We start from the raw sequence: 57,671 nt of genomic DNA on the forward strand, positions 1-57,671 counted from the left end.
GCCTTACCTTATGTTTTAGATACTTAAAACCGAAGTTCAAGATCTTATTGTGGTCGTAAGGCAATTCAGGCACATCCTGTATGTTTATCCATTTAACCTCTGAGGCAGTGAAGCCCGGATTTAATTCAAACTGATCTGAGTTCACCAGCGCATAATACGCAAGTGTTATAACGCGCTTATCAGGGTATCGATCCGTGTCACCAAACGCCCTTAGTTGTTCAAGGTAAATGTCCGATACGCCGGTTAATGATTTAAGAATCCTGGTTGCGGCATCATCAATACTTTCATTATATTGGATCCACCCACCCGGCAACGCCCATTTTCCCTTACTTATTCCTTCACCATGTTTTACCAATAAAATGTCTAAAATGCCGTCTCTGAAGCCAAAAATCAAACAATCGATGGAGAGTGCATCAATTGTCTCACTTGAAAAGTTATTAGAAAACATAGGTAGCGGTCTAGCAATAAGTCTTGAAGTTATAAAATATATATAAAAATTATAGTCAAATTGACTATTTGTAAATATTATTGTCGTAAAATATTAACATATGAGCCAACTCCTGCTAGGATTAGACATTGGAAGTTCATCAATTAAAGCTTCTGTTGTTAATGCAGAAACAGGAAAAACAATTGCTTCAGCACAATCTCCAGCTGAAGAATTACCTATGCTAGCCGTTCAGTCCGGCTGGGCAGAGCAAGATCCCGACCTTTGGTGGGAACATGCCGTAAAGGCGATAAAGCTTTGTCTACAGAAAAATGATGTGAAAGGTGAGGCTATTGCCGCCATTGGCATTTCCTACCAGATGCACGGGTTAGTGGTGGTAGGAAAAGACCATAAACCACTTCGCCCATCAATTATCTGGTGTGATAGCCGAGCTGTAAGCATTGGCGATAAAGCATTTAATAAGCTTGGCGCTGATTACTGCCTCCAACACTTTCTTAACTCACCTGGAAACTTCACAGCTTCAAAATTAAGATGGGTTAAAGAAAATGAACCTTCTGTTTTTGAGGCGATAGACAAGATCATGCTTCCGGGAGACTACATTGCTTTAAGATTATCAGGCGAAATTGTTACCACTGATTCTGGTCTTTCAGAAGGTATCTTTTGGGATTACCAGTCAAAGGGTGTCTCTGACGAGCTTTTGAAAGTTTATGAAATTGAAAAGCAGAAGCTCGCCATAATGAAGCCTGTGTTCTCTGTTCAGGGTGAACTTCGCAAAGAAGTAGCCGCCGAACTTGGTCTTAAAGCAGGAATAAAGATTTCGTATCGCGCGGGTGATCAGCCTAACAATGCTTTCTCACTTAACGTTTTAAATCCAGGTGAAACAGCTGCGACTGCAGGTACATCCGGCGTGATTTATTCAGTAACTGATAAGAATGCATATGATCCTAAGTCTAGGGTAAACACATTTGTTCACGTAAGCAACACACCTACGTCAACAGTTAATGGTGTTCTGCTTTGTATCAACGGCACGGGTATATTAAACAGCTGGCTTCGTAAAAACTCAAGAGGAGCAGGGGCTCCATTGGAATATGCGCAGATGAACGACCTCGCCAAAGATGCACCTATTGGTTCAGATGGATTAATGGTTCTTCCTTTCGGGAATGGAGCCGAACGCGTGCTTGAAAATAAAGCCATCAACGCTTCTATCCTTGGTCTTGATTTTAACAGACACAGTCAGGCTCATTTATTACGCGCTTCTCAGGAAGGTATCGTATTCGCCTTGAGGTACGGTTTTGATGTTCTTCAGTCAATGGGCTTGAAGACAAAGGTGATAAAAGCCGGCCATGCCAACATGTTCTTAAGTCCTTTATTCCGCGAAGCGTTTGTGAATACAATTGGAGCACCTGTCGAGCTATACAATACTGATGGCGCCACAGGAGCTGCACTGGGGGCAGGAGTAGGAGCAGGCATCTTCACTTCAATGAAAGATGCATTTAAAGGTCTTGCAATTATCAAGGAAGAAGTTCCTGACAATGGTAAGTCAGAACAATATCAAAAGGCTTATGAAAGGTGGAAACTACAGCTTAATAAGTTCTTGTAAACCTTGTCAATCATAAAGTAAATAAACTACTATCTAATCAATAATCAGATGAAACTTACATTAGGAGAAAAGGAGTACTTCAAAGGCATCGGCCAGATTCAATTTGAAGGAAAAAAATCAGACAATCCAATGGCGTTTAAGTACTACGATGCAAAGCAAAAAGTAGGAAACAAAACCATGGAAGAGCATTTCAAATTTGCAATTGCGTATTGGCATACATTCACGAGTACAGGAGGTGATCCTTTCGGTCCTGGTACCAAAAACTTCCCATGGCTTCAAAGCACTGATCCGATGCAATGCGCTTATGATAAAATGGATGCAGCCTTTGAATTCATTACCAAAATTGGTGCTCCATACTACTGTTTCCATGATTTTGATTTGGTAAATGAAGGATCAACATTTAAAGAATCTGAATCACGCCTTCAAAAAATAGTTGACTACGCGAAGAAGAAACAACAGGCATCCGGCGTAAAATTACTTTGGGGAACAGCCAACTTATTCTCGCATCCGCGCTACATGAATGGTGCTTCAACTAACCCTGATTTTAACGTGGTAGCCTACGCTGCAGCGCAGGTTAAGAATGCACTGGACGCAACAATAGCATTAGGTGGCGAGAACTATGTGTTCTGGGGAGGAAGAGAAGGTTATATGACATTGCTCAATACGCAGATGAAGCGTGAGCAGGAACACCTGGCTAAATTCCTTCATGCAGCAAAAGATTATGCACGTTCACAAGGATTCAAAGGCACGTTCTTCATCGAACCTAAGCCTATGGAGCCATCTAAGCATCAATATGATTTTGATTGTGCTACAGTAATTGGTTTCTTAAGACAATTCGATTTGTTGAACGACTTCAAAATTAACATTGAAGTTAACCACGCTACATTAGCCCACCACACATTCCAGCACGAACTTCAAGTCGCTGCGGACGCAGGTGTGTTAGGAAGCATCGATGCTAACCGTGGCGACTACCAAAATGGTTGGGATACCGATCAATTCCCTAACAATCTTTATGAGCTTGCAGAAGCTACGCTCATAATTCTAGAGGCAGGTGGGCTGCAAGGTGGTGGCGTAAACTTCGATGCAAAGACAAGAAGAAACTCAACCGATCTTGAAGATATTTTCTATGCACACATTGGTGGTATGGATTCTTTTGCAAGAGCCCTTTTAATCGCACAAGCTATCCTTGAGAACGGAGAGTATAGCAAACTTCGCACAGAACGCTATGCAAGCTTCGACAGCGGAAAAGGAAAAGAATTCGAACAAGGTAAATTAAGCCTGAAAGATTTGTATGACTACGCACAGCAAAACGGCGAGCCTAAGCAAATCAGCGGTAAGCAAGAGTACTACGAAAACCTCATCAACAAGTTTATCTAATCAATCTTAATTTCTCATTGTACAAAAGCCGTGACTGATGCAGTCACGGCTTTTTTTATCCCTTGTAGCATCAGGAATCCAGTTCAGTCTCCCATCTGGTATCGGAGTGGGTTTAGAGTGGGTTTAGAGAAGCTCTAGAGATGTACAGATGTTCTATAGATTTCTCTCATTGTTCTCCCATTATTGTATAGATGGCCTTCCATTGCCACTAGATGTTTATTAGTTGTGCATCCTTCCCGTTCGATGATTCTCCTATTAAATACCCGATAGGTCTAGTGCGAAATGGATGATCGCTCCATAAAATGTACCATTGATGGGACAATCACTAAAACCACTCGGCGCCTACTCAGTGCTTACACTATACATTGCCTTACGTATGTGGCTATTAAACTCTTGTCGTTGAGAAGCACTAAAACTCTCGCAAGGCTAGGCATAGGGATGGAATAGTAAGATTTTAGCCCATTCAACCAATATCGCAATCGTTTTCATTAAATTTATTCCTTAATTTTTGGCTCAAATATTTTAAAAGCTGATTCAAATCATAATTTTAACGCTCTATGAGCAGAAAACTACGCATGGGTATGATTGGTGGAAGCATGGATGCTTTCATCGGCGCCGTTCATCGCAGGGCCGCAGCACTAGACGGAGAAATCGAACTAGTGTGTGGTGCTTTCAGCAGTAATCCTGAAAAATCTAAAGCAACCGGCAAAGCACTCTTTATTGATCCCGAAAGAGTATATGGAAGTTTTGATGAAATGATCGAGAAGGAAAAGCTTCTTCCTGAAGATCAGCGAATGGATTTTGTTTCCATCGTAACTCCTAATCACGTACACTTCGCTCCTGCAAAGGCGGCACTCGAAAATGGCTTTCATGTTATCATCGATAAGCCTCTGGCCTTTAGTGTAGCGGAAGCAAAAGCACTTCAGAAAGTAGTTGATAAAACAGGTCTTATCCTGGCACTAACACATACCTACACTGGCTATCCGCTCGTAAAAGAAGCAAGACAAATGGTGAAGTCAGGCAAGCTGGGAAAAATCAGAAAGGTGTATGTAGAATACCCACAAGGGTGGCTCTCTACTTTTGTTGAACGCAGTGGTAACAAGCAGGCAAGCTGGAGAACCGATCCATCCAAATCCGGTGCTGGTGGCGCTATTGGTGATATAGGTACGCATGCTGCCAACCTTGCCGAATATATCACAGGTTCTAACATCACTGAGATTAATGCGATGTTAAATATTGTTGTGAAAGGCAGAAAGCTTGACGATGACAGTTCGATGCTCGTGAAATTTGAAAATGGAGCAAGCGGTGTACTGTTAGCAACACAAGTAGCCGCGGGTGAAGAAAATAATCTCAACATAAGAGTATATGGTGAAAAAGGTGGACTTGAATGGAGACAGGAAGAACCAAATACCTTAGTAGCAAAGTGGCTCGACAAGCCAAAAGAAATTATCAGAACAGGGTCAGGTTATCTTTCTGATGTAGCAAAGCTAAATACCAGAACACCATCGGGTCATCCAGAAGGATATCTGGAAGCTTTTGCAAATATCTACCTTGCCTTTGCCAGAGCAGTTCGTGCCTATAAACCAGGAAAGCGAATAGACCCTGAGAAATTCGATTTCCCTGATGTAGCCGATGGCGTCCGTGGTATGGCTTTTGTCGATGCAGTAATCAAATCATCCAACTCGAATAAAAAGTGGACGCAGATTAAAGGATAAAATAGAAAGTCATTAGTTAATTGTCATTGGTCAATGGTAATGCAAACTAATAGTTTATGAATCTGGATGATCTAAAGGTTTACAATTTGGCAATGGAGGTAGGAGAAAGGGTTTGGATTATTGTTGATAGGTGGACAAATTTTCAAAAAGATACTATTGGAAAACAATTTGTTCGAGCTACTGACTCAATTGCAGCAAATTTAAGCGAGGGCTTTGGAAGATATCATTACAAAGAAGCAAAGAACTTTGGTTATTACTCGAGGGGTTCTCTTTACGAAACGAAAACATGGTTGACCAAGGCATATAAAAGAAACCTTGTATCTAATGAAGATTATAATAGCCTTGCTGATTCTTTAAACGTGATAGTGAAAATGTTAAATAGCTATATAAAATCCATTGGAGATGTAAACGAGCCAGAAATAAAATATGGTGAGAAATTACCTTCTGAATTATAAAAAATACTAATTGACTATTGACTATTGACTATTGACTATTGACTATTATTACCTCAACTACTTAACCAAAAGAGATGAAGACAATTAAAGGTCCGGCAATATTTCTTGCGCAGTTCATGGGCGATGAAGCACCGTTTGATAATATTAAAACAATAGCAAAGTGGGCAGCTTCATTGGGCTATGTAGGAGTACAAATTCCTACATGGGATAGCCGTTGTATAGATTTGGCTAAAGCTGCCGAAAGCAAAGATTACTGTGATGAATGGAAGGGAACGTTAGAATCATGTGGCGTACAGGTAACAGAGCTTTCAACGCACTTACAAGGACAGTTAGTGGCTGTTCACCCCGCGTACAACGAATTGTTCGACGGCTTTGCACCTCCGGAATTAAGAGGAAATTATAAGGACCGGCAAACCTGGGCGGTAGAGCAATTAAAAAATGCCGCCAAGGCAAGTCGAAATTTAGGTTTAAATGCCGTTGCTACGTTTTCTGGCGCGCTGATGTGGCATACTGTATACCCTTGGCCACAACGTCCTCTTGGCCTTGTTGAAGATGGTTTTAAAGAACTGGCAAAGCGCTGGGTGCCTATTCTTAATGCTTTTGATAAGGCAGGAGTAGACCTTTGTTATGAGATTCACCCTGGTGAAGATTTGCATGATGGTATTACCTTTGAACGTTTCTGGGAGGCAACAGAGAAGCATACGCGTTGTAATCTTCTTTACGATCCAAGCCACTTTGTATTACAGCAACTTGATTATCTGCAATACATAGACTTCTATCACACCTTTATCAAAATGTTCCATGTTAAGGATGCAGAATTTAATCCTTCAGGAAAAGTTGGTGTATATGGCGGATACCAGGATTGGATCAACAGAGCCGGAAGATTCCGTTCGTTAGGCGACGGCCAGGTAGATTTTAAATCCATCTTCTCTAAACTTACCCAATATGGTTTTGATGGATGGGCCGTTCTTGAATGGGAATGTTGCATGAAGCACCCAGAACAAGGCGCGGCTGAAGGCGTTAAGTTTATTAAGGATCATATTATCCGTGTGACTGAAAAAGCATTTGACGATTTTGCCGGCGGCGAGCGTGATCAAAAGTTTAACAAGAAAGTATTAGGAGTAAATTAAATATAACAATTCAATGAAAAAGTTTTTTATACTGATTGTACTGGTAGGGTTTTCAACCTGGACATTAACCTCTTGTGGTGGAGGTGGAAAAAAGGAAGAAGGTAAGACAGAAGAAGGCGCAGGAGATGAATATAGTGATTATGAAACCGCTGAACCTAAAAAAGAATCAGCAGAAGATCTGATAAAGCAAGGTCAGGCGCTGGTAGATCAGAGCGATTGTAAAACATGTCACCATGCCACAAACAAAATTGTAGGCCCTGCGCATGCAGAAGTTGCAAAGAAATATGAGTTTACCCCGGCAAATGTATCGATGCTTGCGGGTAAAATTATCCAGGGAGGAAGTGGTAACTGGGGCGATATTCCAATGACACCACACCCTGATATCAGCAAGGCTGACGCAGAAAAAATGGCGATGTATGTGCTATCTCTTGATGGAGAAAAACCGAAGCAGTAATAAAATTGCTTTGAGGTAATAACCGGTAAAGTATTGATAACTGATTTAACTACTAAATCTAAACAATAGAATTAAAGCTAAGTCAGGTAAATTATGTCAGCGGTTGTCATAAGAAGCATAGTGTCTTTCAAACACATTGGCATGGATGTAACGCTTACATCTACAATTCATACTCAATACCATCATTCATTTTTAGAAAATCCGGAGGTTAAGTCTTTCGGATTTTTTAATTTACAGCTATTATGAGATCATACATTGTATTGCTATTACTTTCTTGCCTTTTGTTTTCATGTGAGCGCGGGAAAGATAAAATCCTGGTCTTCTCAAAGACAAAGGGTTACAGACATGAATCTATTGAAGCAGGAAAAGTAGCCTTAATTGAGCTAGGTAAGAAAAATAATTTTGAAGTAGATACAACAGAGAGCGCTTCAAATTTTAATGAAGAGAATTTGAAGCGATATAAAGCAATTGTGTTTCTCAATACAACACAAGATGTTCTTGATCCTGTTCAACAAGTAGATTTTAAACGCTTTATAGAGGCAGGTGGAGGTTTTGTAGGCATCCACGCTGCTGCTGATACAGAATATGAGTGGCCTTGGTATGGCAAATTGGTAGGCGCCTATTTCAAAAGCCATCCCCAGGTACAAGAGGCCACAATAAAAAAAGTAAGACCATTTGGTCCCAATACTTTGCCTGACACATGGACAAAAACAGATGAATGGTACAACTACAAAAACATAAGTTCAGATCTCAACGTTATTTACAATTTGGATGAAACCACTTATAAGGGAGGCGAGAATGGAGAAAGCCATCCGATTGCCTGGTATCATGAATATGAAGGGGGCAGGGCCTTCTATACAGGCCTTGGTCATACCGATGAGACATTCTCTGATCCTTTGTTTCAGGAGCATCTGCTTCAGGGCATTCAATATGCAATAGGTAAAGATAAACTTGACTACGGCAAGGTTAAGTCCAGGCGCATGCCTGAGGAAAACAGGTTTACAAAAACTGTTCTTGATATTAATCTAAATGAGCCTACAGAAATGGCTATTCTTCCTGACGGGAAGATTTTATTCGCAGAAAGAAAAGGTGATATCAAACTTTATACGCCATCAGATGGAAAAGTTAAAGTTGTAAATACACTTAGCGTCGGTGTAAAATTTGAAGATGGTGTAATTGGCCTTACAGCCGATCCTAATTTTAAAGAGAACAACTGGGTCTATATTTTCTATTCTCATCCTCAAAAGTCCGCCAATGTGTTGTCACGATTTGTTTTTAAAGATGATAAGATCGACGTATCCTCGGAAAAGCAAATGCTTGAAGTCCCAACACAACGAGAGACATGTTGCCACACAGGAGGTTCGTTAACTTTTGGCCCTGGTGCGAATCTTTTTATTTCCACAGGTGATAATACGAGTCCTTTCGAATCAGACGGATACAGTCCTTCTGACGAACGCACAGGGCGTTCTCCTTTTGATGCCCAAAAATCTTCCAGCAACACAAATGATTTAAGAGGAAAAATACTTCGTATTCATCCTGAACCGGATGGAACGTACACCATTCCGGAAGGAAATCTTTTTGCTAAGGGAGAGCCGAATACCTGTCCAGAGATTTATGTGATGGGATGCCGTAACCCTTACCGCATATCTGTTGATTTTAAGACTGGTTATTTGTACTGGGGAGAGGTAGGACCAGATGCCGGTGAAAACGATTCACTTCGGGGGCCTCGTGGGTATGACGAAGTTAACCTCGCCAAGAAAGCAGGCTTTTTTGGGTGGCCATACTTTGTCGGTAACAACTATAGTTATGCTAAATATGATTTTGCTACAAAAAAGGTTAGCAAACGCTGGGATGCCAGTGCACCGCTAAATGAATCACCAAATAACACCGGAAAGAAAGAATTGCCACCGGCCACGCCTGCATTTATATGGTATCCGTACGCTAAATCGGAAGAATTCCCTATGGTAAAAGATGGAGGCCGAAATGCAATGGCAGGTCCGATATATTACAGTGAGAATTTCAAAGGTATGGAAACTGCCTTTCCGGATTACTTTGATGGGAAGCTTTTAATCTATGATTGGATGCGTAATTGGATGTTTTTAGTAACAACAGATGAACAAAGTAATATCAAAGACATCGAACCATTTATGGCCAACACAAAGTTCAACAACATCATGGACTTGGCTTATGGACCTGATGGAAGATTATACATGCTGGAATACGGCACGCAATGGTTTAAACAGAATATCGATGCACGCCTTATAAGAATTGATTACAACGGTGGTAATCGTCCTCCGGTAGCCATGCTTACAGCGGATAAATTTAATGGTGCCGTTCCCTTAAGTGTTAATTTTACAGCAAAAGGAAGTCATGATCCTGATGGTGATGGATTAAAATATGAGCTTACTATTAATGATCAGCACTATCAATCAGATGATGGTAACTTTAAAGTGAACCTCGATAAAGAAGCTGTTTATACTCCAGTGTTAAAAGTAACAGATAGTAAAGGTACATTCACAACAGCTAAGCTTCAGGTAATTGCAGGTAATGAAGCTCCTGTAGTTAAAACACAGATAACAGAAGGAAATAAAACATTTTACTTCCCTGAGACTCCCATACGATATGCTGTTACAGTTAATGACAAGGAGGACGGTTCAACAGAAAATGGTTCAATCAAAGCTGACGCTGTAACCATTTCTTTTGATTATCTGAAAGGATATGATATGACTGCAATTGCTCAAGGACATCAAATGCCTACAGTTGAATTGCCTGGCAAAACGTTAATAGATAAAAGCGATTGTAAATCTTGCCATTTAATTGATCAAAAATCTGCAGGCCCTTCTTATAAAGATGTAGCCAAAAAGTACAAGGGACAGACCGGTGCAGTAGACCAGCTTGCAGCGAAAATTATTAAGGGAGGATCAGGTGTTTGGGGGACGACCGAGATGGCGGCACATCCTCAGGTAAGTGTTGAAGATGCAAAGCAGATGGTTGAGTACATTTTATCATTAACAGAGGAAAAAGAGGCAAAGAAATTGCCTTTGGCAGGAACTGTAAAGCCAGGGAAACAAGAAGAAGGTGCCTATATATTAACAGCAACCTATTTTGATAGAGGTGCTTCTCCGCTACCACCGATCTCTTCGTTCAGTACAATTGCATTGAGAAGTCCAATGCTAAAGGCAGATCAAGCCACAGAATTAAATACTGTACGGCTTATCAGAAATGAAGGACAAGTAGGTCTTGATAATGTTAAAAACAATTCTTCAGCAGCTTATAAAGATATAGATCTTACAGGAGTTAGAAGCGCAAATGTCGTATCGTTTATGATACCTAACGAAACAGTAGGAGGAGAAGTGGAACTGCGCCTGGATAAATTGGATGGTGAACTGCTTGGAAAAGTTGTGGTTAATAAAACCGGAATTTCTACAGGAACGATTCGATTCAAAGAGCAAACAGGTGTCCATTCTATATATGTAATATTTATAAACCCTGATGCGGGAGCGAAGAAGCTTTTCTACCACGGAGGTATTAAACTTTCTAACAAATAACTACACACACACCAAACTTTTAAACATGAAAAGAAGAGAATTTATTCAAAGGTCAGCATTAACAGTAGCAAGTCTTGCGACAATGCCAGCTTTACTACAGGCGAAATCAAAGTCGGACATAGGTTTACAGTTGTACTCGTTAAGAGACACTATTCCTAATGATCCAAAGGGTGTGTTGAAAAAAGTAGCGGGCTTTGGTTATGGAAAAATAGAGACATATGCTTATAGCGACGGAAAGATTTTTGGAATGGCATTCAAAGACTTTGGAAATTATGTTAAAGATCTTGGCATGAAGATAACAAGTGGCCATTACCCATTGGCGCTTGCAAAAAGTGACAAGTGGGAGATGGCAGTAGCGGATGCCAAATCAGTAGGACAAAAGTTTATGGTAGTACCATACCTTAATGAGCCTGAGAGAAGAACAATTGATGACTATAAGAGCATTTGTGAGGCATTAAACAAAGCAGGAGAAGTATGCAATAAGAATGGAATCAGGTTTGGTTATCATAACCATAATTTTGAATTCGAAACAATAGACGGACAACTTCCTTACGATGTAATGCTGGCCGAACTTGATCCTAAATTAGTAAGTATGGAGATGGACATTTACTGGGTATACCGTGCCGGTAAAGACGCATTGGATTATTTCAAAAAATATCCCGGACGTTTCGAACAATGGCATGTAAAGGATATGGATAAGACAAATCCTGATAAAAATGCGGATGTAGGTACTGGTTCTCTTGATTGGAAGAAGATATTTGCGCAGGCTAAACAATCAGGATTGAAGCATTTCTATATTGAACAAGAGTCATATCCTGCAGCTCCTATTGATAGTATTGAGGCAAGCATTAAGAATCTGAAAAATATACTGTAGTATTTTGGTTAAGATACTTTTTAGCAATGTCGGATGAAATCCATCCGACATTATTATTTTTGGTCATTAAAGTAAGGAGCGTGTCATACAAAAGAGTGTTAATTATATTTCTATTCTTTACGCAGGCTGTTACTGCACAGGAAATAGTACAATCTGTTAATGGGCGAGTAGTTGATCGTGTTAGTAACGGTTCCCTGGTAGGGGCGAGTGTTAAAATTATAAAAGGGGATAAAATATATAGCACCACCACGCTTGAATCAGGATCATTCTCTATTCAAGTGCCTGTTGGCCGTTATCGTATCAACGTTACTTTTACAGGTTATACTTCCTTTACGGAGGAACTGCTTGTTGTTTCGGGAAAGGAGTTAACACTTAACATTCCACTGTCTGTTAGTGAAACCGTACTGGAGGTTGTTGAAGTACAGGGAGTAGGAGCGGTAGAAAATATACCGGGGCTTCAATCTTTGTCCATAGAAAAGACATTGCGCGTTCCCGCTAATTTTTTTGATCCCGTTCGCGTGATTACTGCGTATCCAGGAGTAGTTGCAGCAAATGATCAGAATAATTCTATTATTGTACGAGGCAATTCACCGAATGGTCTTTTATGGAGATTAAATGGTCTTGATATAGTAAATCCAAATCATCTTGCTAATGCTGGCACGTTTAGTGACAGGCCGGCTGCCAATGGGGGAGGGGTTAATATTCTCAGTGCCCAAATGCTCGACCGTACTGATTTCTTCTTCGGAGGCATTCCTGCTAATTATGGAAATTCTCTCTCCGGTATCATTGATATGAAACTTCGGGAAGGTAATAAAACGAGAAAGCAGTACACTGCTCAGGCTAGTTTAATTGGGATAGATCTTGCAGCTGAAGGTCCTTTAGGTAAATCCAGTCAAAATTCATTTCTAGTAAACTACAGATATTCTACCGTTGGATTATTGTCCGCTTTAGGAATTGATTTTGGCGATGAAGCAATTAACTTCCAGGATATTTCTTTTCATACTTCTTTTGAACAAAAAAACGGCGGCACGCTTACTCTCTTTGGCTTTGGAGGTAAAAGTCGTAATAAATTTCGTGCGAAGGACCTGGCGGATAGGGAAGAGGATAAGGATAAATATGACATTGATTATGATGCCACTACTTATGCGATTGGTACCAATTACAAAGTGCCTATCGGAAAAGGAACTTTCGGAATTGGTGCAGCATACTCTGGTACTAATCAAACGAGGGAGGCGAATATTGCAGATAACATTGCGGATGATGAACGAAACCTACTTAAGGATTATTTCGACTCAGATAACAGTATTCTATCAACATCTATAAGTTATAATTTTCAGACAGGCAGTAAATCCATTTTTGAACTAGGTGTAATGACTAACTATACGCAGAATACATTAGTTAGTAAGAAAGAGATAGGTTGTATATCATGCTCTTTCCGCATGTTCCGCAACAATGAAGGTGCCACAGAAGGTGTTCTACTACAACCGTATATTAATTTTAAAACGCCTATAAATTCGTTTGTTGATCTGACAGCAGGGCTACGGTATTTGTATTATACAATGAATAGTACAAGTTCGGTTGAACCAAGGGTAAGCCTGTCATATAAAACTACTGAAACATCTGGATTTGTACTCGCATACAGTCTCATTAGTCAACTGCAGCAAGCACAAGTATATGCAGCGGGGGGAAATAAAGGTCTTGGTTTTACAAAATCGCATCATGCAGATTTTGAATATTGGAGAAGTTTTTCAGCCGACGTAAAAATCAGGAGCTCGTTGTTTTATCAAAGACTATTTGATGTTCCAGTTGAAAAGAATGTTACATCGTCATTTTCTGTTCTTAATTTAATCGAAGCTATAGCTCCTGAAGGTCTTGTTAATGATGGACAAGGTGAAAATTACGGGGTAGACCTTACGGTCGAGAAGTACTTTTTTAATCGAAATTATATTCAGGCGGGTGCGAGTTACTATGAATCTCGGTATAGGGGAAGTGATGGCATAATACGTGATACAAGGTTTAACGGTAACTATACGCTAAATGTTGTTTTCGGCACGGAATGGAATAAACCTTCACGTAACAGGACGATCGGTTTAAGTTCAAGATTGCTTTACCTCGGTGGACTAAGGGAATCTTCTATCGATGTTGCAAATTCAATGGTAGCATACGAAACTGTTTATGATCAGGTATCGCCGTTTAACAATAAGTTAAGTGACTATTTCCGCATTGACCTTCGTATCTCCTTTAGAAAGGATAAGCCAGGATATACAAGAACACTAGCAATTGATTTGCAAAATGTATTGAATAATGAGAATGAAGGTTACCATTATTACGACTTCACCCAACAAAAAATTGTAACAAAATATCAGCTCGGTATTATACCAGTATTGGTGTACAGAATCGATTTTTAATTAACCTTATGAAAGCAGTTAATCTACTCCTCGCGGTAATGTTTCTTGTGTTTGCCTTTGTTCAGATCAATGATCCAGATCCGGTAGTATGGATACTTGCTTACGGAGCGATGGCCGTTATATGTATTCTGGCAGCGTTTAAAGTATATTTCAGAATCTTTATGGTTGTGTTATTGATCGCTTACGTGGGGTACAGTTTATTCTTTATTGATGGAGTGGCACAGTGGTTAGCACAGGATAATAAATCAATTCTATTTGATGACGTTGCAAAGATGGAGTATCCTTACGTTGAATCGTCAAGAGAGTTTTTGGGGCTAATGATCTGTATTATAATCCTGGTTATCCATCTTGTTTTGTCAAGGAAAAGAAGTCCTGCCTCATAAACAAAAGTAGCAAGATGCGAAAGATCATTCTTTCATTATGCGTAGTATTGCTTGCCTGTTCTTCACACAAAGAAAAAAAAGAAACGGCAACGGTTATGAATAAATCTTCAGATAAAGTAATTATTTACCAGCTTATGACCCGCCTTTTTGGGAACAAGGCAACAGTTAATAAACAATATGGTACAATAGAAGAGAACGGCGTTGGGAAATTTGAAGATATTAACAATGTGGCGCTTAAGGCTATAAGGGATTTAGGAGCAACACACATTTGGTGCACAGGAGTGATCGAGCATGCAGTCTTAACAGATTATACAAAGTATGGAATTCCTTTAGATGATGCCGATGTTGTTAAAGGAAGAGCCGGATCCCCTTATGCAATAAAGGATTATTACGATGTTGATCCTGATCTGGCAGTGGATGTTCCCCACAGAATGGAAGAATTTGAAGCACTTGTATCACGGACACATGAAGCTGGCTTAAAAGTAATCATTGATTTTGTACCTAACCACGTTGCACGTGCTTATAAGTCTGACGCTAAACCAGAGGGAGTAAGGGATCTTGGAGAACAGGATGATACATCTCAGGCCTTTAGTCCCGGCAATAACTTTTACTATCTTCCAGGTCAATCATTTCGGGTTCCTTCAGGATATAATCCTCTTGGCGATTATACCTTTCCAACAAAGGACGGAAAGTTTGAAGAGACACCAGCAAAAGTTACTGGCAATGATCAGTTTACTGCCAGCCCGGGTATTAATGAGTGGTTTGAGACAGTGAAATTAAATTACGGAGTTGATATTTTGGGTGGACGTAAATCATATTTTGATCCTGTTCCTGATACTTGGATTAAGATGAGAGACATACTTATCTTTTGGGCAAAGAAAAGCGTAGATGGCTTCAGGTGCGACATGGCTGAAATGGTACCCGTTGAGTTCTGGGGTTGGGTAATACCTCAGGTGAGAGAGGTAAATGCCAACATTATTTTTATAGCTGAAATTTACAATCCCGACCAATACAGAAATTACATTGAAGCTGGCCGTTTTGATTATCTCTACGACAAGGTGCTGTTATATGATACGTTACGCTTACTGATCAACGGTCAACTCGGCACAAAAGATATCGGTGAAATTCAAAAGAGGTTAAGCGGTATAAATAGCAACATGCTTCACTTTTTAGAAAACCATGATGAACAACGTATTGCTTCTAAATTTTTTGCAGGAAGTCCATGGAAAGCATTACCGGGGATGGTGATTAGTGCAACGATAGATAAGGGGCCAGTTATGATTTATTTTGGGCAAGAGGTTGGAGAGCCGGCATATGGAGCAGAAGGGTTTCAAGGTGATGACGGAAGAACTACCATATTTGATTACTGGGGTGTTGCTGAGCATCAGAAGTGGATGAACAATGGAAGGTTTGATGGTGAGATGCTCTCTGAAGAACAAAAGCAACTCAGGCAATTTTATGGTCGTCTTTTAAATATTGCGGCTACTAATACTTCTATTACCCGGGGAGAATATATTGACATCACTGAGTTCAACCAACGTCAAAGTAATTTTAATGAAAAGGTCCATGCTTTTCTCCGTTACTATCAAAGTGAAAAAGTTTTAATTGTAACGAGTTTTAATGATCAGGAGCAAAATGTAAAAGTTGAAATACCACACGAAGCTGCAATTGAGATTGGAATAGAAGCCCAAGCCAGGCATGCTGTTAAGGATATACTTGGCAATGAGGGTAAGTTAGAAATAGAGAACCTGATTCTTAACTTGCCGGTAAAACCTTATGCTTCACACATCTTTCAAATACAGTAATTCACACGGTGAGTTATAGCTGGTGGCGGTAATCCTTCATGACATGGAACAAAGATTTTAGAATGTATCAGTGGTTTTAAGGAAGCGGCAAGTGTTAACGCATATTACGCTTCTTTAAAACATAAAATTTAACAGATAGATAAACAAGTTCTCGAATGAATGTAAAAGGACAATCAAGGGTTATAATTGAAAATGTTCAACCCCAAGTTGAAGGAGGACTCTACCCTTCAAAACGTACAATAGGAGAATCTGTCGAAGTAACTGCTGATATTTTTGGCGATGGACATGACCATATAAGAGCGCACTTACTATATAAGAAGCAAGGCCAAAAAACATGGACAAGGAAGGAGTTAATTGCGGTAGGAAATGATGTATGGCAATCTTCTTTCCCTGTTACCGAAAAGGGCTATTATGTTTTCACGGTTGAAGCATGGATCGATCACTTTGATACATGGTACGATGGCTTTAAGAAAAAAGCAGAAGCCAAGGTAGATGTAAGTGTCGAATTGCTTGAGGGAGCCAACTATCTTAAAAGTCTGTCAGACCAGAATGAACGCGTTAAACACTTCACAAGGATATTATCTCAGAAAAACAATTATTCAGAGGCTATTGCCAGTGTGCTGAGCAAGGAGTTCGCCGAGCTTGTTCATGAACATCCCTATATCTCTTTTCCTACACGATATGATAAAGAATTGATCATTTATGTCGAGAACAAGAAAGCCAACTTTAGTTCATGGTATGAGTTATTCCCCCGTTCTGCTTCGCTCGAAGGAAAACATGGAACTTTTAAAGATGTAATTAAGCTTCTACCGCGCATTCACTCAATGGGCTTTGATATATTATATCTGCCTCCAATTCATCCTATAGGTAAACTAAATCGCAAAGGGAAGAATAATAATGTAAAAGCAGAGCCGGGAGAACCAGGGTCGCCATGGGCGATTGGAAGCGACGAAGGTGGGCATAAAGCCATACACGCTGACTTAGGAACGCTGGATGACTATAAGCGATTAATAGCAGAAGCGAAGAAATTAGGAATTGACATTGCTTTGGATATTGCTTTTCAATGTGCACCTGATCATCCTTATGTAAAGGAGCATCCAGAATGGTTTAAACAAAGACCGGATGGCACTATCCAATATGCTGAAAATCCTCCTAAGAAATATCAGGATATTTATCCTTTTAATTTTGAAACGGAAACCTGGAAAGAATTATGGGAAGAACTTAAGTCAGTAATTGTTTACTGGATAGAACAAGGAGTTAAAATTTTCCGGGTAGATAATCCACATACTAAACCAATTCCCTTTTGGCAATGGGCGATAGGGGAGATAAACAAGCAATATGAGGACATTATCTTCCTTTCAGAGGCGTTTACACGACCAAGGATTATGGCTTCTCTGGCTAAAATAGGCTTTACACAATCTTATACCTATTTTACCTGGCGTGTATCAAAACAGGAATTGATGGAATACATGACTGAGCTTGTATACGGGCCGTCAAGAAACTTTTTCAGACCTAATTTCTGGCCAAATACACCAGACATTTTACCGTATCATCTGCAACACCAGGGGGAAAATATATTTATTATTCGCCTGGCACTTGCTGCTACCTTGAGCTCTAATTATGGTATTTACGGTCCTGTTTACGAGTTCTGTGATAATACACCAGTTCCTACGCGGGAAGAATACATGGATTCTGAGAAATACGAAGTAAAATGGCATGATTGGAAAAGAACCAATCGAATGACGGATATAATTACGGTACTTAATAAAGCTAGAAAAGAGAATCCGGCTTTACAATCCACATGGAATCTTCAATTTTGTTCTATAGAAAATCCTAACTTGCTGGCTTACCTAAAGGCAACGGAAGATCTATCAAATATTATATTGGTGGTTGTTAATCTTGATCCGAATAGCAGACAATCAGGTTTTGTACAACTTCCTCTTCAAAAATTAAACCTTAAAGAAAGAATACATATTAAATTGCACGATTTAGTAACAGATGAGCATTATACGTGGTCGCAGGAGTGGAATTATGTAGAGCTTGATCCATTCAAAATGCCATTTCATTTGTTTAAATTGGATGTATACCAATCTACAATGTAAAGCATGAACGGCACCCCAAAAAATGCTGAGGCGCTATGGTTTAAAGATGCCATTATTTATGAAATCCATGTCCGCGCTTTCTATGATAGCAATGGTGACGGTATTGGAGATTTCCCAGGGCTTATCCAAAAGCTCGATTACCTGGAAGACCTGGGAATTAATACGATTTGGTTGTTACCATTCTATCCATCACCGCTGAAAGATGATGGCTATGATGTGACAGACTATTATGATGTGCACCCCGACTATGGAAATCTTTCCGATTTTAAACTTTTTCTGAAAGAAGCGCACAGGAGAGGAATTCGGGTAATAACAGAATTGATTTTAAACCATACATCAGATCAACATCCGTGGTTTAAGAAAGCCAAACGATCAAAAGCAGGCTCTCGCTTTCGGGATTTTTATGTTTGGAGCGATAGTCCTGATCGGTACAAAGAGGCCCGTGTGATTTTTTCAGACGACGAATCCACCAACTGGACTTATGATACGGAAGCAAAAGCATATTACTGGCATCGTTACTACCGTTATCAACCAGAGTTAAATTATGAGAATGCGGAGGTGCAGCTGGAGATGATTAAAATTGCTGACTTCTGGTTGAAAATGGGAGTCGATGGATTCAGATTACCTTCCATAACATTTCTTTATGAGCAGGAAGGAACGAATTGTGAGAATCTGCCTCAGACACATGCCTTCTTAAAAAGGTTACGCGCGCACATTGACAAACACTATAAGAATAGGATACTCATCGCGGAAGCTAATTTGTGGCCTGAAGATGCTGCCACTTATTTTGGCAACGGTGAAGAATGTCACATGAACTTCCACTATCCTTTAATGCCGCGTTTGTTCTTAGCACTAAGAACGGAAGACAGTTACCCGATTGTCGATATCATGGAACAAACCCCAGCCACACCTCCCAATAGCCAATGGGCTGTGTTTTTGCGGAATCATGATGAACTGGGGTTGGAGATGGTAACGGAAGAAGAAAAGGATTACCTCTTTAAAGCTTACGCAAACGATCCTAATACTAAATTTAATTTAGGAATTCGTAGAAGACTTGCTCCCCTGCTGAATAATGACAGACGAAAGATAGAGCTATTACACACAATATTATTCTCACTACCTGGAACACCAGTGTTGTACTATGGTGATGAAATAGGCATGGGTGACAACGTTTATCTAGGTGACAGATTTGGCGTAAGAACGCCAATGCAATGGAGCATGAATGTTAATGCCGGGTTTTCATCAACCAACCCTCAAAGGTTATTTCTACCTGTAATTACTGACCCCATCTATCGTTATGAATCCGTTAACGTAGCAACTCAGGAAGAGAACCCCTCATCACTTCTATGGTGGTTAAAAAATGTCATCGCCATGAGAAAGAGATTAAGTATCTTCGGAAGAGGCGATATTAAGTTTATCGAAAGCACGAACGCGAAGGTGCTGGCTTTCGCAAGGTCTCATGAAAAACAGCGTATCATTGTTGTTGCTAATCTTTCGCAATTCTCGCAGGCTGCAACCTTAAACCTTGGGGAATATAAAGATTGTGAAATTACCGAGGTGTTCAGTCAGAACCGGTTTATGCCAGTTGAGGAAGCGGACTATAACATCACTATCGGGCCTTACGGTTATTTCTGGTTCCAGGTTGATAGAGAAGAGAAGAGAGATAAAACAGAAGCAAGCGGTGAGCTTCCGTTGTTAAAAACGGATATTTCCTGGGAGCGCTTATTCGATAACTATAATGAAGTAAGATTTTTCGAAAGAAAAGTACTTGGGCTTTTCATGAAGAAGTGTCGGTGGTTTGGTGGAAAGGCTAAGGTTATCAATAAGATATCAATTCATAAAGTGATACCGTGGAAAGTTGATGGTGATACGCACTTCTTAACCATTCTTGAGGTTCACTATGTTCAACGCTTGCCTGAACTTTATTTTCTTCCACTAACTTTCGTGCTTTCAGATAGCATTCTTGAAAGAGTTGAATATACAGTTCAAAGTGTAGTATGTAGAGCTGAGATTCAAGGTAAAGCTGGTTTTATCATGGATAGCTGTTACGACAAGTCTTTCCGTGATTGTCTCTTTTTAAGTATGGAAAAGGAGACGCGTGTAAAAGACGATGAGGGAGGAGCCCTTGAATTTAATTCAGGTGTTTTTGCAAAGATTAGCGGAAACAAAGCGGTTGATTCTAAAATCCTTAAATCAGATCAGAGTAATACTGCCATTATTTATAATGATCAGTACTTTTTTAAGTTTTATCGAAAATTAGAGAAAGAGATTAACCCTGATCTTGAGATAGTTCGTTTTCTGACTGAACATACAACTTTTCAGAACTGTCCTAAGTACGCCGGAAGTGTTGAGTATCATGATTCTGACGGAAAGATACTGGTATTGGGACTGCTTCAGGAAAAAGTAGATAATCAAGGCGAAGCTTGGGGAATGGCCGTTGACTCAGTGGGTCGTTATTACGAACGTGTAATTACTAAAGCCAAAAATCTTAAGTTGCCCAAACTGCTCCATAAGCATGCAATCAAATTTGAGGAAGCCCCCGAGCTAATCCAAGAATTTATAGGTAGAGGATTTTATGAAAGGGTAGTTCGACTTGGGCAACGTACAGCGGAGATGCATCTTGCTTTGGCATCAGATTCATCTAACGCTGCATTTGCCGCTGAAAGCTTTACTCCAAACTATCAGCGTTCTCTTTACTCGAGCTTGCGGAAGCTTGTTCGTGACAGATTTAACCTGCTAGAGAATTCGATGAGCAAACTAACACAAGAAGCGCAGGAATTGGCGAAGAAGGTTCTTCCCTTGGAAGAGACAATACTCCAATGCTTTAGTGAAATATACCAGGTAAAGATTAACGCAACTAAGACGAGGATACATGGTGATTTTCATTTGGGTCAGGTGTTGTTTACGGGTAAAGATTTCGTCATAATAGATTTTGAAGGAGAGCCGGGCTTGTCTTTTAACGAACGCCGCTTAAAGAAGAATGCTTTTAAGGATGTGGCTGGTATGATGCGGTCGTTTCACTATGCAGCATTTGGGAAGCTTCTTCTCAATGAGAATTACCGTGATCGTGATTTAACACTGTTAGAGCAAGCAGCTGAACAATGGCAACATTATGTAGGCAGATTTTATCTGGGCGCATATATGGAGAGAATGGGGATGGGCACGAATCTTTCTGAAGAACAAGATATTCTTGTCCGGACGTTCCTGATTGAGAAAGCAATCTATGAACTGGGATATGAACTGAATGGTCGCCCCGAATGGACAATAATACCATTGAGAGGCATACTGTATCATGTAAATAGATACATTCAGGAAAAAGAGGAGAAGAAAAAGAAGTAGGTCTGAAACAGAAAATTATTACCAATGGAATCAACAACACTAGAAATGGAACCCACTACCACTTTTCAACATTTTACGTTGTTTACTGATTATGACATTCATCTTTTCAGAGCAGGCAAACATTTTAAGCTATATGAAAAGTTAGGCTCTCATGTAGTAAAACATGGGGGAACAGAAGGAACTTATTTTGCCGTTTGGGCTCCAAATGCAAAATCAATATCAGTTATTGGTAATTTTAATAATTGGAATAATTCGTCGCATCATCTCCACGCCCGCTGGGATGAGTCTGGAATATGGGAAGGTTTTTTTCCTGATATTAAGCATGGTGAAATTTATAAGTATGCAATTCAATCTACAACGGGCGATTACCTGGAGAAAGCTGATCCTTTTGCACGCTATTACGAAATGCCGCCTCAAACAGCTTCTGTTGTTTGGGAACCTCATTACGAATGGAAAGATCAGAAGTGGCTTGAACGTAGAAAGAGTTTGGCCGGTAAACCACAACCATACTCTGTGTATGAGGTGCACCTTGGCTCATGGAAGAAAAAGTATGAAGACAACAACAGATCTTTAAATTATCCGGAATTTGCTCAAGAACTAGTTCAGTACGTAAAGGATTTAGGATTTACCCACGTGGAATTTCTGCCAGTAATGGAACATCCTTTCTACGGCTCCTGGGGCTATCAACTAACGGGATACTTTGCTCCGACAAGTCGTTATGGCAGTCCCTCAGATTTTATGTATCTGGTAGACTGTTTCCACCAAGCTGGTATAGGTGTAATTCTTGACTGGGTTCCTTCACATTTTCCTGGGGATGCTCATGGACTTTATAAATTTGATGGAACTCACCTTTTTGAGCACGCTGACCCTCGTTTAGGTTTTCACCCTGACTGGAGTAGTTACATTTTCAACTATGGAAGAAATGAAGTAAGAGCATTTTTGATTAGTAACGCTCTCTTTTGGTTGGAGCAATATCACATTGACGGCTTACGTGTAGATGCCGTTGCTTCTATGCTGTACCTTGATTATTCTCGTAAAGCAGGTGAATGGATTCCCAATAAATACGGAGGGAATGAAAATCTTGAAGCGATCGCTTTTTTGAAGGAGTTTAACGAAGTAGTGTATGCAAATTACCCAGATACTATTACCGTTGCGGAAGAGTCTACATCATGGTCCGGCGTATCACGCCCTACATTTCTTGGGGGATTAGGGTTTGGCCAAAAATGGATGATGGGATGGATGCACGACACACTATCCTACTTTAAAACAGATCCCATTCACCGGAAGTATCATCAAAACGACATTACGTTTAGTGTAATGTACGCATTTACTGAAAACTTTATGCTTCCCCTTTCTCATGATGAAGTTGTCCATGGGAAGGGATCTCTTTTAGGAAGAATGCCAGGTGATGATTGGCGGAGATTCGCAAATCTAAGGTTACTCTTCTCTTACATGTTTACACATCCTGGTACTAAACTTCTTTTCATGGGAGGTGAGTTTGGTCAGGCAATGGAATGGAGCCATGACCGAGGATTGGATTGGAACCTGTTACAACATCCGTTGCATGCAGGAGTTCAGACGCTGATCAAAGATTTAAACACGTTCTATAAAGCTGAGAAGGCATTGTATCAATATGCTTTTGAAGCAAAAGGATTTCAATGGATTGACTATAGCGACAGAGAAAACAGTGTGATCGCATATCAGCGCATGGCAGATGATAAAGAAGATGTATTGGTAATTGTATGTAATTTTACTCCTGAAGTCAGATACCATTATCGCGTCGGTGTGCCGTATAGAGGAATGTGGAAGGAAGCATTTAATTCCGATAATTCTCGTTATGGCGGAAGCGACGTCCTTAATGCTGGTTTACTAAGTACTTCGCCTGTAAAATATCATGGTGGAGATTACTCAATTTCATTAACTTTACCACCGTTAGCTGTTTCCGTTCTTAAGCTGGAGAAAGAAATTACCGAGTTCGATTTGCAGGAGAAGGGAACGTAACAACTAATGTTTAAGTTCTTAATGTTTTAATTCGAACCTTGTTGGAAAAGTATATCTGTATTCACGGGCACTTCTATCAGCCGCCTCGTGAAAATGCTTGGCTTGAAGTTATTGAAGTTCAAGATTCAGCACATCCTTATCATGACTGGAATGAGCGCGTAACCGCAGAGTGTTACGCGCCCAATACAGCATCCCGTATTCTTAATGAAAATGGTGTCATTACCAATATCGTTAATAATTATTCAAAGATCAGCTTCAACTTCGGAGCAACATTGCTCTCTTGGATGGAGAACAACGACCGGGAAACCTATGAGGCGATTCTTGAAGCCGACCGTGAAAGCCTGAAGTTGTTTAATGGTCACGGTTCTGCGCTTGCCCAAGTATACAATCATATTATAATGCCGCTTGCTAATGGCCGGGATAAAGAGACGCAAATCATTTGGGGCATTAGAGATTTCGAGTATAGATTCAATCGCAAACCGGAAGGTATGTGGTTGGCTGAAACGGCTGTAGACACAGAGTCTCTTGAACTTCTTGCCAACTATGGTATCAAGTTTACGGTTCTTGCTCCGCGCCAGGCAAAAGCATTTAGACAGATAGGGGAGGAGACATGGTCTCAGCGACCAATAGATACCAGGAGGCCTTACTTATTTAATCTTCCATCGGGCAAGTCTATTGTTCTGTTTTTCTACGATGGAGATATTTCACAAGCAGTTGCCTTTAGCGGATTGTTGAACGATGGAAGAAAATTTGGAGATTATTTGGTTAATAGCTTTGATCCCAAGTCTGATTCAACACAGCTTGTTCACATAGCAACAGATGGAGAAACATATGGTCATCATCATAAGCATGGTGATATGGCCCTTGCATTCTGTATAAATTATATAGAAAAGAATCCAGATGTGAAGCTTACAAATTATGCGGCTTTCCTTGCCAATCATCCACCAGCATACGAGGCGCAGATTCATGAAAATAGTTCGTGGAGCTGTGTTCATGGTGTTGAAAGGTGGAGAAATGACTGCGGTTGTAATTCAGGTGGAAAACCCAACTGGAATCAGAAATGGAGAAAGCCATTACGAGAAACTTTGGATTGGCTTCGGGACGAACTTTCCGAAATTTATGAGCGCGAAACAGCGAAGTTCTTAAGAGATCCTTGGGAGGCGAGACAAGACTACATTAATGTCATACTAAGACGTGATGATGATTCTATACGGAAGTTTGTAAAAGATCATTGCATTGCTCCGGTAGAGCTAAATACAGTCTTAAGATTGATGGAAGTACAGCGGAACGCAATGCTGATGTATACGAGCTGTGGGTGGTTCTTTGATGAAGTGTCAGGCATTGAGACGACGCAAATCATGCAGTACGCTTGTCGTGCAATGCAGTTGACTTCGCAAATCAGTGATTTTGATCTTGAACTTGAATTTAGAAAACGACTTGAGTCTGTTCCTAGTAACGTTCCTGGTTTGGAAAATGGAGCAAATATTTATACAAAGTATGTGCTTCCTTCTAAAATCAACCTTCAACGTGTAGGGATGCATTACGCCATTGCGTCTTTGTTTGAGGATGACCCTGAATCCTTCCCTGTGTTTAACTACACCACTTCTAACGAGATATTTATACGCAAAGAGGCAGGACAGCAAAAAATGGTACTTGCCGTTACCAAAGTTAAATCAAACGTTACACGTTCAGAAAGGAAATTTGCATTTGCAGTAATACATCTTGGCGGCCATAACATTATTGGAAATATCTCTCTGGAAATGGAGGAAGAGAAATTTGCAAGTATGCAAGCCAGGATGGTAAGCGCGTTTGATGATGGTCGGCTTGCTGATATTATTGGGTTGATGCAAATGTACTTTGGTCCTGAGAAGTTTTCTATTTGGCAGTTGTTTCAGGATGAAAAGAGAAAGGTCTTCAACTTTATTACACAGCAAAGTATGGTTGACCTGGAGGATTCTTTAAGAAGAATTTATAACAGAGACTATCCATTGGTAATGGCTCTTGGAAATAATGATATTCCAATTCCAAATGCATACAGGACGAGCTTTGAGTACATTCTTAATATTGATCTGATTGATTGTTTTCAAACCGACAAGATCAATATCAGACAAGTAGAGCGGGTTATGACAGAGCTTGTTAACTGGGATTTGAGAATAGAAGATCCTGGTAAGGTTGAGAAATTTGCAGGAGAGAGCATTTTTAAAGAACTAAAACGAATAGGTGCCGAGGGTGATAGTTATAAACGAATTGAAAGACTCAATCGTCTCTTTCCGCTTTTGGTAAGATTTAACTTAAGGCCTAACTTGTATAAGAGCCAGAATCTATACTTTGAGATATCAAAAAGTATAGAAAAGAGCAACGGACGATCAGAAGAATGGAAAAGGCAATTTGCTAATTTAGGAAAGAATCTTGGCGTTAAGATTGAATAATCACCTTACCTGAGAAGGGTGATTATTCCTTTTACGGCAGATGTGTTTTCTGTGTTGTTGAATTTAATAACATAGTAGTAAACATCTGCAGGAAGCATGGTGCCATTGAAATGGCCGTCCCATTCTTTGTTAAAACCCTGAGATTCAAAAACCAATACTCCTGCTTTTGTATACACATTAATAACCGCATCATCGAAGGGTATCCCTACGTTAATTGGTTTAATTACCCACGTATCATTTATGTTATCGCCATTCGGTGTAAAACCAGTTGGTATTTCTAAATCTACACGAATTTCATCTGTAAGTTTAATGGCTCTTGTCACCCGGTTGCTATTGGAAAGGCCATCGTTGACAGTTGCATAAATTACCTTATACGGTTCCGTCTGTTCTGCTAAGTCAATTTTAATTGCTTTAAAGGCATCCATGTATTCATTGATAGATGCTTTGCCAATTAAGGCTAAAATTCCGTTTTCCGAGTCAAATACACCCCGTATCCTGGAAGTGTTATTAAAAGTTAAAATATCAAGAGCAGGTTGATAAGTTTCCTTTGCAAAAGCAATTTCTGCAAGTGCTAGCGTGTCATGGTCAGGATCGGTAATGGTTATGTCGCCAAAAATCCCTGATGGGCCAGAGCCTGGTTTGATGTACAGAGAATCCTGTCTGCTTAAACGAATTGCAGGTGCATCATTAATAGGCCTGATTGTTATTAAAAAATTATAAGGATCACTTGTATTTAGTCCATCGCTCACTGTCACACTTACAAAGAGACTTCCAGCATAATTGGCAGAAGGTACAATGATGTAATTATTATTGATCGTGTAGTTGTCGCCAGGATTAACTTTTAAAGTAAAGCCTTGAGGATAATTGCTATCATTATCGCTAACTCTCAGATGCTGGAGGGTTATTGTAAAAGTTTGATCCTCGTCAATAATAACGGGAGTTTGACTGGTAATAATCGGTTTGCTACTGCTGCCTTTTTGTATACTTATCCTGAGTGAGAAGGGATCACTCTCTGCTTTTCCATCGCTTACTTTTACTGTTACGGGGAGTTCGCCGGTAAAAGTAGGAGAGGATATAATTTGGGTTCCGTTGACCACATAATTATTTCCTTGCATTACGATCAAAGAAAATCCGGTTGGATAGGTGTCATCAGGATCGCTAACAATAAGATGAGATAACTCTATAGTTAATGGAACACCACTAAATCCTTTTACCTGTTGTTGTCCTGTAATTTTAGGAGGGTCATTTACAGGATTGACCTGAAGCTGAAAGTTGAAAGCTTGTTGCGATTCGCCGCCCTGGGCGTCTCTGGCTTTGACAGGAATGGTTAACGTGCCATTAAAGTTGGCAGCGGGAGTAATTATATTGCCAGAGAAAGTGTAGTTGGCTCCTGCTGATAAGATAATAGTAAATTGATTGTCATCAGGATCGGATATTTGTAGATACTCTGGTCCTAATGTAAATGGTCGTTCTTCATCAGTGCTTGCAGATATCTGCCCCGTTACTACCGGAACGTCATTCACTGGATTAACCGTTATTTTAAAATCAAAACGATCGCTGTTGTCCTCACCATCATTTACAGTAACAGGGACTGATAATACACCGAAAAAATTTGGATTTGCAATTACCGTGGTTCCAGACAAGGTATAATTTTCACCTTCATATACGGCCATTGTAAATCCTGCCGGATAAAACCAATCAGAAGGATCACGATCTTCAACAAAAAGATCAGTAAGGTTTATAGTATAAGCTTGATCTTCGTTTATTGTAATTTCCTTTTGCCGTACAATTCGTGGCTTCCTGTTTCTGGCGTTCTCCTGCGCCCAACTGGCTTGGGAAAGTATAAAAGAAATTAGCGTCAGAAGAACGACGCGGGTAAGAGAAAAGTATCTGTCTTTAAAAACTCGATTAAACTTTAGGTAGAAAGATAACATACCTTTCTACCTAAAAAAATTTATGCCGGTTGTTGTCTTAAGGTGCTAAGCAATGACCTCTTTAAGCTGGCTTTGCTTATTATCTAAGTAATTCCAAACAAGACTACTTGCACCTAATATTGGCGCTGCCTGATTTTGAAGACCCGACGGAAGAACTTTTACTTTGCCTCTGAACAAAGGCATAAGGTTAGCTTCCATGTGTCTGATTGTTGGTTTAAAAATAAGATCTCCGGCCAGTGACAGACCGCCGAAAAGGAAAATTGCTTCAGGATCTGTATGTACTACAGTCTCAGCTAATTTCATCCCCAATATTCTTCCGGTGTATTCAAATGCTGCAAGTGCCACTACGTCACCTCTTACGGCCGCCTCAGTAATCATTTTTGTGCTAAGGTTGTCGAAGCTTATACCGCGGAGCTCGCTAGGTTCTAAGTGGTCTGCCAATAATTTGTAAACCGTTCTTTTAATACCAGTAGCCGAAACGTAAGTTTCTAAACATCCACGTTTCCCACAGTTGCAATATCTCCCGGCAGGGTTTACAGATGTATGACCTACTTCACCAGCGATACCGTGTTTTCCATTGAGGAGTTGACCGTTCGCAACAAAGCCACTTCCCAGCCCAGTACCTAGTGTAATAACGATGAAGTCCTTCATTCCTTTGGCTGCACCATAAACCATTTCACCAACAGCCGCTGCGTTGGCGTCGTTTGTAATAACAGCAGGCATGTCAAATTCTTCCTTCAGCATGTCTGCCAATGGTATAATGCCCTTCCATTTCAGATTTGTGGCACGTTCAATTGTTCCTTTATAGTAATTACCATTTGCAGCACCTACACCAATTCCAAGAACCTGGTTTTCTCCCTTGATACTCTCCATGGCAGCACGTAATGCTTTTGCAAGGCCATTAAAGTAATCTTTGAATTCTTCGTACTCAGTGGTAGAAATACTCCCCTGGAATAAAACCTGACCGGTCTTATCTACAATTCCATACTTAGTATTCGTTCCTCCGATGTCAATGCCAATTGTTAATTGTTTCATGTGCTGCGTTTTTATATGGAAAGAATTTTGGCAATTCTCAAAGACTCACTATCGATCTCGTGATGCTTGTTTGCCATTATTGTATTGAAGTCATTATAAACAATCTTGTTATCCTTAACACCTACCATCACGTCGTTTTGACCTGCTAGTAATCCTTCGACCGCTGCAATTCCCATTCTGCTAGCAAGCACACGGTCAAAATAAGTAGGAGCGCCTCCACGTTGTAAATGTCCAAGAATAGTTACCTTAATATCAAAGTAGGAAGAACGCTCTGCTACCATCTTTGCAAGGGTGTTGGCATCTCCGATTTTTGATCCTTCAGCAACAACAACAAGATTTGATTTCTTATTAGTTTCTTTGTCTGCACCTAAGAGGTTATACAGATCATCGAAGCTCATATTTTCTTCGGGAATAATGATCGCGGTAGCTCCTCCGGCTATTCCACTATTTATCGCTATATACCCTGAGTTTCTTCCCATTACTTCAACAAAGAACAACCGGTTGTGCGATAATGCAGTATCACGGATCCTGTCTATAGCTTCAACTGCAGTGTTCGTAGCAGTATCATAGCCTATTGTATAATCTGTACCAGGAAGATCATTATCTATTGTTCCTGGGATACACACTGAGGGAATCTTGTATTCTTCATAGAACTTGTGAAGGCCTGTGAAAGTACCATCGCCACCTATTGCCACGAGGGCGTCTATGCCTTCCCGCATCAGATTTTCGTAGGCTTCTTTTCTTCCTTCAGGGGTACGAAATGCCTTACTTCTTGCTGACTTCAGAATGGTTCCGCCACGCTGTATGATGTTTCCTACAGATCGAGCTCCCAGCTTCACAATGTCTCCTTCAATCATGCCTTCGTATCCACGCACAATTCCGAAACAATCCTTTTTATAATACGTACAAGCTCTTACTACTGCACGTATTGCAGCGTTCATTCCTGGAGCATCTCCACCTGACGTAAAGACCCCGATTTTCCGAATTTTATTCTCCATCAAGATTAAAAATCCATCAAAAATAATGGATGTGTTTTACTTTGCAATCAATAATTTAACTAACTGAACTTCAAACGTTTGAAATGGTTGATTAACCCATTCGTAGATGAGTCATGAGAGGTGATTTCATCACGGCTTGCCAATTCTGGCAGGATTTTCTTTGCTAGAACTTTTCCTAATTCAACGCCCCATTGATCAAAACTATATATATTCCATATAACTCCCTGTACAAAAATCTTGTGCTCGTACATGGCTATAAGACTGCCCAAAGTGCGGGGTGTAAGCTTTTTGAAAAGGATGGTGTTACTCGGTCTGTTTCCTTCAAATACACGGAACGGGGTATGGAATGCAATCTCTTCTTTTGTCATCCCTGCCTTTTCCAGGTCTTGCTCTACTTCTTCTGCAGTTTTGCCATTCATCAGCGCTTCTGTTTGAGCAAAAAAGTTTGATAACAATTTGTCATGGTGATCTCCTATAGGATTATGACTTATTGCAGGAGCTATGAAGTCGCAAGGAATTAGTTTAGTGCCCTGGTGAATAAGTTGGTAGAAAGCATGCTGACCGTTTGTTCCCGGCTCTCCCCAAATAATAGGACCAGTTTGATAAAGAACATTTCTGCCTTCCCTATCAACTGACTTCCCATTGCTTTCCATATTTCCTTGTTGAAAATAAGCAGCAAAGCGGTGGAGGTACTGATCGTACGGTAAAATTGCTTCTGATGCTGCGCCAAAGAAGTTATTATACCAGATGCCCAGTAAGGCAAGAATAACCGGAATGTTTTTCTCTAAAGGTTCGTTGCGGAAATGGTTGTCCATGGCATGGGCACCTTCGAGTAACTGCACAAAGTTGTTGTACCCAATGGTACAGCAAATGGATAAACCGATGGAAGACCACAATGAATAACGGCCGCCAACCCAATCCCAGAAAACAAACATATTCTCTGGCGCTATACCAAATTTGGTAACTTCTTTCTGATTTGTAGAAACTGCAACAAAGTGTTTTGCAACGTCACCTTTATTTGATGTCTTTTCCAAAAACCAAGCACGTGCGCTTTCTGCGTTGGTCATTGTTTCCTGAGTGGTAAACGTTTTGGAAGCAATAATAAAAAGTGTTGTTTCCGGGTCTAGGTGTTTTAAGGTTTCGGCGATATGCGTGCCGTCTACGTTAGAAACAAAGTGAGGAGTAATGGTAGACCAGTAGGGGCGAAGCGCCTCTGTGACCATATACGGGCCCAGATCAGATCCTCCGATACCTATGTTTACAATATGTTTAATTGATTTTCCTGAAAAACCTTTCCATGCGCCGCTAATAACACTTTCTGAAAAGGTCTTCATTTGTTCAAGAACCTTGTTTACTTCAGGCATCACATCCTGTCCATCAGAAAGTATGGGTTTATTAGAGCGGTTTCTTAACGCAACGTGAAGAACAGATCGCTTTTCTGTTTTATTAATTGCCTCTCCCGTAAACATTGCGCTTATGGCCTGAGGAAGTTCTACCTCGTTAGCCAGTTGAATGAGTAAGCTGCGTACTTCTTCATTGATTATATTTTTGGAGTAATCAACAAGAATATCTTCAAACTGAATCTGAAATTTTTGAAAACGCTGAGGGTCTTCGATGAAGAGCTCTCGCATATGCGTTGCCTGCATGGTGAGAAAAATCATCTCAAGCTTTTGCCATGCTGAAGATTCAACCGGATTGTGACTAGGTAGCATGTTGAATTAAGTTTTTTAGTTTAAACCTCAATGGTTATGCATATCCATTGAAGCATTAGAATCACTTCTTAAATTTATTCATAAGCATAGCCAGCTTTTCTTCCATGCTAGCTTCTTTTTCTTTAGGCCGTTGCTGCTTAGGACGATTACCTCCTCTACCTTGCGTTTCGCCTGCCTGAGCAAAAGGGTCACTCTTCATAGATAAGCCAATACGCTTACGCTCAACTTCTACCTCAACAACAGTAACCATAACTTTTTGTTGAACGGTTACCGCCTCTTTGGGATCTTTAATAAACTTATCCGATAAGTGGCTGATGTGTACAAGGCCATCCTGGTGAACGCCAATATCTACAAATGCTCCGAAGTTAGTAACATTGGTTACAATGCCAGGTAATTTCATGCCTATCTTAAGATCTTTAATTTCATTTACGCCTTCAGTAAAACTAAACACCTCGAAAGACTCCCTTGGGTCTCTCCCCGGTTTTTCAAGTTCTTTTAAGATATCATTTAAAGTAGGCAAGCCTACTTTATCCGTTACGTACTTGGTAAGATCAAGCTGTTTCCTTAATTCGCCGCTTGTCATCAGGTCTTTCACGGAACATCCAAGATCGGCCGCCATCTTTTCAACGATAGGGTAACTTTCAGGATGTACCGCACTTGCGTCCAGCGGGTTCTCAGCTTTATGTATCCTTAAAAATCCTGCCGCTTGTTCAAATACTTTTTCTCCCAGGCGTGGCACTTTCATCAAAGTAGCTCTGTCTGTAAAGGGTCCGTTCTGATTTCTGAATTCAATAATGTTTTTCGCTAACGCCGGACTTAATCCTGATACGTAGGACAGAAGTTCTTTACTAGCGGTATTTACTTCAACACCTACAGAGTTTACGCAGCTCATTACAACATCATCCAGACCTTGCTTCAATTTTGTCTGGTCAACGTCATGCTGATATTGACCAACGCCAATTGATTTGGGATCTATCTTAACAAGCTCCGCTAACGGATCCATCAATCTTCTTCCAATAGATACGGCACCACGAACCGTTACATCTTTATCAGGAAACTCGTCGCGGGCAACTTCTGAAGCCGAATAAACGGAAGCGCCGCTTTCGTTAACCATAACCACTAAAACCTTTTTACTCAATCCGATGGATTTAACAAAAGATTCAGTTTCACGGCTCGCTGTTCCGTTGCCGATAGCAATAGCTTCTATATCATGCTTCTCAACAAGGCTCTTTACAATTGCGGCAGACTTAGCTGTTTCCCGTTGAGGATCATTAGGAAATATAGTTTCGTAATGAAGAAGCTGACCCTGACGATCAAGACATACCAGTTTACATCCGGTTCTGAATCCTGGGTCTAAAGCCAATACATTTTTCTGACCTAATGGAGCAGCCAGCAAAAGTTCTTTAAGGTTGGAAGCAAACACTTTAATAGCTTCCTCATCCGCTTTCATCTTAGTCTCCATCCTTACTTCTGTTTCCAGTGATGGGCGAAGAAGTCGTTTATAGCAGTCTTTTACCGCCAGTCTGATTTGTTCAGCAGCTGCGTTTTCAGTCTTTATATACTGTCGCTCAATACCTGCTATTGCTTCTTCTTCAGGCGGATAAATATCTAGGGCAAGTACACCTTCTTTTTCGCCTCTGCGTAAAGCAAGCAATCTGTGCGATGGTGTTTTAGCTACAGGCTCATTCCATTCAAAGTAGTCTTTATATTTCTGACCTTCAGCTTCTTTGCCTTTTAATACTTTTGATTCAATTACCCCTTCACTCCAGAATAGCTCACGAATGTTCTTTCTAGTTACTTGGTTCTCACTGATCCATTCGGCAATAATATCGCGCGCTCCTTCAAGTGCTTCCTGAAGTTGGGTTACACCTTTCTCTGTATCAATAAAGGTGGAAGCGTATTCTTCCAGGTTAAAATTCTCCTGATCGAATATTTTTTGAGCTAGCGGTTCTAATCCTTTTTCCTTTGCGGCGGTCGCCCTTGTTTTTCTCTTCGGTTTATAAGGAAGGTAAATATCCTCAAGCTCTGCCAGCGTGGTCGCAGCTACTATCGATTGCATTAGCTCGGTAGTAAGCTTGCCTTGTTTTTCTATAGAACTGATAATTGACTCCCTTCTCTTATCTAACTCGCGGAGTTGTTCTAATCTATCCCTGATGTTGGCGATTGCCACCTCATCCATGCTACCCGTAAGCTCTTTCCTGTATCGGGAAATAAAAGGTATGGTAGCGCCTTCGGTTAATAAGTCAGCAACTGCTTTAACATGTTTCAGTTGTAGAGAAAATTCTTTTGCGATCTGCTCGGTCCAGCGTGAAATGTTTTCGTTTTCCATAAAATTTGCGGCAGGCAAAAATAGAATAAGGCAATAAACCTACAATAGTGTATTTTTATATGCTTGAACTAGAGCTCTTTAAAATGAATAGAAAACGCGTTGCTTTAATTGCCCATGATCATAAAAAGAAGGAACTGATTGATTGGGTGGAGACTAATAAGGAAAAAATGCAAAAATTCGAACTGTATGCTACCGGCACAACAGGGAAGATGATCGAAGAAAAGTTAAATCAAAAGGTGATCAGATTATTGAGTGGTCCTATTGGTGGAGATCAGCAAATAGGGGCGTTAATAGCTGATGGTAAAATAGATATACTTATTTTCTTCTGGGATCCCTTGCACCCCCTGTCCCATGATCCTGATATAAAAGCTCTGTTAAGGATAGCTGTGGTTTGGAATATTCCTATGGCATGTAATCATGCTACAGCAGATTATATTTTAAATTCATCTTTATTATTTGATAACTATGAAAGGGTGAAACCTGATTTCTCAGAACACAACGACCGAAAGCTGTAATTGCTGGTTTATAGTCTTGCAATTTTGCATTACATCATCAGGTTTAATTTCCTGAATGTGAGTTGGTAATAAGGTTTTATTAAAGCAGAAAGTTAACCTCCTACTAACTTCCTTAAATTCTCTACCAGGCTTTCCCAAAGGTCTTCAAGTTCACGAGCACTTTCGAAATCAGAGTAATCAGTAACTTTTAGAAATACCGATTGTGTTAACTCGTTGAACTCAAGTCTAAGCTCAAAGTAGGAGGGGTCTCCGTTGTCTTCTTCTGTTTCAGGTAAGAATTCAAACTTCACAAAATGATTAACGCGGGTAGCCACCTGGCGGGCTTTGCGTTTTTCATTGTCCCAAATAAAAGTAAGCGTCTTATCAATGTTGTTGATCTTAACGTCATCGGCAAACCATTCTGATAAACCACTTGCAGATTGAATGTAGGGGTACAGCATCTTTATAGATGCATTTACTTCATAATCAGCCGTAAAAAGTCTTTTAGCCATCGATGTTTATTGAAGGGATAAGCAGCAAACGTTTAATTTATGCTTTTTTAAGTAGAAAATAAAAATTTTAGTAATAGCGGTGTTTTTCGAAACTTTTGTAAGTTTGCGCTCCCAATCGGCGTATGGCTTAGGAGAGAGGCATTTATGAATAAGTGTTGAACTGAGTTGAAGCTAAGAGGGGGAATAAATTCAGAAGACGTTTGGCGCGGTAGCTCAGGTGGTTAGAGCGTTGGATTCATAACCCAAAGGTCGGGGGTTCAACTCCCCCCCGCGCTACAAAAAGAAAGCGACTGATGAGGTCGCTTTTCCTTTTTTAATCTGTTTCAGCAGTCTGCTTCATCAATGTCCTGCGCTGAAGTCTTTCCTTAAGAAATGAAAATAGCTCGTGGCGGCTCATATCCGTCATAGCGAACATAAGTTCGAGCCTGCCTGTCGGCAGACAGGTCTTGTCCCCGCTACTTAAAAGAAAGCGACAGGAAACTGTTGCTCTTCTTGTTTAATAGCAGGCCAGTTCGAAGTGCTCAAAGAGAACAGACGAATAACAAGACGACACATCACTGTTGGTAGCCCCCCGTTGGGCTCATAACTCCACGTTCGTAAAAACTCCGATTCCAACTTCCCTAATCATTTTTCCTATTGTCAATAGTCGGCACACACTCAATGTTTTATTTGAGTTTGATTGGTTTGAATTCGTTTAACTGCATTTTTCGAGTCTTCATTGGACGGATTTAGAATGATTGATTTTTTAAACATTAAGAGTGCTTCAGGCAATTTATTATCCTTCTCAAGAGCTTCTCCATAACTATTATAAACATTATCGCTTTGAGGGAATAAGAGCGTGTTTATTTTCAATGTCTCTAATGCCTGAGCGGTGTGTCCATTCTCCAGGAATTCATAGCCCAAATTATTCATGTCGTTTTCAATGAGGCTGTAATGCGTAGTATCATCCTTTAATTCCAGCAACCGCGTAAAGGCATTGTCCGCTCCTTTTGCCATCAAGGCCTTGCCGTAAATTTTCGTCAATGATTTTTTGGCGATTAAGCCAGGTTTACCATTTAAGATATACATGGCAGATAGCGCTTTCTTGTACACGCCCTCACTATTGGTATTATCGAGAACGATCACAGTTTGCTTTTTGCTGACATTGCGTAAAAAAATGGTGGCGCACCCTGGCATTCCACCCGTATGCCATACAATTTTCCCTGCTGTAGTATCTGCAAAAATGAACCACCCCAATCCGTCATACGCTTTGCCCATTCCTCCGATATTCAGCCAGATAACATTGTCATCGCCATTGGTTAACTTAGTCGGTCTGAAGGCTTCCTCCAGCGTCTTACTATCCAATAATACTCCATTATATAGTGCGATATCGAATTTCAGCAAATCTCCAGTTGTACTGATTACGTCACTTGCGCCCATTGCAATTCCGTTGTAGTATCGTTTCTCGCCAACAAAATTTATACGGTCATTCGAATAACGGAAAGGATAGTCATAGTTATACGAAAGATCCGGAGAGTGGGAAACATTAAGCAGCGCGGTTTTCGGATAAGTATGCGTCATACCAGCGGGCTTGAAAATATGCCTGTCAATATATTCGTTAAATTTTTCTCCAGATAGTTTCTCGGTTAAAGATGCCAGTAATGTGAAGGCGAAATTGCAATACCACCATTTTTCCCCTGGTTTAAGCTTTAGGGAAGCTTTTGCTGCTACTAATACCTGAACAAGGTCTTTATTGGTTATTATTTTATCAGGATTTTTTTCCTTGTGCCGATCCCACATGCCTGATAAATCCTGATCAGACAAACCCGATGTATGCGAAAGCATTTGACGAATGGTTATTGTAGGATAAGGAAAGTCAGGAAAGTATTTGGCGAAGTTATCATCCAGACTGAGCTTCCCCTTTTCTTTTAATTGCAAAATGGAAACAGCTGTAAATACTTTGGAAATGGATGCAAGGTTGAATTCGGAGGTGTTATTATTAAGCCGTCTGTTTTCAAAATCAGCATAGCCAAAGGATTTTTGATAAATGATTTTTCCATTTTCCGCCACAAGCACATTGGCATTCAATTCTCCTTTATCGGCCAGGTTCGTATAATAGCTGTCAATGCGATCTGTAATGTTTTGGGCTGTGGTGTTAAAACTGATCGCTATCCAGAGCGTGGCAACTGTAATTGATGTCTTTTTCAACATATGTATGTAAATTTTGGATCAAAGCAATCCAATTGCAACGCATAAAAATTGTATGAGATTTGCCTGGCCTTATATCTTCCGGTATTGCGCAGGCAAAAAACCAGTCATTTGCTTGAAGGTATGCGTAAAGTGACTTTGATCAGCAAAACCGCAGGTGTATGCAATTTCTGTTAGGGAGAGAGAGGTTGATTTTAACATCGATAATGCCCTTTCTACTTTTAGTTTGCGCATATATTCTCCTAACGTGCAGGAAAAGAACTTGGGAAAGTGTTTGGATATTGTAACGGGGTGCACATGGGCAACTCTGGCTAAGTCGTTCAACGTTATCTTTTCGGCCCACCTATCATTTAATTGCTCGTGAATAATTTTTATCCACGAAGGTTGTTGCTTGTTCAGGCAATGACTGACCGTGGTTACTAAATTCAGAAACAGCATTTGAATTGATTCAGTAGAATATAGGTCGCTTTGGCGCATCTCGTTATACATCTTAAGTAATAAAAATTTGGTGTCAGGGTTTGCATGTATAATAGCACCTATGGAAGTCATTTTAATGTCGTATCTCTCAAGTAAATTTGATTCAATTTCAAGGTTAATATTTTTAGAAGGCAAAGCGGTATTGAAATTCCGATGAACTTCACCGCTATCATAAAAAATAACTTTCCCAGGAGAAGCTACCGATTCCGATTTTTTCCTTTGCTCTCTATTACCTCCTGCTAAGATGAAAGTGATGTGCGCATTACTGTGAGCATGCCAGCCTTCGTATACTTTTGAAAGATATTCCGTTTCCCGAACGAGAAGTCCATTGATATTATAATCTCGTTTATTGACACCCAAATAGCATCCGCGCTCTAATTCAATCATATCATCTTAGCAGGCTTATTAGAAATTGAATTTTAAACAAAAGTACCAAAATGCCGGGGATAGGTTGTTCCGCCAATTTACTAATCAAATCACTTAGCATAATTAAACTCAAAAACAGTAAAAGACAATCTGACAGAATAGCGTCTTTTTTGGCTTTAAATTCTCTTCGGACCATTAACTTGGTAAGAACCCAGTTTGATAAAATGAGGTACAAAAAGGTTCGATATGGCCCCCCCGCGCTACAGAAAGGCAGCAATAGCTGCCTTTTTTCATGTATATTGATTGGTTATCATCAATCAATTTTGTAATTTGGTTATCATCTAAAGTGACATTCCAAGTCAAAGAATTTCTATCCTCATTTTTGTTGCTGAAGCAAACAGACTGAACCTGTGACTGCAGGGAGACTGCACAAAGAGTGCAGGGAGACTGTAAGATGTAGCTATGAATAGCTAAGAAAAGCCGTCAGTAGCAGTGAAGTCAGTTACAATACATAAGTTGAATACAGTTGTTAACTTATGCTCTCTTAAGGTTCTATTTAAATTTAAAAAGCGGATCAATTTTTGAATAGATTTGGGGTAACTTATGTTACGAGCTTTATTAGCATGAAGAAACTCGACAAACTTATTATCAGTTCTTTTATAGCGCCATTTATTCTCACCTTCTTTGTAGTGGTGTTCATACTACTTAACATACAGATGCTCAAATATTTTGATGATCTGATGGGAAAAGGACTTGAAGGAACGCTTATAGCTAAGTTATTTTTTTATTTCGGAGTAGTAACCACGCCAACTGCTTTGCCACTGGCGGTGCTGCTTGCCGCATTAATAACTTTTGGAAACCTGGGCGAACATTTTGAATTAACAGCAATCAAAAGCGCTGGTATCTCTCTGACGCGAACATTATTGCCGCTATTTTTCCTGATTCTTATACTTACTGGTTTTGCTTTTTTTGTCAATAATAACCTCGTTCCTAAGGCTGCATTAGAAGCTTATAGTCTGCTTTACGATGTTAAGCAGAAAAAACCCGCGCTTGACCTTCGGGAGGGTACCTTTTATAATGGAATACCAGATATCAGCATCAAGGTGAATAAGAAGTTTCCCCATGATGACGCGGCGCTTAAAGATATTATTGTTTACGATCATCGTAAACATGATGGTAATAAGGAAGTTATAATAGCTGACTCAGGTAGAATGACAACCATTTTAAATGAACGCTATCTTAAGTTTGAACTTTTCAATGGCTACAATTATGTAGAGGGTACCAGCCAGGAGAAGGAAATGACTGGCCAAAAGGGCTCTTCTGCCGAATCATTAACCAGGAGTAAATTTAATAAGTCGCAGGTAGTTTTCGATTTGTCGTCTTTTCAGATGGTACGGACTGATAAGAAGTGGTTTCAGGGCAATCGCATTATGCGTAACCTGGGTGAGCTGGATCAGGATATGGATTCGCTGTATCGGGAAGTATTACAACAGCAGCTTAATTATTACAATTACAAACCTACCTATTTTAGTTATTTCAATAAGTCAGAACCCCTTATTTATCCGCTTGAGCTGCAGGAATTTAAGTACTACAAAGATTCTCTTGAAAGAAGTAAGTATGTTAAGGAAGTGCCGTATTCTGAAGAGAATGCAAATCCTAAAGTACTACCGGTAGAAAAGACGGAGAACAAGCCATTGAAGCGCGAAAGTAGTTCCTCGAAGAAGCCAAGAAAACTAGAAAGGCCTTCACGAATCAAAAGCAGTATCGCGAAAGGCAAGACGGTGAGGGAAAGAGACAAGAACAAACTTGCTGCGATTAAGAAAGACAATTTAGCTGATTCTATAGCTGTAAATTCAAGATATGCAAAGCTAGATAGTGTCTTTAATGCTGCACCATCTAAAGAAATTGCTCAGAATACAGCCAATTTTGCCAGACAGGTAGTAAGCCAGATTATCAACAGCAATACCAGTATTGAGAATTTTAAAAAGGAAAGGATTGTTTTTGAAATCCAGTGGCATAAGATTCTGGCGAGTTCTTTGGCTTGTGTGGCTATGTTTATGATAGGTGCGCCGCTAGGTTCTATTATTAAGAAGGGTGGGCTAGGGGTACCCTTTCTCGTTTCTATCATCTTCTTTATTATATATTACTTATTGAGCATGCAGGGTGAAAAGCTTGCGAAACAAGGAACAATAGGCGTGTTTGCTGGTGTTTGGTCTGCTGATCTTATTTTATTTTTAATTGGATTGGTCTTCCTTCGACAAGCGAGAATCGATGCCCGGTTGTTTGATGCTGACTCATACATGGTTGCCTTTGACAAGCTAAAGAAATGGGTAACAGCGCGGAAGCTTCAAACGAAGGTAACAACATAATTTGTTATAGAGCTTGGAAAATAAAGGCTAAAAACTTACTTTCGCCCCTTGAATAAAGTGAAAATAAAATTCCGATGTATTTGACGACCGAAATCAAACAAGATCTGTTTAAAAAACACGGCTACGGAAAGAAAAAAGAAGAAACCGGCTCTCCTGAAGCTCAGATCTCATTGTTTACGCATAGAATTAATCATTTAACCCAGCACCTTAAGCAAAATAAAAAGGACTTTTCTACACAGCAAGGGTTAATGAAGCTTGTTGGTAAGCGTAAGAAGCTTCTCAATTATCTGCAAAAGACTAATATCGAAAGATACAGGTCTATATTGAGCGAATTAGAATTAAGAAAATAACATTCCAGCAGGGAACCAAACTAATGGTTCCCTTTTTACATTTTTTACTGAAGGAATAAATCCTACCGGAAAAACATCGGTAGAATTTATTCCATTACTTATTTTTTATGACACCAACAGTTATTACAAAATCTTGTGCGTTGCCTGATGGCCGCCAAATAACAATTGAAACAGGTAAACTCGCCCGCCAGGCCGATGGAGCCGTTGTTCTACGGATGGGGAATACCATGTTACTTGCTACTGTAGTTTCCGCCCAGGAAGGCGTAGAAGGAGCTGACTTTCTTCCCCTGTCAGTTGATTACCAGGAAAAATTTGCTGCTACCGGTAAAGTACCCGGTGGTTTTTTGAAACGTGAAAGCAAACTTTCTGATTACGAGGTACTAATTAGCCGTCTTGTTGACCGTGCTATAAGACCTTTATTCCCTGATGATTATCATGCTGAAACACAGGTTATAATTTATCTTATTTCGGGTGATACTACGGCATTACCTGATGGGCTTGCTGCCTTTGCCGCATCAGCTGCTTTGTCTGTTTCAGATATCCCTTTCAACGGACCAATATCAGAAGTTCGCGTAGCCAGAATTGATGGAAAGTTCGTGATTAACCCATCTTTGGCCGACAAAGAAAGAGCTGACATTGATCTGATCGTTGCTGCTTCTCTTGATAACATCCTTATGGTTGAAGGAGAGATGAAAGAAGTTAGCGAAGATGATATGCTCGAAGCTTTAAAGACGGCACACGAAGCTATAAAAGTTCAGTGTGAAGTGCAGATAGAACTAGCCAAAGCTGCAGGTAAAACAGAAAAAAGACAATACAGTCACGAGAATAACGACGAAAATCTTAAAGAAGAACTTTGGAAGGCATTATATGAGAAAACATATTCACATGCACGCCAGAAGTTAACCAACAAGAAACTTCGTTCGGAAGGTTTCTCTAAAATTCTTGAGGACTATCTCGCGTCACTACCTGCTGAGTCTACAATTGATAAAGATCTCGTAAAACGTTATTATCATGACATTCAGAAGAAAGCAGCAAGGAATCTAGTACTTGATGAAGGAATTCGATTGGATGGTCGTAGCACAAGAGAAATCAGACCTATTTGGTGTGAAGTTGATTATCTTCCTGCACCTCACGGTTCATCAGTATTTACCCGTGGCGAAACACAATCGCTTACCACTGTTACACTAGGTACCAAGCTGGATGAGCAGATGATTGATGGCGCGATGCTCTCAGGTTCAAGCAAGTTTATTCTTCATTATAATTTCCCTGGCTTTTCAACAGGCGAGGTAAAACCAAACCGTGGTCCTGGAAGAAGAGAAGTAGGACATGGAAACCTTGCGTTAAGAGCGCTAAAGCAAGTACTCCCTCCTGATACTGAGAATCCTTATACAATTCGTGTTGTTTCAGATATTCTTGAGTCGAATGGTTCATCATCAATGGCAACTGTTTGTGCTGGTACACTAGCGCTGATGGATGCAGGTGTGCCTATCTCAGGTCCTGTATCAGGTATCGCCATGGGCATGATCTCAGATGCGAAAACAGGTAAATATGCGATCCTTTCAGACATCCTTGGAGATGAAGATCACCTGGGTGACATGGATTTTAAGGTTACCGGAACAGAAAAAGGTATTACTGCCTGCCAGATGGATTTGAAGGTAGAAGGTCTTACTTATGATGTTCTTAAAGAAGCACTAAATCAGGCTAAAGAAGGTCGTCTTCATATTTTAAATGAAATGAAGAAGGTTATTACAGAACCAAGACCAGATCTTAAACCACATGCTCCTCGTGCCCAAACACTTATTATTGATAAAGAAATGATAGGTGCGGTAATAGGCCCAGGTGGAAAAATTATTCAGGATATTCAAAATACATCAGGCGCTACTGTCGTCATAGAAGAAGTAGACAACAAAGGCGTTGTGAATGTATTTGCCAATGACAAGACGTCAATGGATGCTGCCCTTAAGCGTATTAAAGGCATCGTGGCTATTCCTGAGGTAGGTCAGGTTTATGACGGAAAAGTAAAATCAATTATGCCTTTTGGCGCGTTTGTTGAGTTTATGCCAGGTAAAGATGGTCTCCTTCATATTTCAGAGATTAAGTGGGAGCGCCTCGAGAAAATGGAGGGCGTGCTTGAAGTTGGAGAAGAAATCAAGGTAAAACTAATTGAAGTTGATAAGAAAACCGGCAAATTCAGACTTTCTCGCAAAGTGTTGCTGCCAAGACCTCCTAAAAAGGAAACAACACCGACTGAATAATCGTACTTATGAAATATTGACAGGAACTAACTTTAAAGCTTATATTGTTTAATAAACGCATAGAATATTAGGAATGAGACAGCTTAAAATCAGTAAACAAATTACCAATAGGGAGAGCCAGTCACTGGATAAGTACCTGCAGGAAATTGGTAAGGTGGATTTGCTTACTCCTGATGAGGAGGTTGAATTAGCAAAAAGAATTAAAGAAGGAGATCAGATTGCGTTGGAGAAGTTGACTAAAGCTAACCTTCGCTTCGTAGTTTCTGTAGCTAAACAATATCAGAATCAAGGCTTGTCTCTCGGTGATCTTATAAATGAAGGTAATTTAGGTCTGATAAAAGCTGCACAACGTTTTGATGAAACCCGTGGTTTTAAATTCATCTCCTATGCGGTATGGTGGATCCGTCAATCTATTCTACAGGCTTTGGCAGAACAATCGCGTATTGTTCGCCTGCCTTTGAACAGAGTAGGGTCTTTGAATAAGATATCTAAAACCTTCTCTGAACTAGAACAAAAGTACGAACGCGAACCTTCTCCTGAAGAACTTGCTGAAGTACTCGATGTTACAACAGCAGAAGTTGTTGATACAATGAAGATCTCCGGGCGCCATGTTTCTATGGATGCGCCTTTTGTTCAGGGAGAAGAAAACAGCCTGCTCGATGTACTTGAAAACGATAGTGAAGAAACACCTGATTCAGGCTTGATGAATGACTCTCTTCGTAGAGAAGTTCAGCGTGCCTTGTCTACTTTAACACAGCGCGAGGCAGATGTTATTACTTTATATTTTGGCTTGAATGGCGAACACTCAATGACCCTTGAGGAAATAGGTGAGAAATTCAATTTAACACGCGAGCGCGTACGCCAGATTAAAGAAAAGGCGATCAGAAGGTTGCGTCATACTTCAAGAAGTAAGGCTTTGAAGCCTTACCTAGGTTAAAATGATTTAAAATTTATCAATATAAAGGGTCTCAAGCGAGGCCCTTTGTTTTTATCTTGCGACTTTAATAAATCATGTTATGAGTGAAAAAGTGAAAGTATTGATCATTGGTTCTGGTCCTGCGGGATATACCGCTGCAATTTATGCTGCCAGGGCAGGGTTGAAACCAGTATTATATACAGGTAGCCAGCCAGGTGGTCAGCTTACCATTACTAACGACGTCGAGAATTTTCCAGGTTATCCGGAAGGGATCAACGGCCCACAGATGATGGTTGACTTACAGAAACAAGCAGAACGTTTTGGTACAAAGATCAATTATGGCCTTGTTACGTCAGTAGATTTTTCAGGTTATCCTCATAAGGTGATTGTTGATGAGAAACACGAGGTTATAGCAGAAACAGTAATAATTGCTACAGGAGCTACTGCTAAATATTTAGGACTTCCTTCTGAGAAGGAATATTACAACAGAGGTGTATCTGCCTGTGCAGTTTGCGACGGCTATTTTTACCGTGGTAAAGACGTTGCTGTAGTAGGCGCCGGGGACTCGGCAGCAGAAGAAGCGACGTATTTGGCCAACCTTTGTGCTAAAGTTCACCTTATAGTAAGGCGAGACGAAATGCGTGCTTCAAAAATTATGCAGCAACGCGTGTTTAAAGCACCCAATATAGAAGTTCATTGGAATACAGAAACTGAAGAAATCATAGGCGACGATAGCGGTGTTACAGGGATCCGAGTTGTTAATAATAAAACCGGCGAGAAGAAAGAGATCCAACTTCAAGGATTCTTTCTGGCAATCGGCCATCAGCCGAACACCGAAATATTCAGAGGCTATATTGATATGGATGACAAGGGTTATATTAACGTAATGCCTGGTACTAGTAAAACCAATATTCCCGGTGTTTTTGCAGTGGGCGATGCAGCCGATAAAGTTTATCGTCAGGCAATAACCGCTGCTGGTTCCGGATGTATGGGAGCACTGGATGCTGAGAAATTCCTTGTTGCCAAGGAACTTGAGGTTGGAAGCTTAATGACAACAGCGCACGTATAATTAACCTTAGTATTTCAAATAGGAGCATAAGATTTAATGAAACTCGATATTCTTGTTTTGGCAGCTCATCCTGATGATGCCGAACTGGGTTGCGGCGGTACAATTGCCAAGCACGTAGCCATGGGCAAAAAAGTAGGAATAGCTGATCTAACCCGTGGCGAATTAGGTACCAGAGGTACCGTTGAAACAAGGAGAGAAGAGGCAGCTAAATCAGCAGAAGTCTTGGGTGTTGCGGTCAGAACGAACCTAAATCTTAAAGACGGCTTTTTTCAAAATGATATTGAGAGTCAGTTGGAAGTAGTAAAGGTAGTAAGGAAGTATAAACCGCAAATCGTTCTAGCTAATGCCATACGCGATAGACATATCGACCATGGCAAAGGTGCTTCATTAGCCTTTGATGCTTGCTTCCTTTCTGGATTAGCGAAGATAGAAACAGTAGATGAAGATGGTAAGAAACAAGATCCCTGGAGACCAATCTCAGTCTATCATTATATTCAAAGTGATTTTATCGAGCCTCATTTTATCGTTGATGTTTCCTCGCATTGGGAAACGAAGATGAATGCGATAAGATGTTTTAAATCGCAATTTTTTGATCCTAGCAGTAAAGAGCCAGAGACTTATATCAGTAAGCCTGGATTTTTGAAGATGGTTGAATCACGAGGTATTGAATTAGGGCACTCTATAGGCGGAACGTATGGAGAGGGATTTACTGTCAGAAGATATCCAGGTGTTAATAATTTGTTTGATCTTCTTTAGATAGAAGATCAAACAAATTAATGATATGTTAATCTAAATAACTATTAAATCACATCGCTACAAGTATCAGGGTGCTAGTCTGTGCATCTTCCATTTGCCATCTACTTTAACGTACTCAATCCTGTCATGTAATCTGCTTGCCCTGCCTTGCCAAAACTCAATCAAAAACGGATCGATCTGAAATCCTCCCCATTGATTTGGTTTTGGTAGAACAGGAAGACCAAGGAACCTGTTTTCTATTTGAGCTACACGTTCTTCAAGGATAGATCTGTCTTTTATAATGGCACTTTGCGGAGAAGACCATGCGCCTACTTGTGATCCGCGAGGGCGGCTTTGGAAATATTGCTCTGATGTTTTGTTATCAACACGCTCAGCTATGCCTTCAATACGAATCTGGCGTTCCAATTCCGGCCAGAAAAATACCAGAGCGCAGGCAGTGTTATCCTCAAGTTCTTTCCCCTTTCTGCTTTGATAATTTGTATAGAAAAGAAACTTCTTATTCTCGATACCTTTTAATAAAACCACTCTTGCAGATGGTCTTCCTTCTTTATTAACAGTTGCAAGGGTCATTGCATTGGGTTCTGTTATCTGTGCCTTTAACGCTTCACCAAACCATATTTCGAATTGAATGACGGGATCTGAGTTTACTGTATTAACATCAAGACTTGCTTTGGTGTAATCCTTTCTGATATCAGCTATATTTTGCATACGGTTTCGGATATATGGCATAAAAATTATCAAAGAAATAGGATTTGCATAGATGAAAAGGAAATATTTTATTCAAGAAATTAAACAATCCGCTATAGAGTTGTTAATATTACTTGAGTAGAGGATTTAGTTACAATTAATTTTGAATGGAGTTTTTCAGATATAAAAATAAATTAATCCCGGAACGAGGTCGCTTGCTTATCTCTGAGCCATTTCTCCCAGACCCGAACTTCGAAAGAACCGTAGTGTTACTATGTGAACATAATGCAGACGGATCATTTGGTTTTGTCTTGAACAAACCTTCGGTACTTAAAGTCAATGAAGTAATGGAGGATTTGACGGGAATGGAGAATCTGGTATATGTTGGAGGCCCAGTTCAACAGGACACACTTCATTTCATCCATAGAAATGTGCGCATCGAAAATGATGTGGTAATTACTGACAATGTCTTTTGGGGAGGAGACTTCGAAAGCCTGCTCACAATGTGCGATACAAGACAACTGTCTTCTGATGATATTCGCTTCTTCCTGGGATACAGCGGGTGGGGGCCAGGACAATTAGAATCGGAGCTGGAACAGGAATCCTGGATAGTTTGTGATTATGTCACTAACCAGCTTTTATTTGACACTGAACCGCAACTTTTGTGGAGAAAAGCCCTCGATAATATGGGTGGTAGATACTCTGTTTATTCAAACTACCCTGTTGATCCGAGATTGAATTAGTCATTTTTGTTAAATTAGCACTAAAGGAATTGGAAATGGATACTTTGACCATGGAAATCGAAAAAGAAAAACGTGATGAGCAACATGTACATCAGGCTGGGCTTGCTAAAAGCCACAGCGAAAGTGTACTGGCTTCTGAAGAATCAGAGCATGATGAATTAAGCGATGATTCATTTGACGAAGAAGCACATAAGCACGTCGACTATTCTCATTATACCAAGGCTCAACTTGTAGCTTTGATTAAAGATCTTGCAAAAGATAATAATCTAAAGAGAGTTGATGCTGTGGTCAAAGATATTAAGCCTCTTTATGATGAGTGCCGTGAAAAAGAGAGGAGTGCGGCTCTTGAGCGGTTTATATCTACAGGAGGAGTAGCTGAAGATTTTGATTATAAAGGTGATGAAAATGATATAGCATTTGATGCTAATTATAAACTCATCAAAGATCGTAGGGCGCAGTTCCATCGCCAACAGGAAGAACAGAAGAATGAGAATCTTCGGAAAAAACAAGAGCTTGTAGAAAGGCTAAGAGTTTTGGTAGATTCACCTGATCATACAAACCAATTTGAAGCTTTTAAAGAGCTTCAGAAGGAGTGGCGTGCCATTGGACCAGTTCCGACAGCTCAGGCAAAGATTTTATGGGCTAATTATCATGCCCTCGAAGACAGATTTTATGATAATCAAAGTATTTACTTTGAGCTTAAGGAACTTGATCGGAGGAAAAACCTGGAAGCAAAGCTGGAACTTTGTGCAAGGGCTGAGCGCCTGGCTGGAGTTGAAATAATAAAAGATGCAATTCGTGAGCTGAATGAACTACACCACGAATTTAAACATATAGGTCCTGTTCCCAAAGATGATAAGGAGGCAGTATGGCAACGCTTCAAGGCAGCATCAGATGCGGTATATGCTAAACGGGATGCATATCTTCAAAACTTACAGCAAGAACTTAATAAGAACCTTGAAGAAAAGTCGAAGCTGGGAGACGAAGCCCAGGCATTTGCTTCTTTCAATACCGATCGTATTAAAGAATGGAATGAAAAAACAAAAGAAATTCTTGAGTTACAGAAGCGTTGGGAGGCTATCGGCGGATTACCAAGAGCAAAAGCAAAAGATGTAAACAAGAAGTTTTGGACTGCCTTTAAAGCTTTCTTTAACAATAAGAATACCTTCTTTAAGAAGCTCGATGAAGAACGCGAGAGCAATCTGAATCTCAAAAATGAGCTTGTTAAGAAAGCTTTTGATCTAAGAGAAAGTACAGACTGGGAGAAAACTTCCAATGAATTAAAGGTACTACAGCAGAAGTGGAAAGATATAGGTCCGGTACCTGAAAAGTTCAGGGAAAAGGTGTTTAAGGAGTTTAAGGATGCTTGTGATTATTTCTTCGCGCAGAGAAGAGGTCAGCAGGGCAAGGTAGAGCAGGAACAAATAGATAACTTAAACGTGAAGACTTCTATATGTGAAGAACTTGAAAGAAATGCACAAGCGGGAACTGCGAGTGCGGATTTATTGCGAGATCTTCAGGATCGGTACAATTCAATTGGCTTCGTTCCTAAAAAGGATATAAGCGCCATTAAGAACCGGTATCACGAGGCAGTTGAAAAATTTGTTGCGGCAATTCCTGATCTTACTGAAGACGATAGGAGCAGGCTAATTCTTGAGAATCAGATCAGTGATCTTAAGAAAGATCCGATGGGAGATCGCAAGCTATACCAAAAAGAGCAGGCTATCCGCAAGAAAATACAGAAGGTGGAAAATGATATTGCGCTATGGCGTAATAACCTTGAATTCTTCGGCAGGTCTAACAATGCAGAAAAAGTGCGCGAAGAATTCAATGATAAGATCAAGGTTGCAACTGAACATTTGCACCAACTTAAGCAACAACTTAAGCTACTAAGGACAGCATAAGTATCTAAAAAACACCGTTATGAAAGGAATGCTATTACTAGCATTCCTTTTATTATTTAAATTAAATGTGAGGAGTTACTAGCGTCTATTACCCGCCTTCCCACTATTTTTTTATTGAATTGTTTGCACAGAAAGAATCTTAAGCTATTTTTGCACCTCCTAAACAGACAATAGATGACTGTTAGGGATAAAAGATAGCAATCTTGCCTCCTTAGCTCAGCTGGTAGAGCAACTGACTTGTAATCAGTAGGTCGTTGGTTCGATTCCGACAGGGGGCTCAAATAAAAAAGAGTTACACATTCTGTAACTCTTTTTTGTTTTATCAGCGTTCCTTACTTTCTTTAGTTTCTCACTACAATTTTTTTCCTGATCTCCTTGTCCCCCTGCTTTATCTGAATTATATAGATGCCTTCAGTGAGCGTATTTGAGAATTCAATGGTTAGTGTTTCTAACATTCCCTTGGCTTCAATATTTCTTTCATATAGAACCGACCCTGTTAAATCGAGAACTTGTAACTTCAATGGTATTATCCTACTTGTAATCACATCAACATTTATTGAAGAACCAGTTGTAGGATTTGGATAAATCGAAATGTTGAAGTTTTCATCCAGGGGCTCATTAGAAACAAGGTTAAAGAGATAAGCTTTTGATTTTACTGAACATTCTGCATTTGATATTTCCACCGTGTACTCTCCAGGAGCTTGAGGAATAAAGAAATTGTTCGTGGCGCCTTCAATAACTTCTTCATTTACAAACCACTGATAATCTACATTGCTATTATTGATCCATAAGGTGTCATTAGATAAAGTAATTACAGGTTCTTCCATAACGTCTACATAAAGTACCACCGATTTTCTTTCACTTTCGCAACCAGAAGGTGCAACTGCAGAAACATAGTAAGCAGTACCGTTTACAGGAGAAGATACTACAAGGGTAGCACTATTTGCATTTTGAATTTCGTTTTGCGCGGAATCAAACCATCTATAATGGCCTCCCTCTATTGCGCCGGAGGCGGTTAGTGTTACATCTGAAGCTGTGCATACGCGTACCTTATCAGCAATGTTTACTTCTGTACCTTGAAGTAGATCGATAACTACATTTGATTCTAATGGATATACTTCGCAGCCTTCAAATCCTGCTTCAACACTTAATTTATTAGTTCCTAAGCTAAGTTCAGTATGAGGTATGTGTATTATCAAATCGTCTTTCCCATTTGCAATGGAAGAGAATCTTTTTCCATTGGAAGTAATAGCGGTGTACTTAACGCCTTCTTGTGCATTGCGTATCAATATTTCGGCAGGATAAGGGGTACATGCAGTTGTTGTTTCAATAATATGATTATCCATATTAAATGATACTTTTTGGAAAGTAAGGTAGAATCTGTTCAACCCATACGAGTTAACGTTATCTGTGACTGTAAAATTGAAAGTACTTTGTGTAAGCGTTGTTACTGTATTTGTAAAGGCATCGTGAAGCTGAATTTTCCAAATATTGATTAACCTGCTTAAGTTAGTAAACTTTAAAGCATAAGAGCCAGGTTTGGCGTCTTCAATGTTAAGGTAAATTGTCTTCGCGCATTGCGCGGTATTCAAATGATTAACAGCAAGCATCGTAGATTTATCAACCGTAGTTGACAGATTAAACACGCCAGTATTCTTTCTTTTTCCCGCATCAAGTAAGGCGTCATATTGGTCTGTACCATCTGAACTGAAAACAAGGTAAGTATCATCACTAAGTGACTGTTGTTGCAACGAAATCCCCAGGTAGTAAGTGTCACTATTAGTTGACGGGTAAGAATTTGTTTGTGCTAGGATTTTTGCACTTTCAGATATCGTCAAAGAAGGATTCGCTGTAAAAGCTTTTACCCAGAATGCTTCTCCTGGTAATATACTTACATCTCCAAGTAAAGGATCGAAGTATTGGTATTGTGTGATGTTAACACCATCGACAATAGTGTTTTTCTGTTTTAGCAAAATATTACTAACACCCGACTTGCTCCATCCTACAGAATTATTCCAAGAGATGGAGGATGCAAATGGGTTACCGATAAGATTCCACCCAGCAGAAGCGTCAGAAGATGACGAACCTGACAAATTAAAGGATATATTATGTTGGTTTAACGGACCATTGAATTTAATTGTAGCCGGAGAAGTTCCATTATACATAAGGACGGAGTAACCTTTTCCGACTTCGAGCATCTCACTATTCGAACTTCCTGGGGAGGGGAAAGGTCGCCAGCTATTGTTCACTGCATCAAATTCAAACATAGATGCATCTGATCCTAATCCTGTTGACGACCCCACAAAGTTTCCTGTAATAGGAACGGAATTTTGTAAGATTGAAACGGAAACATTTTTTACGGGCGCACTCAGATTTTTCAGCACTTTTCCGGCAGCTTTATGATATACTTGTACCTGAACATCACCTGAGATCATGCCATTGTTTTCAATCGGATAAACAGATGCGTAATTATTTTCGGTAGCAATTAGGTTAATATGCCCATCAGAATTCAGAACACCACGTTTTATCTTAACACCTTGAATGATATCAACATTTTCTTTGATTGATACGGAACCTGCGACGTCTACTTCAAAATACTTTATCTGGTGATTGGCTCGATCGAAAAATAGATTTGAAGTTTCAGCAGCATTGGAATTGATTATCACGTCTCCTCCCTGAATAGAAATTCTTCCAGATTCAAGATTTGAATTGATTGTACCAGTACCTTCTATTTGCAAGTTGTTTTGATCGAGTACCAATACCGCATCAACTAGTAATTTTAATCCGCCACCATTTGAAGTGCCTGAAGTTAAATTAATCGGCTTTGTTGTTTTTAAAGTCACTGTTCCATTTCGTCCAATCGAAATACCAAATACGCTAAGGTCACCTTGTGTTTGAAGTAAATGTGAGGTGTTTTCCGTAAAATGTAAAGTGATTGAACTTTCACTATCATTGGAGAGTGCTCCATTCACAATGAGGTCTTTTGCCATCTTAAGAACAGCTGGGCTTGTACTATAAAGGCTAACCCCATTGCCAACAGTCAAGTTGCCTTGTATGCTTATTGTATCTGAGTCAAATGTTTTAGTGCTGCCTGTTAAATTAATGTTTCCATAATTGTTTTTAGGAACGCGGGTAGCACCATTGAAGTTAATTACTGACGATGGAGAAATATTGACGAATTCCGGCGATACTTCAGTTTCAAGATTCAAGGTGCCTTGCAAATCTATCTTACAAAAACAACTATTATCAATGGTAAGGGACACACCTGGAGGTATAACAATTTTTGATCGCTCGCCTGTTACGGTCCACTCGCCTCCAATTCCAGAAGATGTCCTGTTAGCAATAATAAATTGTTGACCAACATCAGTGAAGTTTAAAGGTGAATCGCCTGTTCCATCGGGATTAGTTTTCCACGTGTTTACATCATTAAGATTTCCTGATGCCAACGAATAGTATAGGTAATCCATTCCGTTATAGTAAGTGAGGATTTCTGAGATGCCAGAACGATTACCACTCAAGTCAATAGCTCTTACTGAGAAATTGTAGCTCTGACTTGCTTTTAGATTTGAAGCTGTATATGCATTGATTGATGCATTTGATATTACTACTCCATTTTCAAGAACCTCGTATCCGCTTATTCCAATATTATCTGAAGATGGTTCCCAATTAAAAGAGATACTGGTATTCGTCTTTGACAATAACGTAAGTCCACCTGGGACAGTTGGTGGGATATTGTCGGACGTGGTGGTGGCATTTGTAACATTACTGAAAGGTGATGAGCCGTTTCCATTTACGGACTTAGCTTTATAGTAAAATATCTTTCCAGGAATGAGATTTATTGAATCAATAAAAGTTAATCCTGTACTTCTGCCTACCATCAAGAATGGCTCACTTCCAGTAGTACTTCTATATATCTCATAGTCTGTGGCTGTGTCATCATTATAATTCCAGGATAGAGCAATCTTTTGCATTCCTAAAGTTTGTGCTATCAAGCTGGAAGGAGCAGAGGGTGGAGTAGGTGGAGTAAACGTGCCGCTTTTTAAAGCTGCGTCTGGAATATTAACAAATGTACTTCCATTACCAATGCCAGGTCCCATGTATTGCACGGTTAGGCTTTGCCCTCCATTGTAGTCAAAGTATTGTACCTCTATCGGGTGAAAACCAGCATTAAGTTGTATGGGTTCGCTTGTTTTTGTTACGTTTCCATGTGTGCCATTATTATCAATTATAGTAGTACCATTAAGAATCAATCGACTACCATCGTCTGAAGTAATTCTGAAGGTATATGTACCGCTTGTGGTAATATTCAAGTAGCCTGTAAACTGGAAATTGAAATAATCTTCCTGGGTTCTTGGAGCTAAAGAAAAATTGTTAATCGTACCGACGTATTCAGGATTTGTCCACGTGGCTTTCATTGAAGGTTCATCTAGGCTGGACCAAGTGCCAGTGCTATGCTTATAGCTTAAACTGGTTACGTATGTGTTAGCTATAACCTGGTTTGAAGGCTGAGATTGTTTTCCTGAAAAGTCTACAGCCATAACTTTAACAGGATATATAGTGTTAGAATTAAGGTTCGTTATCGTAAACGATGTATTAGCAGAACCTGTTAAAATTTTAGCATTGCCATATTCTATTATATACTCTTTTACGCCCCCGTCATCTGTTGCCTGATCCCACTTTATTGATATAGTATTAATGGTGTTTCCAGTGACAACTAAATTTTGAGGAGCTGACGGGAGATTCCGATCGTTAAGCGTTGTGATCTTAAAGTTCAGGTTCAGGTCGTCTGACGGGATATAATTGGAGCGGCCTGTGTTATTAATAGCCCTTAATTTATATTCATAAGTTGTAGAAGGTTCTAAAGAAGTATCTAGAAAGGAGATAGCGTTTGCTTGTGTCCTTCCAGCGAACCTGAAGCTTGTTGTCCCAGTTTTTCTTCTCCAGATTTCATATCCTGTTTCATTTGACAACACGTCATTCCATGATAGGAATACTGTTGAGGCTGTAGCAACGCCTTTCATATCAGCTGATGCAGAATTTAAATTTATATTTTGTTGTGCTGAATTATTAAAGAAAAGGTATACAGGGTCTGACTGGGGACTTGGACAATATGAATTCTTTATTCGTAATGTATAAGCGCCATTGGTAGATGAACTTGAACTTGTAAATGAAACAGTACGAAGTGTATCATCAATGTCAGTGTTGGTAAAATTAATCAGTTGACCATTTTTAAACCATTCATAAAGTTCTGCGGTCTCTGACGATTTAAGAGTCACCGTGTTGTTGTCATTTGTGCTTGTTAATCCAGGTCCTCTTAGGTGTGTTGTTCCAGTAACTTCAATGGCTGGTTTCTGTAGATTTACTTCAGAAACAATAATTGGATCGGACCACGGTTCCCATTCAGAACTAGAAGAAGGAGAGGTAGATTTTCTACTAAACCTTCCTCTATATCTACCTACCGTGGTCGCTACATACTCGGCGCCAGTTGCCCCATTAATAATTTGTCCATCCTTTTCCCACTGATAAGCGAGAAACCCTTTTGAAAATGAAATAGTAACACCCGTATTTGTCGTTTTACATATTACAGGATTACCATAGGAAATGTGTGGATTAGTCTTTCGTTGTTGAAGATTCCATGAATAAAAATCTGTTTCTCTAAAAGCAGAATTCCATGTGGCATGACCTAGTGTTGTATAAAGATAATAACGAACCACCGCACCATTGTCGCGAAGACTTCTTACAAAATTATAGGTTTTCCCTGGAGTAGGATTTGTATCCTGCCCTCCTTGAAAAATCCAGTATGGAATTTTTGAAGCTTCACCTATTTGGTTTTGTGAGACTATTCCACCATCACTTACGGCTGACATTGTAAGCACAGAAGCAAATAGCCAAGGTGCTCTTTTAACAACATTGTTTACACCAGCACCGCCATTTGAAAGGCCATGGATATAAACACGATTCTCGTCAATATTATACTTCTTTAAAATAAGCCTTAACAGTTTAATAGCATCTTCTACAGGTGCGGTTTGAAGCCATCCATTTAAGCTTTGAGGAAAAAGCACAAGTCCAGGAAAGGCTCGTCCAGGCATAGAAGGATTATCAGGAAGGAGAGAGCCTGCGAGATTTACCGCTGCAAGATGTTGTGATCCGCCTAGGTACAAGTTCCTGTCATTATTAAGAAGTTCATGACTCGGACTTGTAGGCGCGGGAGGATTATTGGTATTTGGGTTATACCCAGCATCACTCCAGTAACAGTCGCGCTCCCAACAGTTTCCTGTTTCGCCCCAACCATGAAGCATGAAAATAATAGGATATCCTTGAGCGAAATTGGGATCGTAATTTTTTGGAAAGAGTATCCGATAGTTCATTACAAACAGATCTCTGGAACCATTCTTCTCTCTTAAGTTTCCCTCTTTATAAGGACTTGAGTCGAACGAGGTCATGTCCCGAAAGGTCTTTGTCTTTACTCCTGGCGGATCCTCCCTAAAACTGAAAGTGATATCTTCTTGAAGGTAGTAATACTGAGTTGCAGATTTAGCAAGCCGTAGGTCAAGCGTACCGTAAGGCATGTTTGGGTTGTAAATGAAACTAGTATCTACTTGGGCAATTGATAAATTAACTACACTTGTAATTATTAAAAACGAAATTAAAATCCTTCTCATGTCAAGCCAACGATATTCAACAGCATGGCTGCTAAAAATCTTGTTCCTGTTGGTTGAACATTTTTCAAGAGCGGAGTTAACCGGCCATAACAATTACCAAGTAGAAAAAATAAGTATCAAAAAAAGTAAGAGGAGGAGAAGAAGGGTAAAAAATTAAACAGTCTAATCCAAATGTTGATTTTTATGGGACTTCTCAGATGACTGGTTATAACTTTGTCTTAAGATAACTTTTTCGTATGGTCTTTTTATACGCTTACGTTTTTTTGTGATTTCCATTTCCATAAAACTAATTTTTAAACCATAACATTAAAATGGGGTGCCATTAGAATCACAGAGTAGGAAATCGGAAGTTTAAAATTAGATATAAAAGATAAAGTGCGTTATATCGAAGTTAAATTAGTGATACTTAACAGAAGGATCTGTTTCAAATTAGCTTAAAAAAAGTGGAGCATGTCTCCCTGTACTGTTACTCAAGTACATTAGATTAAGCAAGAGCTTTACCAATGTGCTCTTCCCACGTTTTGTAAAGAATAAAATCTTTTATGGCGTCAACAGCGATAATATTTGAACTGCTAAACATTAAATCTGCTTTAATAAGCATTTGCCCTGTTTCGTTCTTCCATATTACATTACAAAGAATTTGATCTCCGTATGTTTTAGTTGGGACCAAGATACATTCAGCAGCCGGTATATTGTAATGCTTTTGATACTGCTTATATTTATTAGGTATTATTTTATATGGGGCATTTAAATTGATCTTGTTCATGACGGTTCTTTTAGTATTTTGATTAGTGCCCGAAATGATGAACTGCCGGTGAGGATCGAAAGCTCAACTCTCTTTCTTAGATTGTAAGCAATAAAGTCATTTTTTTAGAGATTACTAAATGCCTTTAGGGATTTCAATAAGATCTTAATGTTAATGTAAGACCCGAGCAGCATCAAGCGGCATTATGTGGTTGGCATTTCGTTTGAATTAGAGCGATACATATATGAAAGTATCAGGGTTAGTGCTGTTCTTGTTATTTGTTAATAATTGCTTTTGTTTTTCCCAATCAAGCGAGGGCCGTTCAAATCTGCTTGAGTGGAATGAGTACTATGAACTAACTTGGGAGGACTTTAAAGGTAAACGTGCTGATGAAGCGAAAGGAGATGCTGGTACAGCAGTCATTATAAAAGCAAAACCTTATTACGTAAAAAATAAAGTGCGATACGATGTAATTGCTTACTTTGATAGAAACAAGTCCTGGGCTACCGATAAATCCTTGTCACTTCTTGCTCACGAAAAGCTTCACTTTGATATTGCCGAACTTTATGCGAGAAGGATAAGGAAGCAAATCGAAGAACTTGAAAAGAAAAATGTTAATGATATAAAAACATATAACGCAGCAATTAACCTTCTCCTTGAAGAAAGTAATGAGGTAGATCAAAAATACGATCTGGAGACGTTGCACGGTGCGTTATCAAAGAAGCAAACACTTTGGGAAAAGAAAATAAAGGGGGAATTACAATTGTTGAAGATGTTTAAGAAACGTAAAAGCGTTATCAAGATTAGCGGTGTGTTAAACCAGGAGGGACAAGTCTATGAAGCCAAAGAAAAATACGGGTAATAAAAATTCTAAATTACCTCCAATATCTGAAAGTAGTAAAAAGCAAAAGCATCAGGAAGGCGTTTCGGGTACGTCAGAAAGTGCTGGCGGAAGCAGAGATGGAAATGTGGGGCATCAAAGTAGTACAAGTGGAGGCAAGGGCGATAGACAGGTTTAGATTTATTGCTTCTCAGGGAGCGTAATTATGAAAGTGCTCCCTTTACCTAAGATTGATTCTGCTCTTATTGAACCACGATAATTTTCA

The 57,671-nt window shown here is 39.8% G+C and carries 39 protein-coding genes and 2 tRNA genes (1 of these 41 running past the window's edge); 28 read left to right on the plus strand and 13 right to left on the minus strand.

Going from position 1 to position 57,671, the window contains the following annotated elements:
* Positions 1 to 448: NUDIX domain-containing protein (locus KK060_RS00840; RefSeq protein WP_254151506.1), on the minus strand; the 448-nt coding region annotated here is incomplete at its 3' end.
* Between the two features lie 100 nt (positions 449 to 548).
* On the opposite strand from KK060_RS00840, the gene KK060_RS00845 reads away from it, so the two are divergent.
* The 15 genes from KK060_RS00845 to KK060_RS00915 all read left to right on the plus strand — a co-directional run bounded on the left by KK060_RS00845 (position 549) and on the right by KK060_RS00915 (position 26,065).
* On the plus strand, positions 549 to 2,045 hold the full coding sequence (locus KK060_RS00845; protein ID WP_254151507.1) for a xylulokinase: 1,497 nt from the start codon (positions 549 to 551) through the stop codon (positions 2,043 to 2,045).
* Between the two features lie 48 nt (positions 2,046 to 2,093).
* Positions 2,094 to 3,422 carry a xylose isomerase gene (gene xylA / locus KK060_RS00850; RefSeq protein WP_254151508.1) on the plus strand — a complete coding sequence of 443 codons (1,329 nt, stop codon included), beginning with the start codon at positions 2,094 to 2,096 and terminating at the stop codon, positions 3,420 to 3,422.
* Between the two features lie 557 nt (positions 3,423 to 3,979).
* Positions 3,980 to 5,137, plus strand: a complete 1,158-nt coding sequence (locus KK060_RS00855) for a Gfo/Idh/MocA family protein (protein WP_254151509.1) — start codon at positions 3,980 to 3,982, stop codon at positions 5,135 to 5,137.
* Positions 5,138 to 5,193: 56 nt separating this feature from the next.
* Entirely contained in the window at positions 5,194 to 5,592 is a 399-nt protein-coding gene (locus tag KK060_RS00860; protein ID WP_254151510.1) for a four helix bundle protein, read from the plus strand.
* 74 nt (positions 5,593 to 5,666) lie between these two features.
* Positions 5,667 to 6,722, plus strand: a complete 1,056-nt coding sequence (locus KK060_RS00865; RefSeq protein WP_254151511.1) for a sugar phosphate isomerase/epimerase family protein — start codon at positions 5,667 to 5,669, stop codon at positions 6,720 to 6,722.
* A 13-nt stretch (positions 6,723 to 6,735) separates the two neighbouring features.
* Positions 6,736 to 7,176 carry a c-type cytochrome gene (locus KK060_RS00870; RefSeq protein WP_254151512.1) on the plus strand — a complete coding sequence of 147 codons (441 nt, stop codon included), beginning with the start codon at positions 6,736 to 6,738 and terminating at the stop codon, positions 7,174 to 7,176.
* Positions 7,177 to 7,418: 242 nt separating this feature from the next.
* Positions 7,419 to 10,724, plus strand: a complete 3,306-nt coding sequence (locus KK060_RS00875) for a ThuA domain-containing protein (protein ID WP_254151513.1) — start codon at positions 7,419 to 7,421, stop codon at positions 10,722 to 10,724.
* A 25-nt stretch (positions 10,725 to 10,749) separates the two neighbouring features.
* Positions 10,750 to 11,598 (plus strand): sugar phosphate isomerase/epimerase family protein, encoded by an 849-nt coding sequence (locus KK060_RS00880; RefSeq protein ID WP_254151514.1) that lies wholly within the window; start codon positions 10,750 to 10,752, stop codon positions 11,596 to 11,598.
* Positions 11,599 to 11,678: 80 nt separating this feature from the next.
* On the plus strand, positions 11,679 to 14,006 hold the full coding sequence (locus tag KK060_RS00885; protein WP_254151515.1) for a carboxypeptidase regulatory-like domain-containing protein: 2,328 nt from the start codon (positions 11,679 to 11,681) through the stop codon (positions 14,004 to 14,006).
* Between the two features lie 8 nt (positions 14,007 to 14,014).
* On the plus strand, positions 14,015 to 14,389 hold the full coding sequence (locus KK060_RS00890) for a transmembrane 220 family protein (protein ID WP_254151516.1): 375 nt from the start codon (positions 14,015 to 14,017) through the stop codon (positions 14,387 to 14,389).
* Between the two features lie 95 nt (positions 14,390 to 14,484).
* A complete protein-coding gene (locus KK060_RS00895; protein ID WP_254151517.1) occupies positions 14,485 to 16,194 on the plus strand; it encodes an alpha-amylase family protein in 1,710 nt (569 codons plus the stop codon).
* Positions 16,195 to 16,349: 155 nt separating this feature from the next.
* The gene (locus KK060_RS00900) at positions 16,350 to 18,296 is read left to right on the plus strand and encodes an alpha-1,4-glucan--maltose-1-phosphate maltosyltransferase (RefSeq protein ID WP_254151518.1); all 1,947 of its coding nucleotides are present in this window, start codon (positions 16,350 to 16,352) and stop codon (positions 18,294 to 18,296) included.
* A gap of 3 nt (positions 18,297 to 18,299) precedes the next feature.
* Positions 18,300 to 21,635, plus strand: coding sequence for a maltose alpha-D-glucosyltransferase (gene treS, locus KK060_RS00905; RefSeq protein WP_254151519.1), 3,336 nt, complete (start codon positions 18,300 to 18,302; stop codon positions 21,633 to 21,635).
* Positions 21,636 to 21,659: 24 nt separating this feature from the next.
* On the plus strand, positions 21,660 to 23,636 hold the full coding sequence (gene glgB, locus KK060_RS00910; protein WP_254151520.1) for a 1,4-alpha-glucan branching protein GlgB: 1,977 nt from the start codon (positions 21,660 to 21,662) through the stop codon (positions 23,634 to 23,636).
* Between the two features lie 41 nt (positions 23,637 to 23,677).
* Positions 23,678 to 26,065, plus strand: coding sequence for a DUF3536 domain-containing protein (locus KK060_RS00915; protein WP_254151521.1), 2,388 nt, complete (start codon positions 23,678 to 23,680; stop codon positions 26,063 to 26,065).
* Between the two features lie 5 nt (positions 26,066 to 26,070).
* Here KK060_RS00915 and KK060_RS00920 read toward each other — a convergent pair whose 3' ends face one another.
* From KK060_RS00920 to KK060_RS00940, 5 genes are all read right to left on the minus strand, one after another.
* Positions 26,071 to 27,999 carry a tandem-95 repeat protein gene (locus KK060_RS00920; RefSeq protein WP_254151522.1) on the minus strand — a complete coding sequence of 643 codons (1,929 nt, stop codon included), beginning with the start codon at positions 27,997 to 27,999 and terminating at the stop codon, positions 26,071 to 26,073.
* A 45-nt stretch (positions 28,000 to 28,044) separates the two neighbouring features.
* On the minus strand, positions 28,045 to 29,034 hold the full coding sequence (locus tag KK060_RS00925) for an ROK family protein (RefSeq protein ID WP_254151523.1): 990 nt from the start codon (positions 29,032 to 29,034) through the stop codon (positions 28,045 to 28,047).
* An 11-nt stretch (positions 29,035 to 29,045) separates the two neighbouring features.
* The gene (gene pfkA / locus KK060_RS00930; RefSeq protein ID WP_254151524.1) at positions 29,046 to 30,032 is read right to left on the minus strand and encodes a 6-phosphofructokinase; all 987 of its coding nucleotides are present in this window, start codon (positions 30,030 to 30,032) and stop codon (positions 29,046 to 29,048) included.
* Between the two features lie 59 nt (positions 30,033 to 30,091).
* On the minus strand, positions 30,092 to 31,744 hold the full coding sequence (pgi, locus tag KK060_RS00935; protein ID WP_254151525.1) for a glucose-6-phosphate isomerase: 1,653 nt from the start codon (positions 31,742 to 31,744) through the stop codon (positions 30,092 to 30,094).
* Positions 31,745 to 31,805: 61 nt separating this feature from the next.
* The gene (locus tag KK060_RS00940) at positions 31,806 to 34,073 is read right to left on the minus strand and encodes a Tex family protein (protein WP_254151526.1); all 2,268 of its coding nucleotides are present in this window, start codon (positions 34,071 to 34,073) and stop codon (positions 31,806 to 31,808) included.
* A gap of 83 nt (positions 34,074 to 34,156) precedes the next feature.
* Here KK060_RS00940 and KK060_RS00945 point away from each other — a divergent pair, with 83 nt between their 5' ends.
* Positions 34,157 to 34,588 (plus strand): methylglyoxal synthase, encoded by a 432-nt coding sequence (locus KK060_RS00945; RefSeq protein ID WP_254151527.1) that lies wholly within the window; start codon positions 34,157 to 34,159, stop codon positions 34,586 to 34,588.
* Between the two features lie 92 nt (positions 34,589 to 34,680).
* Here KK060_RS00945 and KK060_RS00950 read toward each other — a convergent pair whose 3' ends face one another.
* Entirely contained in the window at positions 34,681 to 35,079 is a 399-nt protein-coding gene (locus tag KK060_RS00950; RefSeq protein WP_254151528.1) for an START-like domain-containing protein, read from the minus strand.
* 202 nt (positions 35,080 to 35,281) lie between these two features.
* On the opposite strand from KK060_RS00950, the gene KK060_RS00955 reads away from it, so the two are divergent.
* Positions 35,282 to 35,355: transfer RNA gene (locus KK060_RS00955), tRNA-Met, on the plus strand.
* A 381-nt stretch (positions 35,356 to 35,736) separates the two neighbouring features.
* Here KK060_RS00955 and KK060_RS00960 read toward each other — a convergent pair.
* Both KK060_RS00960 and KK060_RS00965 read right to left on the minus strand, forming a co-directional pair.
* The gene (locus KK060_RS00960) at positions 35,737 to 37,269 is read right to left on the minus strand and encodes a serine hydrolase domain-containing protein (RefSeq protein WP_254151529.1); all 1,533 of its coding nucleotides are present in this window, start codon (positions 37,267 to 37,269) and stop codon (positions 35,737 to 35,739) included.
* 69 nt (positions 37,270 to 37,338) lie between these two features.
* Entirely contained in the window at positions 37,339 to 38,130 is a 792-nt protein-coding gene (locus KK060_RS00965) for a helix-turn-helix transcriptional regulator (RefSeq protein ID WP_254151530.1), read from the minus strand.
* Between the two features lie 602 nt (positions 38,131 to 38,732).
* On the opposite strand from KK060_RS00965, the gene KK060_RS00970 reads away from it, so the two are divergent.
* The 6 genes from KK060_RS00970 to bshB1 all read left to right on the plus strand — a co-directional run bounded on the left by KK060_RS00970 (position 38,733) and on the right by bshB1 (position 45,824).
* On the plus strand, positions 38,733 to 40,478 hold the full coding sequence (locus KK060_RS00970) for an LptF/LptG family permease (RefSeq protein ID WP_254151531.1): 1,746 nt from the start codon (positions 38,733 to 38,735) through the stop codon (positions 40,476 to 40,478).
* Positions 40,479 to 40,552: 74 nt separating this feature from the next.
* Positions 40,553 to 40,828, plus strand: coding sequence for a 30S ribosomal protein S15 (gene rpsO / locus KK060_RS00975; RefSeq protein ID WP_254151532.1), 276 nt, complete (start codon positions 40,553 to 40,555; stop codon positions 40,826 to 40,828).
* A gap of 107 nt (positions 40,829 to 40,935) precedes the next feature.
* Entirely contained in the window at positions 40,936 to 43,083 is a 2,148-nt protein-coding gene (gene pnp / locus KK060_RS00980) for a polyribonucleotide nucleotidyltransferase (protein WP_254151533.1), read from the plus strand.
* 73 nt (positions 43,084 to 43,156) lie between these two features.
* Positions 43,157 to 44,020, plus strand: a complete 864-nt coding sequence (locus KK060_RS00985) for a sigma-70 family RNA polymerase sigma factor (protein ID WP_073130761.1) — start codon at positions 43,157 to 43,159, stop codon at positions 44,018 to 44,020.
* 79 nt (positions 44,021 to 44,099) lie between these two features.
* Positions 44,100 to 45,068, plus strand: a complete 969-nt coding sequence (trxB, locus tag KK060_RS00990; RefSeq protein WP_254151534.1) for a thioredoxin-disulfide reductase — start codon at positions 44,100 to 44,102, stop codon at positions 45,066 to 45,068.
* A gap of 36 nt (positions 45,069 to 45,104) precedes the next feature.
* Positions 45,105 to 45,824, plus strand: a complete 720-nt coding sequence (gene bshB1, locus KK060_RS00995; RefSeq protein WP_254151535.1) for a bacillithiol biosynthesis deacetylase BshB1 — start codon at positions 45,105 to 45,107, stop codon at positions 45,822 to 45,824.
* Positions 45,825 to 45,890: 66 nt separating this feature from the next.
* On the opposite strand, the gene pdxH is transcribed toward bshB1, so the two are convergent.
* Positions 45,891 to 46,532, minus strand: a complete 642-nt coding sequence (gene pdxH, locus KK060_RS01000) for a pyridoxamine 5'-phosphate oxidase (protein WP_254151536.1) — start codon at positions 46,530 to 46,532, stop codon at positions 45,891 to 45,893.
* 146 nt (positions 46,533 to 46,678) lie between these two features.
* Here pdxH and KK060_RS01005 point away from each other — a divergent pair, with 146 nt between their 5' ends.
* The 3 genes from KK060_RS01005 to KK060_RS01015 all read left to right on the plus strand — a co-directional run bounded on the left by KK060_RS01005 (position 46,679) and on the right by KK060_RS01015 (position 49,436).
* On the plus strand, positions 46,679 to 47,254 hold the full coding sequence (locus KK060_RS01005; RefSeq protein WP_254151537.1) for a YqgE/AlgH family protein: 576 nt from the start codon (positions 46,679 to 46,681) through the stop codon (positions 47,252 to 47,254).
* A gap of 50 nt (positions 47,255 to 47,304) precedes the next feature.
* Entirely contained in the window at positions 47,305 to 49,158 is a 1,854-nt protein-coding gene (locus KK060_RS01010; RefSeq protein ID WP_254151538.1) for a DUF349 domain-containing protein, read from the plus strand.
* 205 nt (positions 49,159 to 49,363) lie between these two features.
* Positions 49,364 to 49,436 (plus strand) — tRNA-Thr (locus tag KK060_RS01015).
* A gap of 63 nt (positions 49,437 to 49,499) precedes the next feature.
* On the opposite strand, the gene KK060_RS01020 is transcribed toward KK060_RS01015, so the two are convergent.
* On the minus strand, positions 49,500 to 55,820 hold the full coding sequence (locus tag KK060_RS01020; protein ID WP_254151539.1) for a fibronectin type III domain-containing protein: 6,321 nt from the start codon (positions 55,818 to 55,820) through the stop codon (positions 49,500 to 49,502).
* A 484-nt stretch (positions 55,821 to 56,304) separates the two neighbouring features.
* Complete coding sequence (locus tag KK060_RS01025) at positions 56,305 to 56,586, minus strand: hypothetical protein (protein WP_254151540.1); 282 nt, start codon at positions 56,584 to 56,586, stop codon at positions 56,305 to 56,307.
* A gap of 223 nt (positions 56,587 to 56,809) precedes the next feature.
* Here KK060_RS01025 and KK060_RS01030 point away from each other — a divergent pair, with 223 nt between their 5' ends.
* Together KK060_RS01030 and KK060_RS01035 are read left to right on the plus strand one after the other, a co-directional pair.
* Positions 56,810 to 57,427 carry a DUF922 domain-containing protein gene (locus KK060_RS01030; RefSeq protein ID WP_254151541.1) on the plus strand — a complete coding sequence of 206 codons (618 nt, stop codon included), beginning with the start codon at positions 56,810 to 56,812 and terminating at the stop codon, positions 57,425 to 57,427.
* Positions 57,402 to 57,584 carry a hypothetical protein gene (locus tag KK060_RS01035; protein WP_254151542.1) on the plus strand — a complete coding sequence of 61 codons (183 nt, stop codon included), beginning with the start codon at positions 57,402 to 57,404 and terminating at the stop codon, positions 57,582 to 57,584. Before KK060_RS01030 ends, KK060_RS01035 begins: the two co-directional genes overlap by 26 nt.
* Positions 57,585 to 57,586: 2 nt before the next feature.
* On the opposite strand, the gene KK060_RS01040 is transcribed toward KK060_RS01035, so the two are convergent.
* On the minus strand, positions 57,587 to 57,671 hold the 3' portion of the coding sequence (locus tag KK060_RS01040; protein WP_254151543.1) for a PAS domain-containing sensor histidine kinase. It continues 1,904 nt past the right edge of the window; the window shows 85 of its 1,989 coding nt (coding positions 1,905-1,989); the start codon falls outside the window, past its right edge; the stop codon is at positions 57,587 to 57,589.

It is taken from the genome of Chryseosolibacter indicum, assembly GCF_018598585.1.
Classification (GTDB): Bacteria; Bacteroidota; Bacteroidia; order Cytophagales; family Cyclobacteriaceae; genus Chryseosolibacter; species Chryseosolibacter indicus.

Excerpts from the sequence above, each read along its gene's own strand:
- KK060_RS00845 (WP_254151507.1), top strand. The coding sequence starts at position 549 with ATGAGCCAACTCCTGCTAGGATTAGACATTGGAAGTTCATCAATTAAA.
- xylA (WP_254151508.1), top strand. The coding sequence starts at position 2,094 with ATGAAACTTACATTAGGAGAAAAGGAGTACTTCAAAGGCATCGGCCAG.
- KK060_RS00855 (WP_254151509.1), top strand. The coding sequence starts at position 3,980 with ATGAGCAGAAAACTACGCATGGGTATGATTGGTGGAAGCATGGATGCT.
- KK060_RS00860 (WP_254151510.1), top strand. The coding sequence starts at position 5,194 with ATGAATCTGGATGATCTAAAGGTTTACAATTTGGCAATGGAGGTAGGA.
- KK060_RS00865 (WP_254151511.1), top strand. The coding sequence starts at position 5,667 with ATGAAGACAATTAAAGGTCCGGCAATATTTCTTGCGCAGTTCATGGGC.
- KK060_RS00870 (WP_254151512.1), top strand. The coding sequence starts at position 6,736 with ATGAAAAAGTTTTTTATACTGATTGTACTGGTAGGGTTTTCAACCTGG.
- KK060_RS00875 (WP_254151513.1), top strand. The coding sequence starts at position 7,419 with ATGAGATCATACATTGTATTGCTATTACTTTCTTGCCTTTTGTTTTCA.
- KK060_RS00880 (WP_254151514.1), top strand. The coding sequence starts at position 10,750 with ATGAAAAGAAGAGAATTTATTCAAAGGTCAGCATTAACAGTAGCAAGT.
- KK060_RS00890 (WP_254151516.1), top strand. The coding sequence starts at position 14,015 with ATGAAAGCAGTTAATCTACTCCTCGCGGTAATGTTTCTTGTGTTTGCC.
- KK060_RS00895 (WP_254151517.1), top strand. The coding sequence starts at position 14,485 with ATGAATAAATCTTCAGATAAAGTAATTATTTACCAGCTTATGACCCGC.
- KK060_RS00900 (WP_254151518.1), top strand. The coding sequence starts at position 16,350 with ATGAATGTAAAAGGACAATCAAGGGTTATAATTGAAAATGTTCAACCC.
- treS (WP_254151519.1), top strand. The coding sequence starts at position 18,300 with ATGAACGGCACCCCAAAAAATGCTGAGGCGCTATGGTTTAAAGATGCC.
- glgB (WP_254151520.1), top strand. The coding sequence starts at position 21,660 with ATGGAATCAACAACACTAGAAATGGAACCCACTACCACTTTTCAACAT.
- KK060_RS00920 (WP_254151522.1), bottom strand. The coding sequence starts at position 27,999 with ATGTTATCTTTCTACCTAAAGTTTAATCGAGTTTTTAAAGACAGATAC.
- KK060_RS00925 (WP_254151523.1), bottom strand. The coding sequence starts at position 29,034 with ATGAAACAATTAACAATTGGCATTGACATCGGAGGAACGAATACTAAG.
- pfkA (WP_254151524.1), bottom strand. The coding sequence starts at position 30,032 with ATGGAGAATAAAATTCGGAAAATCGGGGTCTTTACGTCAGGTGGAGAT.
- pgi (WP_254151525.1), bottom strand. The coding sequence starts at position 31,744 with ATGCTACCTAGTCACAATCCGGTTGAATCTTCAGCATGGCAAAAGCTT.
- KK060_RS00940 (WP_254151526.1), bottom strand. The coding sequence starts at position 34,073 with ATGGAAAACGAAAACATTTCACGCTGGACCGAGCAGATCGCAAAAGAA.
- KK060_RS00945 (WP_254151527.1), top strand. The coding sequence starts at position 34,157 with ATGAATAGAAAACGCGTTGCTTTAATTGCCCATGATCATAAAAAGAAG.
- KK060_RS00950 (WP_254151528.1), bottom strand. The coding sequence starts at position 35,079 with ATGGCTAAAAGACTTTTTACGGCTGATTATGAAGTAAATGCATCTATA.
- KK060_RS00960 (WP_254151529.1), bottom strand. The coding sequence starts at position 37,269 with ATGTTGAAAAAGACATCAATTACAGTTGCCACGCTCTGGATAGCGATC.
- KK060_RS00965 (WP_254151530.1), bottom strand. The coding sequence starts at position 38,130 with ATGATTGAATTAGAGCGCGGATGCTATTTGGGTGTCAATAAACGAGAT.
- KK060_RS00970 (WP_254151531.1), top strand. The coding sequence starts at position 38,733 with ATGAAGAAACTCGACAAACTTATTATCAGTTCTTTTATAGCGCCATTT.
- rpsO (WP_254151532.1), top strand. The coding sequence starts at position 40,553 with ATGTATTTGACGACCGAAATCAAACAAGATCTGTTTAAAAAACACGGC.
- pnp (WP_254151533.1), top strand. The coding sequence starts at position 40,936 with ATGACACCAACAGTTATTACAAAATCTTGTGCGTTGCCTGATGGCCGC.
- KK060_RS00985 (WP_073130761.1), top strand. The coding sequence starts at position 43,157 with ATGAGACAGCTTAAAATCAGTAAACAAATTACCAATAGGGAGAGCCAG.
- trxB (WP_254151534.1), top strand. The coding sequence starts at position 44,100 with ATGAGTGAAAAAGTGAAAGTATTGATCATTGGTTCTGGTCCTGCGGGA.
- bshB1 (WP_254151535.1), top strand. The coding sequence starts at position 45,105 with ATGAAACTCGATATTCTTGTTTTGGCAGCTCATCCTGATGATGCCGAA.
- pdxH (WP_254151536.1), bottom strand. The coding sequence starts at position 46,532 with ATGCAAAATATAGCTGATATCAGAAAGGATTACACCAAAGCAAGTCTT.
- KK060_RS01005 (WP_254151537.1), top strand. The coding sequence starts at position 46,679 with ATGGAGTTTTTCAGATATAAAAATAAATTAATCCCGGAACGAGGTCGC.
- KK060_RS01010 (WP_254151538.1), top strand. The coding sequence starts at position 47,305 with ATGGAAATCGAAAAAGAAAAACGTGATGAGCAACATGTACATCAGGCT.
- KK060_RS01020 (WP_254151539.1), bottom strand. The coding sequence starts at position 55,820 with ATGAGAAGGATTTTAATTTCGTTTTTAATAATTACAAGTGTAGTTAAT.
- KK060_RS01025 (WP_254151540.1), bottom strand. The coding sequence starts at position 56,586 with ATGAACAAGATCAATTTAAATGCCCCATATAAAATAATACCTAATAAA.
- KK060_RS01030 (WP_254151541.1), top strand. The coding sequence starts at position 56,810 with ATGAAAGTATCAGGGTTAGTGCTGTTCTTGTTATTTGTTAATAATTGC.
- KK060_RS01035 (WP_254151542.1), top strand. The coding sequence starts at position 57,402 with ATGAAGCCAAAGAAAAATACGGGTAATAAAAATTCTAAATTACCTCCA.